The organism is Boudabousia marimammalium, from assembly GCF_001936115.1.
GTDB classification, from domain to species: Bacteria; Actinomycetota; Actinomycetes; order Actinomycetales; family Actinomycetaceae; genus Boudabousia; species Boudabousia marimammalium.
In genome coordinates, this window is record NZ_MPDM01000001.1 from 57,672 (window position 1) to 115,342 (window position 57,671).

A 57,671-nucleotide genomic window follows, 5' to 3' on the forward strand; every position below is an offset into this window, starting at 1 on the left:
TTTGGTGTGGATTGGTCGAATCTGGTTGAGTGCTTCTTGACCGGCTTCGGTGAGCGTCACATGCATGTGGCGTTTATCCGCCTGATCAACGGTTTTGGTTATCCAGCCGCGCTCTTTGAGCCTGCTAACTGAACGTGACAAGCCTGATGTGGTGACTAGCACTGTCGCTCTCAGACAGGACATTGAAAGCGTTTTATCCGGAGCGCTCTCCACAGTGACTAGAACGTCAAAGTCGGAGAGACTAATCCCGGCGGCCTGTTTAAGTTCTACATCCGCCCCGGTAAGGATGTGGGATGCTGTGTAAATGTAGCTTTTCCAAGCTTCCCAGTCATTCTTCGTTTTCATGTTTGTAACTATAGCGCACAATAGTTGCGCACGCAACTATTATTGCGTATTTGTGCGGGAAACCACTACTTTATCTTTTTAAGTAAAGATATTGGGGAGCATCTAGACCAATCCTGAGCCTTACACACAAACCTAGCGAACACGTAACGTACACCGCTCATTCAACCTCACAGCAACCCCCTCGCCCCCTCCTACCGACACCCGGCACCCTCGATCCACACAAAAAGGGTGGGGGTAAATACCATTTCTGGTACTTACCCCCACACGTTTTATTGCCGAGGAGGCGCCTATCAGCGGCTCATTTGGAGCGCTGGCGCACTACTCAAAACTCAGTGAATCTCCGTCTCGCGACGCTTCAAAGCAACCGCCGCGCCACCCAATAGCGCCAACAAAGCGGCAGACATGACAATCGGAGCGACAGCCGAAGAACCGGTCTTAGCCAGGTTACCCTTAGCCTTAGCTTCCGGAGTCGGCATCTTGCCACAGTCAACAGAAATAGTCAGACCCTGGTCAGCGGAAACCAGTTCACCCATGTCGCTTTCAAGATAAATGGGCATATCCAGCGTTCCATGCGCTCCCTCGCAAACCTGAGAAACAACGAAGGAGACAGTAGCCTGGCCGGCACCATCAGTGGTAATCACTGATTCAGTCTCAGAGTTCGGGTTAGCCTCATTCAGGCTGTTATTCACCTGAACATACTCGCTTGCATCGCCGACAAAAACCTTCACCTGGTCAGGAATTCCCGCACCCTCGGTGAAAGAAAGACCACGCAAAGCGATGTCGAAAGAACCATCAGACAGCTTCACAGACTCAGGAGCAGTCACACCCACGGAGTGCTTCACAGTGGAAGCCTTCACCGGGGCCTTAGCCAAGTAAGCGTTGAAACCATCACGGTCCAAAATACCGTCAGTCAAAGCCGGACCATTCTCAGTCAAAGCGTCGAAGGAGTCACCGCCATCCAACAAGAAGGTAACCGAACCGACCGTGTACATGGCATCCATATCTATCGGCTCACCGTTAATAGAAATAGAGGTGATGCGCTCACCATAAGGCTTCTCCGGATCGTAAGTGTATCTAACGTTGCTGGACAGACCTAGCTTCAGCATCGGGCGAGAGTTCTGGCTGTTCAAGTTAGTCTTCCACTGCTGCTCCAGAGCCTTCTTAAACTGAGCACCAGACAAAGTGACGTAGCCCAGCTCATTAGAGAACGGCATAACCGCGTAAGTCTGCTGATAAGTCAAAGTACCGTCAGCATTAGGCACCAAATCCGCACGCAAACCACCGGCGTTAATAATGCCAATATCAACCGGCTTACGGTGAGCGCCGCGAACCATAATCTGGTCGCGCATCGCGTCAGCGGCTAGAGTACCAAGAGTGGACTCATGGCCTCGGTTAGAACCCGGGCCCTTCGAGGTGCCATCAGCCTGGTTGTAAACAGCGCGCTTGAAACTGTCGGTGTAGCCAGTAGCTACAACCTTCGCGCCAGCAACCTTAGATTCAGCAACCGCCTTGTCCACAATCGCCTTAACGGCGGTACCCGTCGCAGACGCAGCCACATCACACTCAGCCAAAGCCGGAGCCGGAATCAGCTCAACAGCGGACTCCACAACCTTGCCAGTCTTCTTGTTGAACTTAACGACCATCTTAGACAGGTTGTCAGTGTAAGAACCGGAAGCAGTAGCGGACAGCTTGTTACCCTCCGCACCGTTCACCATGTCAAAGTCGTAAGGCACGTGAGTGTCACCACCCATCAAGCCATCAACATACATGCCCATCTTCGGGAAGTTATTCTTCACATCGTCATCCAACATGGCAATAACAACCTGAGCTTCACCGCTATCCTTCAGCTGCTTAGCCAAGGTGTTAATCTTCGCAATCGGATCATTGAAAGTCATACCGGTAGTAGTACCGGGGCTCAGCTTGTAGGGCACGTCCTCGGCAATGGCGCCAATAAAGGCAACCTTAACGCCGGAAGGTGACTCCCAAACCTTGTAATCGCCCAGGCTTGCACCCAGACCCTCAACGTTGGCGGCCAAGTAGGGGAAGCCCAGCTTCACGAACTGCACTTCCTCACCGCGGACCGTGGCCTTAGTTCCGGCTACGCGAGCCTTGAACACTGCCTGACCGAGGTCAAGTTCATGGTTGCCAAGGGTGGAAGCCAACGGATGCAGCTCATTCAACGCTGCAATAGTGGGGTTGTCGTAAAGAGAACCAGAAGTGAAAGGCGAAGCACCAGTGTTGTCGCCTAGCAAAGTGAAAGAAGAGTTCGGGTTAGCTGCACGCGCTTCGTCGAGGTAGCAGCCAACAGAAGCCAAACCAGCCTCAGTAATCTTCTTAGTCTTGTAATGCTTGACCTGCTCAATATGGCCGTGCACGTCAGTTAGGTTGTAAAGATCCAAAGTTACTACATCGCCCGTAGCCTCTGGGGTTTCAGCAGTAGCTGGAGCCTCAGCGGTGGCGGGAGTTTCAACAGTCGCTTTGGGGGTAGCCGGAGCTTCGGGGGTCTCCGCAGCAGCGACACCCGGGAGGCCGACCATAGCGACGGCAGTAGCGGCAGCAAATGCGAGCGCCGCAGTAGATAGCTTACGTTTCATTAAGCACTCCAAAATAACTCGATAATTAACGGCGGGCCGCCAGTGATTATTGAGACAATTCCGGCAGTCCTGCAGTGCCAGTATATAAGAGTGCGATGCAAATTACAGAGCGTTAAAGAGCACTATTAGCTAACGATTCCCCGCTCTGGTAGGCCGGCGGCGACTGTGCACCTTAAGAACAAATGTGCACCTTGCACAGTGCACAATTAAAAATAAGGTGCACAGTCGCCGTGGAACGGGTGAAGGGGCCGCGGAGCACAGGCGTCCGGCCGGCCGCGTGACCAGCCCGCACCGCCACCAGCTACCCGGCCGCACGACCAGCCAGAACCGGCCGGCTAGGGCAACACCGCCACCCCCTCGGCCCCCAAACTAAGCCGGAATCAACTCCATGATCTGGTCATAAAGCCCGAGGCGCTGCGCCACCGTCAAAGACTCCGGCCGCAACGACATCTTGAAGCCCTTAAAGACCAGATCATCGCCAGCCGCCGCCCAAGACTTCACCAGCAGCTCCGGCGTCAGCAAGGCCGAGTCCGCCGCGCCGCCCAAACCGGCCACAGGCAGATGCCCATCCACCCAGCCAGGCCCGAAAGCCGAATCCTGCGGATCAATCCCAGAGGCCATATAGCCGCGCAAAAGACCGGCCTCGCGGGCCATCCCCAAATGCTCCAACGGCGTCTCCACCGACCCGGTCTCCAACACCGAACGCGCCCAGTTCACACTGACGCCCAGCCGCACCCGCGCAGCCCCCTCGGCCTCCTCCTGAGAACCCTCATAAACTTGCGTGATCGCGGCAAGCTCCTGACCGAGGTCGAGGAAGCCCTTCTCCGGCGCGACCGTACCAGAGGCAGAATCGCAGTGTTCCACAGTCAGCGCGGCACCATGCCAATCCCAAGTCACCAGCTCTTTGAGCGACTGCGCGAAGGCCGCCTCGCTGCCGCCACCCTTCGGGGCCGAGTGAATCTGCACCGCCTTCACCTGATGCCCCGCGGCAGTTAGGGCTTCGACACGGGCGTGCAACTCACGGTTAAGTTCAAGCGCGGCGGCGCGGCCGTCCTCAGTGGGGCTGGCCAGGCCGAGTCCCGGATGACTGCCCTGCATCATCATGGTGATCGGAATGCCGGTCAGCACCAGATGTGAATCCGCGGCCGCACCCTCCGGCCAGGTCAGATTCCAATACTGTGGCGCGGCGGACCCACGGTAGGGAATTTCGTAGCCACCGACGCGCGGCTTTGCGCTCAGCTGCTGCAATAATTCTGCGGTAGTGCCCAGCTCCGACTGCTCCGGGTTGGGATAGATCGGGTATGCACCTACGGTAAGCTTCATGATTTCCTCCTTGATATCTGGCTAAGGCTGGCGTATGCGACCATCCGGAGACAGTCAGCTAACGGTTTGCTCCTTAACATCTTGCTCCCCAGTGTACTCCGGTTGTCTGACGACAGTAAGGGTTTGGGTGTTCTGCTTTCTGAGCGGTGTGCGCATGCGAGGCTTGTGGCTGTGTTTTCCAGTGCTTTGCATGTAGTGGTTTTGTGTGGCAAAATGCCACACAATTTCAATACTGTGTGCAAAAAAGCCAAAAATTGGCCAAATTCGGGCGAAATTTGGTCTTTTCCCACACACAAACGGAATTGTGTGGCATTAGCCCACACATCTTCGACTCGACTCGGTAGTTTCTCACACAACATCGTCACACTGGCAGTCGCAGCAGCCAGAAACAGTGCAAATATCTGGCCAAAACACCGCCAGCACAAGCAGAAGTAACATAAACACCACCGGCACAGCTATAAACACAACACAGTCACAACACCGACATAATCGAATCTGAGGATGCGGCGACGCCAACGACCTGCAACTCTGGCGACACCCCTCCCTCGGCAAGAAATCCACAGGAAAGTTATCCACAACGCAACAGAATCTTGCTAGCCAAACAGAGGCAACACGCGACACAGTAACTACATGATCGACATTTCAAACACATCACTCGCAGCCGCACGAGAACTCCCACGCCAAGAACTACGGAAAGTACGCCAAGCAGGGAAGCCTGGCCAGCAGGCCCGCTGGAAACAACTACGCCATGGCTTCTACATCCAAAACCGACCAGACACCTCAAAACACCAGTGCAATCAGACTGTGTCTCTGGCACGGATCATCGCGGAATCCGCACTGAACCACGACGCAGTCTTTACCCTAGAATCGGCGGCGCTGCTACACGGATACATGATTCGAGATGGGGTGCCACCAGTCTGCATCGCAAAACATCCCAACCAAAACCGGCACGCACACACCTACCCTGCAGTTAGCCTCGGAGAATTCCAAGTGCCAGCGGCCACCACCCAAATCAGCTCCAGTACGACGCAATTCGAAACCATGCAAATCAGCGGTATACCAGTGCTTACCCCAGTTGACTTAATCTGCATGATGATGAGGAAAAGAGACCCTCTCACTGCAATGATTACGGTAGACCATGCTTGCGCTGAGCTTTGCGCCGCAGACCCTATTCGACGGCAGGAAACTGAAACTGAGTTCGTCAAGCTACAGGATTCGGTGCGGGAGCGATTAACGGAAATGCGCGGCCAGCACGGCTGCAAGCAAGCTCTCAAGCTGGTGGAGCTGATGACTCCCTGGGTGCAATCACCGCTGGAGACACGGTTCCGTCTGATCGCTGCGGCCTATGGTTTCCCCACGCCGATTCTGCAATACGAGGTTTTTAACGAAGGCTCTGTATTTTATGTCGACGCATTCTTCCCGCAGCAGCGGCTAGCGATTGAGCTTGATGGACTGGCAAAATACAACAATGACATCGACGTCCTCCGTAAAGAAAAACGGCGCGAGAGACATCTGCTGGATCAACGGATGCAAATCGAACGTTTTTCCTTCCGGGAGCTTACCCGTCCGGCACAAATTGCCCGTACGTTGGGAGCCCGAATCCCAGACTGTTCTGCCACCGTGCCGGTACACCAGTTTTTATTGGAGAATTGGTAGGGGACGAGGGCGAGTTGTCAGTAGCTTTGATGGAACGCTGTTGCTGCGCGCTGGCCGTCACTGAAGACTACCTCCCTACCTACGATGTTGTGTGCAAAAAAGCCACTTCCGCCCGGTTTTGTGTGGCAAAATCCCACACAATTCCAATACTGTGTGCAAAAAAGCCAAAAAATGGCCAAATTCGGGCAAAATTTGGTCTTTTCCCACACAAAAACAGAATTGTGTGGCATTCGTCCACACAATTCCGGCGGGGGAATGGGGTTGGGCGGTTTGCAGTTGATTTCACATTCCCCCACTCGCGCCGGTAAATGAGAACGTATATCATTAAGGGGTAACTGGGTAAGGAAAATGCTAAGGAGAGCGGCATGGGACACAGCAAAGCTCGCGGCAAGGACCGCAGGCTTGAACTCACCATGCAATCCCGTAGCCGCAATGTCCGCAGCCGCACGCCCAAGCCCACCATGCAATCCCGCAGCCGCAACATCCGCAACCGTACGCCCAAGCTCACCGCACTCTCCCTCGTCCTCGGCGCCAGCCTGACCCTTAGCGCCTGCACACCCTCAGCCCCCGCCATCGACCCAACCCGGACCAACCCGGACGGCACGCATCACGTACAGGTCGTAGCTTCCACCGGCATTATTGCCGACCTAGCCCGCAACGTAGCCGGCGACCGGGCGACCGTCACGCCACTGGTCCCCGAGGGCGCCGACCCGCACTCCTATGAGCCAACACTGCGCGACATCCGCTCCATTGTTTACGCGGACGCCGCCTTCACCAACTATGTGATGCTGGAAGAACACAGCCTCATTAAAGCGATCGACGCTAACCTGCCGGAAACCTCGGAGAACGTCGCACTGGCGGAGGACGCCGCCCGCTACTCCGCGGAAATCATCCCGCTGGTAGAGGACGCCTCACTGGACACCATTTGGCTGGGACTACGAGTGCGCGGAAACGGCAAAGCATACGGGGCGAACCGCTCCTCCGAAGCGACCATCAAAGCCACCGGCATGCGCGGACCCGGCATCCTGGCCGGCTACCTGACCGGCTCCTTCGGGAAGCCCGACATTTACTTCAACTCCGGCGACGGGATTGATCCGACCGACGACTCGGTGGCGCTCCCCCTCGACGCTCACACGCACGTGTCCTGGGCTTTCGACAAGCCCGGCATCTACCAGCTAGACCTGCAGGCCACCTTAAACCCTGACCAGAACGCCTCCAACACGGTCGGTTCGGGCAGCAAGCGAGCCATTCCCTCCGGTGAAACCACCCTCACTTTTGCGGTTGGCGTGGACCCGCACTCGCTGCCGGGCGCCGACCAGAAACAGATCCTGGACGCCGGACACGCAGACATCACCGCCGACATTGACACCGGAAAGTTCTCACTGTTCGCTGACCCGAAAGGCGGCGGCGAATACACGCAGAAAGACATTGACCCGGCGAACGCCATCATTGAAGTGCCCAGCAAGGCGCTGCAGGCGATCCCTCCCGGGCCGGAGTTCAGATTCCTCGGCAAAGCCGGACAGCAGATTTACCTGCTACCGCAGGCCGTCCTCGGTAAGCATGTGCACGGCGAGATTGACCCGCACCTGTGGCATGATGTCCGCAACGCCAAAGCCTACGTCAAATCAATCCGTGACACGCTCAGCAAAATCGACCCGCAAGGCGCCCATATTTATGCGCAAAATACCGCGAATTATTTAGCCAAACTGGACGCCACCGACGCTTTCGTTCGCAAAACCATTCACGAGGTGCCGCCCGCGAAGCGCACCCTCGTCACCACGCACGACGCCTACGGTTACTTGGCGCACGCTTACGGCCTGAAGGTCGTCGGCTTCATCACGCCGAACCCCGGCACGGAGCCGTCCGTCGCACAGCGCGTCAAACTGGCCCGCACCATGGCGGACTTGGGGGTGAAAGCGGTTTTCGCGGAGCCATATTTGGCGACCCGCAACCAGGAGTTGCAGCAGGTCGCGCATGACGCGGGCGCCGCCGTCTGCCCCATCTACTCTGACAGTTTCGACCCCACCGTCAACACGTACATTGACATGATGCGTTTCAACGCGACCTCCATCCGCACCTGCCTGGGCGACGCCCAGCCGTGGACCGGCCCGGAGCCGACGCCTGAACACTCGCACGGGCACTCGCACGGGGATTCCGGGGCACACATGGAGGGGGCCGAGGACGAGGATGCGCACCAGCACACCGACGGCCACAGCGCCACCCCAGACCATGGCCACTCAGACACTCACCAGCATTAAGGACTTTAGGCAGAAAGAATGATTATGAAGCAGCTCTCCACCACGCAAACGAATCCGCGGCCAGCCAGCCGCTGGCTCAAAATAGCGGCCGCCACCGCTGCGGCTTTCAGCTTTTTCACTGCCGGCCTGCTGACCGGCGCTCCCTCGGCCTCGGCTGATGAACTGGATCAGGTAGTGGGCGAGAATGAAACCCTCAGCCATGACCGCGCCGAAATCAGGGAAGGCCACATGGACATTGGCCCGCGCATCATTGACGGGCAGTGGATGCTGGCGGTGCGTGACGACTCTAAGGACACGCCGGCGTGGCGGCTGCCGAAGGACGTGATTTTCCGGGTCGGTGACCAGTCGATTCTGCAGGTCCCGGACTCGGGCGCCTACGATTTTACGGGCGCGAAAGCCGGCGAGAACGCCTACGTGATCCCGCAGTCGCAGCTGCCGGGCGTGCCCTGGCTGGGCTGGAATACGCAGGCGCCGGAGGTGACGAAGCAGATCGCGCGCGGCATTAATCTGACCTTCCTGGGCGCGCAAGGCCCCGGCAACCTGAACGTCTTCTTGGAGTCCGGTAACTTCTCTGAGCCGACCCAACTGTGGGATGCCCGCAAGTCAGAGCCGCAACCCATCTGGGTGGATCTGCACACGCACACGCACGCCACCTGGGTGTTCACCAAGCCGGGCATTTACGCGGTCGCGCTGAACGTATCCGCTACCGGCAATGACGGCAAGAATCACTCTTCCACCTCCGTGTTCCGTTTCGCGGTCGGTGACCAGGCTTCCGCCGAGGAGGCTTTCAACACGCAATGGCAAGGTGAGATTCCTTCCGCCGAGGGCGTGAAGTCGGCGCTAGCCGGAGGCTCTGACGCTGCCGCCCCGGTCGCTACCGCTGAGCCGACCGCTACCACGCCGGCCGGCACTATGGAGCCGGTCACCACCCCGGAAGTGGTGGCTAATCAGCCGGCCAGCGGCGGCCTGAGCATGGGTGCACTAATCGCCATTATTGGCGGCGCCCTAGTGCTGATTGGCGGCGTTGTTTTCTTCGTGATGCGCCGCAATCAGGCAGCGAAGCGGGCTGCCGAAGCCGCGGTTTCCGCCACCCCGGCGGGTAGCGTGGAGACGTCCTCGGCCCCCTCGTCCCCGGCCTCCCCAAGCAACCACAACGCCCCGAGCGCCCCGAAACGAAGCCAGCAAAACGACGGTGATTCCCTGTGACTGAGCCGGTTTTAGAGATTCGCGGGCTGAACGTCAGCCTGTCCGGGCGGCGGATTCTACGCGACGTTGACCTGACCTGCGAGAAGGGTGAACTGCTGGGTCTGCTGGGCCCAAACGGCGCCGGCAAAACCACGATGCTGCGCACCATGATGGGGCTGGTCATGCCGACCGCCGGCAGCATCAAAGTCCAGGGCATGACCGGTAAAAAAGCGGCCGACCTGATCGGGTATGTGCCGCAACGGCAAGACATTGCGTGGGAGTTCCCGGTGACGGTCGCGCAGCTGGTGATGACGGGCCGAGGGCGCCGCATCGGCTGGCTCCGCAGCGCCAAAACTGAGGACTGGCAGGCGGTTTTCTCCGCCCTTGAGCAGGTGCAGATGCGCGCTTACGCGGACCGTCCCATCGCGGAGCTTTCCGGCGGGCAAAGGCAGCGCATTCTGATTGCGCGCGCCCTGGTGAACTCGCCGGCGCTGCTGGTGCTGGATGAGCCGTTCACCGGCCTGGACATGCCGACGCAGGAACTGCTTTCCGCACTCTTTAGGCAGCTTACCGAGGGCGGCACCAGCCTGCTGATGACCACTCACGACTTGACGCACGCAATGGTGATTTGTGATCGGGTGGCTTTGTTGAATCGGGCGATTGTGGCCGAGGGCGCGCCGTCGGCGCTACGTGACCCGCAAGTCTGGATGGATACTTTCCGAGTTTCCGCGGCCAGCCCGCTACTTAAACAGTTAGGGATCTAATGCTGACACCAATTGATTTCATTCGTGACCTGATGAACCCGATGCTGGCGTTCTTGCCGCGAGCCCTAATTGTGGCGATTTTGGCCGCCATTATTTGCGGCATCATTGGTGCGCACGTGGTTTTGCGTGGCATGGCTTTCATTGGTGACGCGGTCGCTCACTCTGTGTTCCCGGGCCTGGCGGTCGCTTTCTTGCTGCAGGGCTCACTGGTGCTGGGCGGTTTGACTGCGGGCGCGGTCACTGCCGTTCTGGTGGCGTTGTTTAGTCAGAATCGTCGCATCAAAGAAGACACCATTATTGGTATTTTCTTTGCTGCCGCTTTCGCTTTCGGTCTGGTTATCATGTCGCTGTCGCCCGGCTATTCTGGGTCTTTGCAGAGCTTCCTGTTTGGCTCCATCACTGGTGTGAGCGTGAACGACATTATTACCGTTTCGGTGGCGGGCCTGATTGTGATTGCTTTGACTCTGATGTTTAACAAGGAGCTGGTCGCGGTTTCTTTGGACCGCGATATGGCGCATGTGCAGCGGCTACCGGTTTTGGCTTTAGATATTTTGCTGTACTTCATGGTGACTATTGCGGTGGTCATGTCGATTCAGACGATTGGTAACGTGCTGGTGATTGCGCTGCTAGTCACGCCTGCGGCGACGGCCCGCCTGCTTACTGACCGGCTGGCTCCGATGATGATGCTGTCCGCCAGCTTGGGGGCTTTGTCCGCCCTGGTGGGCGTGTACTTGTCTTGGTCTTTCAACATTCCGACCGGCGCCACCATTGTTTTGACCGCTACCGTGATTTTCTTGGTGACTTGGTTGTTGGCGCCGAAGCATGGCCTGCTGGTGACCCGCCTGCGGGGCGGCGTCCGCATCGCCGGCGCGGACCGGGAAGACACCGAGTGGGAGCAGGCTCCGGCGGTGTCCGCGTAGGTGCGATTGAGTCACAGCACTGGGGGTCGATGTGACGGTGGAGGGCACTGCGCTAGCCGTGTAGGTTGCCACGCCAGCCGTGTAGGCTGCGCTGGCGTTGGCCGCTGAGTCCGCGTTGTCACCACGCCACCCGCTTAAATTGCGCCACTACCCTTGGCAAAATCGCACACATTATTGTTTGTGTGTGGGAAAAAGCCAAAATTAGGCCAAATTTGGGCGTTTTTTGGCTTTTTCGCACACAGTATCGAAACTGTGTGGCATTAGTCCACACAAAAACCGTCTAATTCTGGCAGTTTCTCACACAATTCCCACAATACGCGGCCGGTGGCGGAGATGGATTGGCTGCGCAGATGGGTTAGTGACGCAGATGGATGGGTAGCGGGCTGCGCAGGTGGGGCGGGTGGACGGCCAGACTCACCGACTGTGACCATTACAAACAATTGTGCACCTTGCACAGTGCACAATTGTTACTAAGGTGCACACTCGCCGTGAGCGGATGAGTGGACTAGGTGAAACAGTGCACAATTGTTACTAAGGTGCACACTCGACGAAGGTGTGCGGCGGCAGGGCTGACAGCTCAGCGGCCGCCGCCCACAGCGGTGCCAGCACCCGGCAGGCCCCCAACCACGTAGGGCTCGTAAGGCTTCTGACTGCGCGCAGCGTCACGGAACTCCCGAGACCGCAAAGTCCGGCCCGTCAAACGATGCCCCCACATTGCCAGCATCACGTCCTTGTACTGGCTCAGGCGGTGAATCCGATCCGTTGACTCGCTGTTCAAATGCTGGAACTCCGTCTCCACCTCCACGACGGAAAAACCCTGCACCAGCAGGTCGATGGTCATGCCGACCTCTACGCCCCAGCCGCGACTGAACGGCAGAACCTTCTGCGCTGACTCCCATGACAGGCACCGCTGACCAGACAGGGGGTTGCGGGGACGCCAACCGGTCGCCGCCGCAATATTACGGCGCGCTAGTCGGGACACGAAGCCTCGGCCACCAGAGGTCACCTCACGGGGCGTATCGCCAATCGCCATGCCTACGCCACCACCGCGGACTGTGTTAATCAGTTTGATTGCTTCCAGCGCGGACTCGCCCACGTCGGCGTCCATGAACAGGACTGAACGCCCTCGTCCTTCCTCCGGGTCACGCATCGCGGCGACCTTCAGCCCGGTCTCCATTGCGGAAGCTTTCCCCCGGTTCACGGCATGCCGAACCACGACGGCACCGGCGGCCCGGGCACGATCTTGCGTGTCATCCGTGGAGCCGTCATCGACCACAATAATGAGGTCCGTGCCCGGCAGAATATGGCATGCGCGCACCGTAGTCGCGATCACCGTGCCCTCGTTGTAGGCGGGGATTACGACCGCGACCTGTTGCGAATAGTCAATCGTGTTCATGATGGTGGGGTTCAGGTCCGAGGACGAGGGTGAACGGCAATCAGCCGCCCCCACAGGCGCGGAACGCTAAACCGGCTGGACCTTAACGCAAAGACACCTGGCGGGACACTAGGCCCGCCCGCGCCCGACGTTCATCATCAGTCAGCTCGTCACGGTTATCGATCTCCGCGACCAGCTTCTTCTCCAGCTGCGCCGCGGCGTCAGCTAGGTCGGCGGCAGCGGTACGCTCAGCCATTTCGAAGACCGGCACAATCAGGCCGCAAGTGCGGAAAGCCCCAATGAAACGAGTGTCCTCACCCAGGTGTGCTTCACCGCGGACCTTCAAGCGGGCCAGCGCGTCAAGGACACGGTTCTCAGGCTCGTTACGGATCCAGCGAACAAAATCGTGATTCATGCGGCACCAGAAGGCGGACTCAGTGCCGGGAACAATTTCGGTCGGGATAGTTTCCTCAGCAGTATGATCAAGGGCGGACTTTACGTCCTCGTCCTCCAGCTTGGCGGGCTCCACCCAGAAATCGAAGTTCGGGGACATGTGGAACTCGAAGCTCTCAGTGTCGACAACCTCATCCAGGCGCGGGCCCGGGTCGCGCACGTCAAAGCCGGACAGTGCGGAGCCGTCTTCCAGCTTCAGCACGGCCACCGCGGCGGCACCCAGATCGTGGGAGAGGTCGCGGCTGTTCGCGGTGGTGCGGACCGCCACCATGGGGACACCATCGGCGCGCATAATGCCGGGAGTTCCCTCCGGCAGGTAGGAAACCAGCAGCAGCTCACGGCTGCCGTATTCTGGTTTCGTGGTGACTTTAACGTAACCGGACGGCACGAAGTCACGCAGCGCGACCAGCTGGTTTTCGAATGCGAGGCCTTCGAAGGGGCGGGCGACGAACGGAATCGGCGCACGCTTAATCTTCTGCGGCTTGGACGGATCATATTTACGACTTGCTTTACCCATGGGTAAAAGATTAGCGTACCCGCGGGTGTTTTGCCGGAAACTACGCGAAGAAAGCACACTCAGACGGCAGTGACCACCGAGATCAGTGGGGTCAGTAGAGGCAGTGCAGGGACGTTAGCTCCCCTGGCTGTCCCCCTCGTCAGCCTTTGAACGTATTATCCTGAAGATACGGTAAAGTACCTTTGTAATACTGAAACAGAGCTTTGAGGAAAAGTCATGTCCGAATCCGCACGGGAAGCCCAGCAGCCGGCAGACGCAAACAGCGACGCCGCGAAGGCTAAATCTGAGCAGTCTGGGACCTCGGCGGCGCCCGAGAAAATCAACGTGGTGCGGTCTTCGCTGACCATCGCGGCCGGCACGATGACTTCCCGCGCCCTCGGGTTCATCCGTGGCGCCCTCCTGATTGCAGTATTGGGCGCGGTCGGCGTGCAAGACTCCTTCCAGGTGGCGAACACGCTGCCGCAGCAGGTGTATGGGCTGCTGGCCGGCTCCGTCATTGCGGCCGTCCTGATTCCAGAAATCGTCCGGGCCTTTGACCGTAAGGATGGTGGCCGGGACTATGTGAACCGACTGCTCACCCTGACCGGCACCGCCCTGTTCGTCATGACTTTGGTGATGACAGTGGGCGCAGTGGTGCTGGTCGACATTACGTACCCGGCCCTGTCCCCGCAGGTGCAGCAGCTGGCTTACGTGTGGGCTTTCTGGTTTATGCCGCAGATTTTCTTCTACGGAATGCAGTCGGTTCTGGGGCAGGTGCTCAACGCCCTCGGCCATTTCTGGGAGGCCGCCTGGTCCCCAGTTTTGAACAATATTATTGCGATTGCGGGCCTGTTCTTCTATGTGTGGCTGTTCGGCTGGGCGCCGAAGGGCTACACGGATCCGGCGGCTCTCACGCAGTCGCAGATCATTACGATAGCGATCCCCACCACCCTCGGCATTGTCGTGCAAGCCATGGTTTTGCTGTGGCCTTTGAAAACGGTCGGGTTCTTCCCGAAGTTCACCTGGGGTTTCCGCGGTTACGGGCTGGGCCGGGCCTTTCGGATTGCGGCCTGGACGATGGCCTCCGCGACCATATACATGCTGTCTTTGCTGTCGGTGCAGTGGCTGGCGTCCGGCGCGGAAGGGTACGGCGCCGCGCAGAATCTGATTATTTCCGGGCCGGCGGCGCGCGCTAACGCTTACGCGATTTTGATGCTGCCGCACTCTGTGTTCACGGTGTCGATTATGACGGCGATTTTCCCGAAGCTGGCGCATTACGCTTCCAGTGGTGCGGCTGAGAAGATGCGGGGCGCCTACGATAAGTACATTCGCGATATTTTTGCCCTCAGCCTGTTCTTCTCCATCAGCTTGCTGGTTTTCGCGGTGCCGATTTTCCAGGCGTATGCGCCGTCGCGTTCCGTGGCGGAGGTTTTCGCTTACGCACAGGTGTTGAAAGCGTACTCTCCGGGCCTGATTTTCTTGGCCTTGTTCGGTATGCAGGTGAAGGTGCTGCTGTCTTATGGTCTGGCCCGCGTCTCCTTCATTGGGTATGTCGCGAAGGCCGGCACTTTGGTGTTGGCGGCGCTGCTGGTGTGGCTGCTGGTGAATCCGTTGCGCTGGGTGGCGGTCGGCGCGATGGCGGAGATTGTGTCTTTCATTGCGGGCTCCATGTACATGCATTACCGGATTGAGAAGCTACTGCCGGGGCAGAATAATGAGAAGCTGTTGCGGGACCTGATTGGTTCCCTGATTGCGGCGATTCCAACGTGGATGGTGGCGTCGCTGGTGCTGTGGCTGCGCGGCGAGTTCGTGAAGGGCTCCCCCTCCTATGTGTTCACCTATTCGGTGCTGACCTGCGTGATTGGCGGCCTGCTGTCCCTGGCCACCTACCTGCTGATGCTGTGGGCCGTGGGCAACCGCGAGGCCGTGGGGGCGCTGGCTTCGCGTTTTCAGCGGTTCCTGCCGCGCCGCTGATTTAGGCGCGGGGTCGGCGCGGAGGTCGGCGGGGGGTCGGCGGGCTTCACGGGTTTCGCATAGTTTTGGGGCCGAGGACGAGGGTGAGCGGTAATAAATTTGTTCAGTGTGGAAGGAGTGTACGGTGTCTAGAGTTGATGCGGTGTCTGAGTTTTCTACGGTGTCTGGGGCTGCACTGAGGCGCCCTCGTCCCCGCGTCGCGGTGTGCGGGATTCATATTGAGTCCTCAACTTTCACCCCGTATTTGTCGGGGGAGGCGGATTTTGTGGTGACGCGCGGTGATGAGCTGATGGCCCGGTTTTTCTGGCGTGATTACACGTGGGCGCAGGCGGTGGATTGGGTGCCGGTCCTGCATGCGCAGGCTTTGCCGGGCGGCGTGGTGAAGGCTTCCGCTTATGGCGCTTGGAAGGCGGAGATTTTGGAGGGCTTGGCCGCCGCGATGCGTGAGGGCGGCCTGGATGGCTTGTTCTTCGACATTCATGGCGCGATGAGCGTGGAGGGTTTGGATGATGCGGAGGGCGACCTGATTTCCGCGATCCGGGCCGTCATTGGGTCGGAGCCTTTTGTGAGTGCGTCCATGGATTTGCATGGGAATGTTTCTGAGGTTTTGTTCGATGAGACGGACCTGTTGACCTGCTACCGGATGGCCCCGCATGAGGATGCTTTGGAGTCGCGGATGCGGGCGGCGAAGAATCTGGTGGATCGGGTTTTGGCGCCTCGGGCTGAGGATGGTTCGATCGTTCGTCCGGCGAAGGCGCTGATGCATGTGCCGGTGTTGTTGCCGGGCGAGAAGACTTCTACGCGTTTGGAGCCGGCGAAGTCTTTGTATGCGCAGTTGCCGGCGGTGGAGGTCATGCCGGGGATTCTTGATGCGTCGATTTGGATTGGTTTCGCTTGGGCGGATCAGCCGCGTTGTCAGGCCGCGATCTGTGTTTATGGTGATGATGATGCGCTGGTGAGGTCGGTGGCCGCTGATTTGGGTGAGCAGTTCTGGGCGGCGCATGACCGTTTCGAGTTTGTCGCCCCGACCGGTAGTTTTGCTGAGTGTTTGCGGGTGGCCGAGGGTTCTGTGGCTGCCGGTCGGACGCCGTTCTTTATTTCTGATTCTGGCGATAATCCGGGCGCGGGCGGCGCTGACGATGTGACGGTGGCTTTAGCTGGCCTGCTGGAGTGGGAGCCGCTCAGGTCGGGCCGCTTCAGCGGCATTTATGCGTCGATTGTGGATCCGGTCGCGGTCGCGGCGGCTGATGCTGCTGGCGTGGGTGGCCGCGTGGATGTGTCGGTGGGCGGCAAGATTGATACGCGGGCGCCGGGGCCGGTTGAGGTGGCTGGCGCTGAGGTGGTGGCTTTGGCGGATGATCCGATGGGTGGCCGGGTCGCGGCTTTGCGTTGTGGCGGACTGGTGTTCGTGGTGACTTCGAGGCGGCATCAGTATGCTACGGCTGCGGATTTTGCGCGGCTTGGTTTGGAGCCGACTGCGGCTGATGTGGTGGTTGTGAAGATTGGCTATTTGGAGCCGGATTTGTTTGAGATGCAGGCGGGCTGGATGATGGCTTTGACGCCGGGTGGCGTGGATCAGGATCTGCTACGTTTGGGTCATCATCGGGTGTCGCGGCCGTTGTTTCCGTTTGATACGGGTTTTGATCCGTTGCCGTTGCCGGTGCGTTTTGTGGCTGGACATTAGTTTGCTGGTACAGCTATGCTTCGATGACTGCGTCCAGTTCACCAATCCATTGGGCGGGCTGGCGACTGACCTACTGAGCGGGTATTAGACCGGAGACGGTTAAAAACCCTAGCTGCTTATCTAAAGGAATGCTGCCTCGGCCTGTTTCTTGGAAGGTTTGCGCATCGAGCTCAATAATCCGGACTAGTTTTTTCTCCCCTTCGAAACTGTTTCCGAGCAGATAGATTTTCCCGTCCCTAGACTTCGCGGTGGCATCGTAAAGATGATTATCATGGTCAATAAGAGCAACCTTGTTTTGGTGTGAATCAAAGACTTCAAAAACTCGCTGGTCTTCGACCATAAACTTGTCTGTACCTGCCCAAATCAATTTCGTGTATTTTCCTGATGGAACGAAAATTTTTACTAGTTTGCCGTTTTCATATCGGGCGATTGCGTCAGACGGTCCCTTATCAGCTGCCATATGAATTATGGGAGTGTCACCCATCATTTTGACATCATCGAATGCTGTGTACTCTTTGTCTTCTACTAGGTTCTCTAGCTTACCGGTGTTCGCATCTATCACCGCGAACGCTCCATGATAATTGGAGAAATCGCCAGTTTTAGCTAGGGTTTTGCCGCAGACATACAGCTTGTTTTTGTGAAACACCATGCTTTCTACTGAGATAGGTAATGAGAATTCATGAAGTAGCTCCCCGGTGTCCACGCTGATAGCTAAGATCCTGCTGGCAATAGCGGAGCCTCTGGAAACAGAGGGTAAATAGACAATCGAGTCACTTTTCGTTACGGTCGACGGATATAAAAATTGACCTTTCAGAGCGTTTTTCACATTGTTGTTTACTCCGGTTCTGGTTAGAGAGTAGATTTCAACCTTGACGGAGTTAAAGAACCAGAGTGAATCCTCGTCCTGCTTGGGAAAGCTGTTCCCACGGAAAGGTAGCCTACTTGAGCTGACTACGTTAAAATTTTCGTCAACCACTGTGGCGATATTCTGCAGCTCTAGGCGTTCACGGTCTATGTCATCGGAGTTCCCCAAATCCAGAGGTTCTATAGTTTGTTGCACAAAAATAAACTTACCGTCGAGTGGGAACTGTACTTCGTCCATGAGCGGAGCCGGTTTGGAGTTCTTTGCCGAGCCGGGTTTGCTGGGCTGCTCGGGGCTGCTGGAGTGCTCGGGGCTGCTGGAGTGCTCGGGGCGGGACCAGTTGACGACTAGTTCACCTGTGGAGTTAGACCAGCCGATTTCCACGCCTGCGCAGGCACCGAGTACAGATACTAGGGGGATGATTACTGCTAGCAGGGCGTAACGTCGCCCTGCTCTACCTGATCGGTTGTGGGGTAGTGAAGAGTCGGGCACGATTTCTCCTAGGTTTGCTTTACTGAAACCCATCATATTTGTTCTCTACGGGATGTGAATGGTTTTGTTATCCGCTTCGCTAGATTTTACTCAGAGCCAGCAGGCCATTTTATTGCGGAACTAGCGCACCGAGGCGGAACGGGTTCTTGGAGTCCACTAGGATGCTGGCTTCGCTGACTTTTTCCCGTGTTTCCAGGTCAATGGTGAGGGCCCGGAATCGGGCGTTCACATCTTTGGCTTTGCCGGTGACGAAGAGGTACAGTTTGCCGTCTTGGACTTGGGCGGAGTTAAACTCGTTCACATCGCCTAAATCAATGCTATCGGTGGTCTGCCCGTCCGCGGTTTTGGCGAAGTGCAGGCGGTTGCCTTCAAGGTAGACAAATTCTTCCTCGTCCCCCGTGATGAGTCGAGGGCTACCGTTCACGCCGAGGCTGCGGAGTTTGCCGTCCCGATACTCGTAGATTTCCCCGGAGTCGGCGTAGCGTTCACCCAAGGTGACCAGGGTACGGCCGGGCAGCGGCAGGATTTGCTCGAAATTTAGGGGCGAGTCGTAGTCAAAACGGTCCAGGATTTGGCCGGTCAGGGCGTCTATGGTGAGGAGTACGGTACCACCGTCACTGATGGCTTGCCCGGAAACGTAAAGTTTTTCATCCAACAGTTTCATCGCGGAAGCGTTGAGCGGAAGTTCAACCGTGTAGAGGTTCTGCTCGCCAGCTTCAGGGCGGGCCATCAGCTCAGAATTTCGCTGGTCCTGTATCTCCAAATGCCCATTCGTGGCGTAATAGCAGGTGCCGCCACCGCTGGCAATCGCCGCAATCCCCAAGCCGGCAGGCTTTTTGGGGTACTCAGTCAGGATGGTTTTCGTGGGTGTGACGGTCAGCTGCTGGTTGGCATAATTTTGCGCCAAGTGGATTGCCCCCTGATTCGCCGCAATAAACCCTAGCTTGCTGGGCAGGAGGTCACCGGTTTGCTGAATCTTGCCGGCCTCATCAATGACCGTCACATGCGTGAGCGCAGCATCCTCGGAAGATTCAAACAGCAGGAACTTGCCTTCCAGCGGGAAAGTCAAGGGGTTCCCCCGCACGCATCCACCAAGGACGAGGGCGAGCGGCAAAACAGCCGCCAGCAGCAGGCGAAGGTGTCGTGTTCTCAGCATGACGGTGGCTCCTAGATCTGCGGTATTGCTTATGGTTCTAGTGTAAAGGGGCGGCGGGACATTTTAGGGCGCTTAATGCAAACTGTATGCCTAGGTAACGGATCTACAGATTCTACTTGAGCTGATTCCGGAGGCGGAGGCAATCTGCCACAAATAAGATACTTGCATTGAGGTCGTTGTTGGAATCGCAAGGGAGTCCGGCCTGAAACTATCTGGCGGCCCAGGCGCGTAGGTTAATGTTGGAGAGTGTGGGCGTGATGGAACCTAAGGCGCAGCTGATGGAGGAAGCGGATGAGCAGAGTATATTTTTCTGACCCTGCCGATTGATGTTCTTTGAACCCACGAATCTTATTTTCCGGTTCGCTCTTTTCGCTGCCTCATCGTTTGGTTTTAAACTGAATATTTAGCCAATACTTGTTCCAGAAGCAGCGAATCCGTTGACTTTCAGTATATTGTTTCCCCTCACAGTTACTTCTGATTCTAGACCATCTGTTTCGGCGATAAGATTGATGAACTGCGCAGGGCCTTACCTTTGCTATCTCTGATTAAGCGTCAAATAGTCTGAACACTCTCTGCCTAAGATGCTCGATATCCCACTGTGAGTACAAGCGGAACGAACAGATCATCAAAGCATTCTTTAGCCACTCCCGGTGCAATAATACGTACGCTAGTAGTCTGTTTCGACGCAACAGTCGAAACAGAATGTGAGGTGTTGGCGCACACATTCTGATTTATGTTATAAGCTAAGTCAGCAACGCAGGTAAACTTGCCTCCCACGAGGCTATGAGGTGGCGGCTAAACTCGATTATATACCCATCTTGCGCCCCTAACATGGAGACATCTAGAGATTGTACGCAGCTATGCCACCTAACTCGAGAATCCATATCGGACGATTAATGTTAATCTTAGCTACTGCACTGTGGCGTAGCTAGTCAGGAAACTTCGAGTGCTTTCTTTATCGCTAGAAGGAAGGGCTCATCTTGGGCTCTGGTATCTGAGTCGAGTTCTTCGTATGGTCGGATAGCCTCATGGCTCGGATCTTGTCGCATCATCCAGGCTGACCATGCATCATGAACATCTGAGGCAGTGACATCGGATCCTTTTGCCCTCATTAGTACGGCATAGATAACAAATAGCGAATCGGCGTTATCTGGCACAGAGGTGCCCCCTGGGAGGACTTGCTTGATGAGTTCAGCATCTTGTTGTAGGTAATTCTTCATTGGCAAATTACTGCTGTCAGGAGGATTAGGTAGAGGCCACCGAAGACGGCAGGTATGCCTCGTTCTACGGTTCCTAGCTGTTGAAGGCCCACTAGTACTTTAGAACGCTTATCTTCCGGTGGATCATTTTGTCCGAGTTGGTCCCACTCGTCGGTGAAGGGTTTGACGGGCAGGTGTTCATTCTCGATTTTATTGATGACCTTGAATTTCGCCTCGTTCAATCGGCGGTAATTCCGCAGAAGGAACCACCAGCACACTGACACCAAGACGCCTGCTATGCAAACCGATATCGCCATGACAGGATCTAATGCAGGCGTCTTATTGAGCCCGATAACGGCAACCAAGGTCGTGTTAAGCGTCAGGAAGAACGCGTTCGTGGTTGCCCGTCGCGATGAGATACGGTCGGCCATTTCTACAGCTATTTTGTATATCTCAATGACTCGCGAATCAGGAAGTTCGGAGTCGCTCATCGTTTGCCTTGAATAAGCGATTTCAAATTGTTCCACGTCCATTCATAAAGCGTGTCGCTCGACTCCGCTGATGTAGGTAGCCTGACCAAATCCTTGTACCCCGCGAGAAGTAAGTAGGGTACGTTCTCTTCTTTTGCGATGCGAAGTTCGGCGGCGACCCCAGTCGCCGTATCTGTATGACGACCACAAAGAACTATTACTAGACCAGCCGAACGGATACGGCGGCGGGCTTCAGCCCTCCAAGTAGGTGAAGCAGTCTTGATAGACCAGTCTGCAATTTCGAAAGGCGAGTCGGGATACTTTGCTTGGCCGACAAGAAGATCCTTGAGTCTTGCGTCGTGGTCATAGTCGAAACTGATGAATGCTCGTTTCATGATTTATTCCTTTCTTTGAAATTCTATGAGAGTACTTTCTTGATTTCCCAGTTCACCCAGCCATCACGTGTTTGATAAGTACCACAATGTCATCATACTCGAGCTGCGGAGAAAACTGAACGTTTATGTTCTCATCACTTATGGAATCGAAGAACTTCTTAGCTTCCTTGAACCGCAGCTTCTCTGACTCACATAAATTGAACTGCTCTTTGACACCCTTGTTTCAATATTGAAGTTAATTGATATTTCGCTATCTGCGGTTTTGAGCACATACATGAAACCCGAGCTTGTAATGCCGCAAAAATATAGCAACTCCAATTTTCTCAACACCTAAACTCTTTAATAAGAACAAATGACAAGTACAAAAGAAATCCAAATTTCAAAAATCTATATCGCCCAATCTTCTTGGAGTTCTCGCATTCTTCGAGCCAGGGAGCACGAAAATAATTCTCAGCATTCCTTACCATTTTAGGGCTAATTCCGGTGGTCAAAGCGGGTATCCCTAAATCCTCAAGCTGTGAAGCTTTACCAGGATGGGGATTACCTCCCTTAAACTGCTCTTGCACGCCAAACCAGTCAGTTTCAGGCCAGACTGCAAAAACTCTGTCCGCAGAATACTTATCCTTTAAAAAATCAATTATTTTGTCATTGTTCATAGGTGACATCTGGTCTGTATCTGCATAATATACGGCCACAACCTCGTCTGATGATGTTTTCCACACTGACAATGCAAAAGCAGAGATTCCCGTACCAGGATTGAAGAACAGAGGACGCGAATCTAGTAAAGTTGCTCCGTTATTCCTGAACTTATTCAACCTACACCTTTGAAGACGAGAGGTACTAGCCAGATATCTCTTCGGTTCCGACATACCCTGCTGCATATCGATGTTTGTAGATTCATCAACCGATTTCTTTATATTCTGTAAAACTTCTTCATCATAGCTATAACGCCAAGGCAACCACCTTGCCTCAATTGGAACATTCTCAATGCTCATATCTGATGCCAGTAGATAGTAAACTTCACCTTGTGCTCGAATTGAAGCACCAAGTTCAATGAGACAGCTCTTGCTCTTAAAGTAATTACTAGAAGCAAAGATAATTACCATTGGAGCCCCGACTAAGGAACTCATGAAACGCGAATTCTCCATGGCCCCTTCGGGAACTCTAGTGTCCTTATCAGTAAAATGGATATGCCAAGAACTAACCTCGCACTGATTCACCAAAAAATCACAACAAAAGGTTTTGACCTCTGCTACATCTCTCGAAGAATGCGAAATAAAAATACCAGTCATTCAACCCACTACTTTCTATCTACTACCATCTCGGTACCAACTAAATGAGCCCGTTCTTTACTAAACCCTAATAATGTCTTCCCAATGCGGTCAACCTGCAACACCGACTTTCCATAACTGCATAGTACATGTGCTCAGTATCGACTGGTCGGACAAGACCTACTGATTCTAGTTCCTGCAACTTTTTAAACATGGCTACATTATTCGAATCTGGAGGATCAAGATAATCTGCATTCCCATTGCGTGAGGGTTCATAGGTTGGATTAAGACGGTATTGCGACTCTGGTGACTCAAAATGCTTGGAATTGATTTCAATGTATCTAACAATATTGGCGGCTGAGCCGTTCTTAAAGATACAAATCTACTGACGTTGGTTTAAACACCGGTCGCTGCGACCAAGGCCCAAGAGATTGATAAATATGCGCATACACGCTCCCCAGAGTGACAGATCATAGAAGATCCGAAGCACCACCTTCCAGCGCAGCAACCAGATAATTCGTAAATACTCCCGAGCCATCGACTTCTTCAGAATACTGTTTATCCGTGGATGCAGTAAGTTTGCTCACACCTTCCTTTAGCTCCGAAAATCTCGGATTAGCAGTATTACTAGCCACTATGGCAACTATCAATTATGATTATCTTGTTTTTCGCGTCAGAATTAGAGGCGAACCGCATAACCTCATATAAAGCGAAAGACTCTGCGCAATCACCAAGTTCGCGCATTCGACGGCGTATTCAAAGGTTTTGACTCTTCAGATCGTGGCATTCCAGTAGTGACTTGCGGGTCCGATACAACTTTCACTAGCCTAAAAATCGTTGAGAGAACGGCCGCTGAAATGGGAATGTAGTACGAATTCTTTTCATCGTTCCTTCTTTCGCTTTGATGAGTTAAACCCTCCAAGAGCGGTCTCCAGAGTGTGAGCTACCGTTGACAGCTTGGTCAGTCTGCTCAGATGCAAAAGTGAACAAGCGTCAAATGAACTCAGACATGGCAGATATGGTTGTAGCAGATTTGAAGATTCCTTCAGCAACCGATCCTGAAAAACTCGCTTCCTCTTTGAGGGGTGAAGATAGCGTCGACGGTTTACAGGTTGCATTCTTCACCTACCAGTCGATTGACACGATTCATGACGCACAAGAGTTAGTTGGCATTGACTGGAGAGATTTTGACTTAAATCATCTGCGATGAAGCACACCGCACGACTGGAGTCACTCTCAGCGGCGAGGACGGGTGAGTATTCGTTAGAGTACACGACAATGATTTTATCCGGGCGGAAAGACGCCTCTACATGACCGCAACATCTAGACCGTTCCGAGATGAGTTAAGAACGCAGCAAAAGAGCGGGATGCCATTCTCGCTCCTATGGATGAAAAGGATCTCTATATGGGCAGTTGAGGAATTCTCTTCTCTTGTGCGTAATCATTTGCAAGACTTAAATAATCTTGATGATACAGATGATTTGCAAGTCGAGCGCGAACACGTCGATGGCACGATGAACGCGGTCACTCGCGGCGAAAAGCTGTATTGGTTGAAAGCAGAACCGGAAAGCGTAAACCCTGTTTGTAGGATCCTAACGAATGCCCGTTGTTTGAGCGAGGGAGTTGATGTTCCTACTCTTGATGCCATCCTGTTCCTTAATCCGCGTCGCTCACAGGTCGATGTCATCCAGGCTGTTGGACGTGTTATGCGTAAAGCAGAAGGGAAAACGTATGGCTACATAATTCTTCCGGTGACGATCCCGGCAGGCATGTCACCAGAAGAGGCTCTGTCAGATAATAAACGCTACCAAGTAGTTTGGCAAGTCCTACAAGCAATTCGTGCTCACGATGAACGCTTTGAGGCAACCATTAACTCTATCGAGTACAACCACAAAGAACCCGAGAATATTGTCATCGACTACGCTGATTTCACTCCCCATCCTAAGCCTATTCCAGAACCCCGTATCGGCTCTGGCGAGACTTACACTACTGAGGATGATCACAAAGCCTCCACCACGAAACGAGAAAAACAGCCTCCGGAGATTTCAGATTCATCCCGCAAGGAGGGAGGTTCTCCCGCTTCTCCTTCCAACTCTGATAGCGAAGATTCGGCTACCAGATATTCTAATGACGCGCCCCATCTTGGGGAGAGTCCTTCCACAGAGGACGACGAGGACACAGCTGAACCAAATAGTTCTGATATGGACCGGCAATCAGAAGGAAAAGATGACCCGGTAGCGCCAACTAAGACTGAAGAGTCGGATGCTGGCGACGGTTCAGACGAAGATGCGGAAAAGGGAGAGGAAACTCCCTGCACGCCGCCAGCCATTCCGACAATCTCTAAAGATATTCCTGATTCATGGAAAGATCCTTTCTATTCCCGAATTGTTAAGAAGGTTGGTTCGAGGCTGTACTGGGATAACTGGTCAGGGGATATAGCTGACATTGCTAGTAGATATATCAGTCTGATTGAGAGCCTGCTTAAGAATTCAGATCACCGAAAAGAGTTTTCAGAGTTCGTTCACTCGCTTAGGTCCACTTTGAACCCTAGCGTGAGTGAGACTCAAGCTGTCGAAATGCTTGCTCAGCATCTGATCACGAAGCCGTTATTTGATGCTATGTTTGAGGATCAAAAGTTCACTGAGCAGAATCCTGTGTCTATTGCTATGCAAGGTATCGTGGACAAGCTTGCGGATCATGAGGTTTTTGAGAAGGAGCGTCGCCCTCTTGAATCTTTCTATTCAACTATGGTGACTAGAATTAAACAGATTGATAACCTAGCTGGTAAGCAGCAGATTATGGTCACTTTGTTTGATCGGTTTTTCTCAAAAGCCTTCCCCAACATGGCTAGCAAGCTAGGTATTGTATTTACGCCAATACCGGTGGTTGACCACATTATCCGTTCAGCAAATGCGCTTTGCAAACTGCCTTCGGCAAGAGTCTGGTGACGAGGGTGTTTCTGTCCTTGACGCTTTGCATGTGGATTGGATACAAATTGGCTGAACCTATACGCTCACGATGTAAGGGTAGTTTTAAAACAATGAAGTTTAAGGAGTGGCAAAGTGACCAATGACAAAACGGTGCAGATTGATGAGGAAATGCTCCGGAAAATGTTCGATAGAGTTTTTCACACGCATTTAAGATATGCTACAGGGCGCGCGAAGGTTATCTGGCGCAATTTTGTGGATGCTTTCTGTAAAAGGGAGCACCAGAAAGTCGAAACTCTAAAGCATGAGATAGAAGACTGCGCGCATGATAGCCTCCAAATACTTTGTACTGCTTTGGAAGAAATTGACCCTCGAGCATCCTTAGAACTCCTGCTTGGCGAGTGCCACGATCGATTACATTGCTATAATCCCCCAAGGGGAGGAGAGACTTTTTCTATTGCCCGGGGTGCGTGGTTAATTGGGGTTTTCGGCAACGGAAATAACGCTACCCAGTACGAAGCACTCAAGGTGTTCAATAAATACGTGCGTTGGCTTGCGACACACCTCATGTGGTTACACATCTCTTCCATCGCATCTGAGGACGATGATGCACGAATTATTCGTAAAGCTGTTAAGCAGCTTGAAATAAATCGGCTCGTAGAGCCTGAAACGCGCATGATGTGGATCACGGCCGAGATCACAAAAGAAATAGGCAAATGGGTAGAGGCAAATTCCGACAGTTGCAGCATTTCTGACCACCTTAATTCAACAATAGCTGAGCAAATCAATAGAAATGCCACAAGAGCTACCAATGCTTTAAAAGAAGCCGTTGTAAAGGGGGCGAACTCTTTACCAAAAGCATTCAGCGAGATGCTCCTAAATGCGGTGCCGAACGAGATTTTGCAGAAACTAACCGCAACTCACCGCTCAATATCACCTGCCAATATTCAAGATGTATTAAATAGTGACCTCCCGACGTTTTTCCCGCTTGTCGAGATCGATGATAAATATCGAGTACTCGGAAGATCAGCCTGGTTAATGCAACGGGAAGATGCTCTGTTACAGCTGTGTATGCAGGCGAGCCCACAGCATTCAAGAGGTAAGGTTTTCGAGGATGTCACTGCTGCTTTGCTTCAAAAATGGGGTCCTGCCGATATCGATTGGCGTTCCTCCGTGAGTTTGGTAGATCCTAGAAGTTCGAAGAATCCCGACGACATCGACGTGTTTGGTTCTGCTACACAAACAGTATTCATTGGCGAGTGTAAAGCCAATCGATTATCTGTCAACAATTCAAGCGTTGCTGCAAATTTCGACGCCGTAGTTTTAACCAAGGCCACTTCACAACTCGCTACCAGAACAACGCACTGGAAAAGCGGCTGGCGTCCTTCTAATTCTGATAAGGCTTTTGCCGACAAAGTTGCAGGTTTCATTACAACTTTCTCTAGTTATGGCGGGTTACTTTGGAGTTCCACCGAGATTGGAGATAAAAACTCTTCAGTAAAGTTCGGAATTTTTCCGCTGCATTCACTAGTCCTTGCCATCAGCGCTCTCAAGACTCCAGACCAACTCGGGAGTTACCTCGAATTTCGAGTGAATTCCACGGTGTTAGGTGTGAATAATTTTGACGAGCTTGAATACATGCTCAGTTTCCTAAGTAAAAGGGATGATAGGATAAAGGTCGTACAAGATGGCGCAACAATTCTATTTCGCCAATATGAATTAGACGATAGCGGAATGTGGATTGACCCACGAATTTACCGAGATAAGAAAAACTGGAAAGATGAGTTTGTGTTAGATCTGTGGGGACATACGGAGCCCATAACCCCGCCTGCAGAATGAATCGTTGTCTGCCCCTGAACGCGTAAGTGATGGTGACGTCCATTTTAACTTCGGCGTGGTTGGTCGATCGTCACCGTACCGTCTCGATGTCGTAGAGGTTCCCGAAGGTGTGGAGCGCTCCGAAGGCATACAACATCAGCTGCGGACTCCGTTCGGCTTCGACGAATACGCACATGCCGTGCTTGAGATCGATAATCTGCATGGTTGGTTCTGCAATGATAACGTAGCCACCGGTGCCGAACCTCTAGGCACAATGTGGGAGAATTCGAGGCGATGCTCAATCAGCACTTGCGCATCATTACAGGTTTCATCGGCGATGGAGATGCGTTCTAGTAAGGCAGCGACATAGTCGTCGGTCAAGGTTATATCTCGTCGTTAATCCACTCAGAGGCTTACCTTTTCGACTGCTGCTTGAGTGTTCGCCGGACTTTGTGCTCAGACAGGACGTGAGTGACGGCACCTTGTTCGGCAGCATTCGACGTCGACTCCAGCTCATCGCACTCCAGATGTGCCGACGGTGCGCAGTTGAGCCATCTATGAGCACCCGACGCTGAGAGTAGAGCGTGGTCGGACGGCGCCATCAGCAATCTCCCTCGCCTGTTCGAGTAGCCAACTGAACTTTGCTGGGTCCACCGCTGAGAGCCTTTCCGCACCGGCTTCGACAATCAGTTCACGCACCTTCACCGTGTGACCTTGTGCTGAGAACTGCGCGAGCACGCCGCGCACGTCCTCCAACGACACGGCCGGTTCTGGCTCGTGCTCGGGAGTAAGAAGTTGTTGCTGTGGAGAAGCTGGCTAAGTGTTTGACGGCTCGGCGAGTGGATGCGCGGTAGCTGATCGTTCGCCGCTCATTCCGGCATGGTCCTCGAAGGAGTCCCACACTTTTTGCTCGATGTCCTGATTCAACGCGACGAGCATCTCAACCGCGCCATTGATCGAATCAATGAGGAAGTTTGTGTCGCTGATATTCATCGCGCGTCACCTCACGAGCGGCCATCAAGTGCATCGGCCAGTGCCATGAGATCGTCGATGGGTTCAACGATCTGGATTTCGACGTTGGTGGTCTCTGATCCGGGCAAGAGGATCACCATCTTGTGGGCAGGTGTGGTGGTGCCGAAGATGGCGCGCACCATCCGCTTAGTAACGCGGATTTCCTTTGCGGACAGTGCCGCATCTGGGTTGGGGTGTTTACCGATCTTGAGCTTGAGCTTGGTACTCATTTGTTTAGTCCTTCCTGAGCAGCGCCGTGTGCCTCGCTCGCAGGAAGGCCACAAAGGACTCTGGAGTTACCCCCCCCCCGCCGAGACCAGTCCGTCACGGAGGCGCTCGCTAGCTTTCTTCAACGTTTTTGAGATCGCCACTTTCGACACACCACGTGCCGCTGCCACCTCCACGGCAGGGTGCTGTTGGATGTGGACGGCGATGAATACTTCCCGCTGCACAGGAGGCAGCTTCTTGATCAGATTGGCCAGCAACTGGCCAACAGCACGGAGTGCTTGTTCGTGCTCTGTAGCGGTTTCGTTCTCGTACACGATGTCTTCAGCCGGCGATGCGGTTCCGGCTTCCTGATTGCCATAGGCGTTGTAGACATCCCACGAGCAGAATTTGATGCCTTTGTGGTCTTGATGGTGGCATCCGTGTTCGTTTCTGTATTCAATCCGGTCAAGATCAGCAACGATCTCGATCCAACGGTCCTCGACCTCAACAACGATTGGATCGCCGAGAACGGACGTATAGGTAAGGGATCCCATGAGTGGGGTTCCGTTCTTGTAAAGGGAGACCCACTCGAGGAAGCAAGCTCGGGTGTCAACCCATCAAAGGCCGCGACAGGGTAGAGAAACGAGAAGGCGGGCACCCACAACGGGATAGCTGCCATTTGTTTCTCTTAATGGTTGACGGCCTTGTGTGATCAGCAAGCGGAACCTTGTAGGAGCACCTGCCACGGATGTGGCTGGTTCACTCCGTCATGTTCACGCCATCGACTGCGTGAGCCCTACTCTTCGAAACACCGCGTCGAGAGACCGCGCTCGTGTCGTACCGACCTTCTGCCGCATGGTGCAGTAGAATGCGAAGAAGTTCTTCACGAACGCGATTCAACGTTGTGTTGTCCGAAAAGCTGTTTTCAGACTACAAACATTGCTGTTCGCTGCCGTGAGAAAACATGAGACTTTTGAGGGCAGGAGGGTGATGAAGTTATTTGAGCTGGCTGACACACCTCATCCACTTGTTCCTAGAGGTCTTGCTCACGCTCCGTATTTGCGGGAGCTGATTTCGATGTTCACGACCGTGACCGAAGCCGAGTGGGTAACGCGCGCTGGCCCTTACACATTGCCCAGTGATGCGACGTTGGAGAGGATAGCCTTAACTGACAAGGTATTTACGAAGAAGCTAGCCAAGGCGATCACTGCCCGTTGGAGAATCAAGAATTTCGTCACCATGATCGACGGTCTTGAACTTGAGACTCAGCAGTTGATCACTGCTAACATCGCCTCCTACGGCGAGCGGGTTCGGCTCGATCGTTTCCCTGACGATGTAGCACGGCTCCTTGTCGAGATCTTTCAAGCGAAAGCGGGCACCGATAACGGGAAGATTAAGGTACTTGCCGATATCACTATGCAAGCAGCTCGCATGCGTTATGAGAAACTTCTTCTCGCACGCTCGCGCGGCTGTGCAAAGTGCGGCAGGCCGCTAGGTATCTCCTCCCACGACCGGCAGGCCGACTCAGATTCGATCATGTTCCTTGACTCAGACGAGGATGGATACACGGCTGATGACTTCGCCGCCTTGTACAAGCCATATGGCAAGAAATACGAGTTCAGGCACACGCCGCAAGATATCGCCGAATTGTGCCGATCCAACGTGTCGCTGTTGTTAAATGATCAAGTTGATGAATGCGCCTGCGGTGTCGTGGTATCGTTCCTGACCCAGATCTGTGATCTGTTCAAGCCCCGGAGGCAGATACTGTGATCCGTCTGCCGAACAAACTCTACCGTTTCAATGAATCCGTGCTTGCCGACTTCGTCACTATCCTCAAAGCCGTAAACAACTACCCGATCTCAATTTTGGAACTCCACCGCGTCCCAGCACCAGATCTACACACCAAAGATTTCATCGACGCTCTGACGCTGCTGCAAATCATCGATTTCGTATACTCAGGCAACGATTTCCTCAAATCCGAAGCGGTGCTGTTCCCACAAACAGTCGGGCACCACACCATCTACGTCACCCTCCACTTCGACGGTAAAGATCACCATTTCAGCCGAGCAACCAATCAGCATGGTTTCGTCACCCGCTACAACGACCCTGCGTGGAAATACGCAGAAGAAGAGCTCGACATCGACGACTACCAGAGCTTCCTTCTCGAGCATTACGCGCTGCAACAGACGGGGGGGACGTGGTGTGAACTCGTCGGACGGTTCAGCCGTGTCGATGGGCGCAACATGGCCTTACTGGATCGACCTTTGACTGCAGCTGCTGGAGCGAACGACACCGATGGAGCCAAAGCACAACTGGATTTGTTCGGTGTCTACGACGAGATCGAACGCATCCAATCTCGCTACGGCCAGGTGAACAAAGAAGCCTCCATGCTCAACGCCATGGCCAAGGGAAAGTACTCCAGCTACATCAAGTTCACCACGAAGAGAGAACGCAACGCAGCTCAACGAGAACTGATCGAAGCTCAAAGCGAGGCCAAGCAGTTGCGCACCCACGTTGACCTAGATCTTTTCCAGGCCAAGCGGAAAGCACGACAAGAACAGGTACTAAAACGCGCACAGACGCGCCCGCTGGTTCAAGAATTCGATGCGATCAACAGCCACCTAGCGATCGTGGAGGCCACGCTTTCTGGCAAGACCCTGATCACCACCCGCTATCTCGGCGAATTCCACAAATTCTTCCCCGATGCTAACCGTAAGCCCCTAGAGACGATCGAGTACTACCATCATCAGTTCGCTGGAATCCTCGAAGAACAACTGCTTGAACAGCAACGTTGTCACCCTTCCCAGGCCGCCGCGCTGATGCTGGCCATCGACAACCTCAAAGGTCAAATTTTGGCGTTGGGGGAATCAGTCTCGCTTGATGATGAAACCTACGGACAATCCACCAGAGTGCAAGCACGGATAAGTCGGCTCGATGAACAAAGCCGCGCCTTCGACCGCAACGAGGAGCTCAAGGCAGAAAGCAAAAAGCTCAAGCAGGATATCGCCGAAGTCATCCCGAGCCTACTCGGGAATCTGACTGACACAATCAACGCACAGATAAAAACCACCAATGACGTGCTCTACCCAAATCAACATCGCAAGAGCCCACAATTCTCATTCAAGGCAGCAACAAAAAGCGTGTCCTACAGCTTCCCCCACAACGGAGATCGAGGATCTGGATCCAAAGTTAAAAACCTTATCATTTTTGATCTCGCCGCGCTCACTACTACACCATTGCCGTTTGTCATTCACGACTCGGCAATGATAAAATCCGTGACTTTTGCACAAGTGCGTGAGCTACTCAACGTTTACGCCCAGACTCGAACCCTGACCAGCGGAGCACACGAATCCAAACAAGTTTTCTTCTCGTTCGATGCCACCAAGGCATGCGGCATGGGAACAGAACACACGTGGCCGAAAACCAGATCATTCACCTCGGTGAAGACACCGAAGCACTCTACGGATTCACGTGGAACACCGAGGCAGAAGTAGACGAAATAAAGTGACTATAACTTTCAAACCCTTGTGGAAACTCCTCATCGACCGCGTAATGACACGCGGAGATCTACGCCACCAAACCGGGCTGTCTCCAGCAGCAATAGCTAAACTCGGGCGTGACGGGAAGGTCACCACCAACTTTCTAGCGCGAATCTGCGCCGCGTTAGATTGCAAGATTTATGAGATCTGTGGTATGCGGTCAAAGACAAATTCTGTTAAGTTGAAAGAAAATTAATCGTATGAAGATGGCTGAATTTGAAACTTCTGAAAAACTACGAGGGGGATTTTACACTCCATGGGCGGTAGCAAACTTTCTTGCTACGTGGGCAACTACTAGAGCAGAATCTGTGTTAGAGCCATCATCTGGTGACGGAGTTTTCCTTGAAGCGATGTCTCACCTTGCTTTTGGTCCACGCAAAGTCACAGCAGTAGAGCTCGACAGTGTAGAGGCGCGAAAATCTAGGGAAAGGCTAGACCGACTAGATGGTCAAGTAATCAACATGGATTACTTAGATTTTGATCCCGATACAAAATTCGACGCAATTGTTGGCAATCCACCTTTCATCAGGTATCAATATCTCAGCGCTCATTCCCAGCTTAAAGCTAAGAATTTATACGCTTCCCAAAACCTATCTTTCACTAAACGCACAAACGCATGGGTACCGTTTCTTATCAAGGCGCTCACAGAACTCAGCCCCGGGGGCAGGTTAGCAATGGTTATTCCTGCAGAAATCCTAAACGTGTTACATTCAGGTGCGGCTAGGGAATTTCTCCTCCGTACGTGCGAACGCATTCTTGTGCTAGACACCGATGAGCTTCTCTTTGACGGCACACTACAGCGAATTGTGCTTGTGGCAGCGATACGGAGACAAGAGGGAAGCACTCAAAAACCTTTGCTTGCCTTTGAGAAAGTCACTTCTGACGACTTCTCGAAAATACCTCTTTCTAAAATTTTTGATCTCGCGTGTTTTACTGAATATGATGTTAGCCCCGAAAAATGGATGGACGGACTGTTAAGCGCCGAAGAAAGAGAAGCTTTTCACTTGCTCTCTGCCAACGATAGCGTTAAAAACTTTTCAGACATCGCAAAAGTCCAAGTGGGCATCGTTACTGGAGCAAATTCGTTTTTCGTGGTATCAAAGTCGATAGCAGACAAATACTCCCTGTACGATTATTTGCGTCCTATTTTTGGCCGAAGTTCCCATGTTCATGGCCTGTCGTATTCAGAGACAGACCATCTCCGCAATCTTGAATCTGACCTTCCTTGTCTTTTTCTAGATTTGAACGGATGTAGTTGGAAAGATCTTCCTCTGGGGGTTCGAAGCTATTTGGAGTTAGGAGAGTCACAAGGACTTCAAATGCGTTACAAGACGAGGATTCGTGAACCATGGTGGCAGGTTCCGTCGGTATATTCAACTAACATTGGCTTACTTAAACGTGCGCATGAAGCTCCACGACTCATCTTCAATGAACTGGAGGCACTCACAACCGACACAGCTTATAGAATAACTTCAACGCTTCAACCGACACAGTTAACCTTAGGGTGGATAAATTCACTGACGCTATTGGCCTGTGAACTAAACGGAAGAACTTACGGTGGCGGAGTCTTAGAACTTGTGCCGAGCGAAATTCGAAAAACGCCCATTCCGATTCTCAGGGATACAAGTGCTTTTGAAGCTGTTGACTGGGCATTACACGAGGGTACCTCCATTAGAGAACTGCTCCCAAAACAAAATACGCTCATTGCATCAGCAATAGGAGTCGATCGCGAGATCTTGGACGTGATGGAGAAAGCAAGAAATAAGATGCTAAATCGGCGAACTAGGAATGTAGGGAAATGAAAACTATCGAAAATCAACTCTCGCAGTTAGCTGATTCTTTTCGCGCAGGCGAACAGATTTATACGGATGCTTCACATTACACCGAGGCAGAGACTCGCCTCGAGTTCATCGACAAGCTGTTCATATTGCTTGGGTGGGATGTCAATAACAACGCCTTGTTATACCCTTCGAAACGTGAAGTAGTCGTGGAAAGGACTAACCGTAATAGCCAGCGCCCAGACTATACATTTCGCATTCATGGAATCCCTAAATTCTACGTTGAAGCTAAGAAGCCATCTGTAAAAATTGATGAAGATACTTCGGCTATTTTTCAAGCTCGCCGATACGGATACACGGATGAGCATCCTATTGTCGTATTGACCAATTTCCGGCTGCTCTTAATTTATGATGCATCTGTTCCAGTCGATGAACAGTGCGACCGGCCCGAAACGGGATTACTCTTCAAGATTAAATACACGGAATTAAAGAATGAGTACGAGACACTTTCTAAGTATCTTTCCCGCGCAAGTGTAGGTACCGAGGAATGGGAAGAGCTTGTTTCCGCACACAGACCCGTCCAATATCTCCCTGCCGGAACACAGTTTCTTCAACATTTGCGACAATGGCGGGTCGAGTTGGGTGCTAGTATACTGACGAATCAGCCATCTATAGATGAGACCAGTCTCAACGATTTGGTGCAGTTGATAATCAACCGTTTCCTTTTTATTCGAATGTGCGAGGACCGCGGGCTCGAACTCAAAGATGAACTGCGAAATAGAGCCAGCAAAGATATCGTGTCCGTAAATGCGTTATTTGCGCAAATGGATAAACGATACAATACAGGCTTGTTCAAGCAATCACCGAATAATCGCAGTCCCTTATCTATGGTGGGCGGAAACACACTGCTGGATATTATTGACCGCCTATATGCGCCGACATCACCGTTTTCATATGCCGTTTTAGATGCAGAATTTCTAGGAAGAGTATACGAACAGTCCCTTGTAGAGGGGCTCCGTATCGGTCAAAGTGAGTCCGGTGTCCCTACAGTAACTCTTCAGAAAAAGTCTCAATATTTGCACAGAGACGTTGTAACAACGCCGCAACCGCTCGTAGACGCTGTCGTCGAGCAAGCTCTCAATGAACTTGATGACTCAGTGGTGTGTCCAAAAATTCTCGATTTTGCGATTGGGTCAGGTCGTTTTCTTGTTACCGTTTATCGGAAGCTTGTAGATTTGGCAGTTACTAGTAAACTGGCTTCTAACAACGAATCTAGCTTAGTCAAACGAGCCCCCAACGACTATACACTTCCGTTTACCGATAAAGTGAAAATAGCGAGAAGGCAATTGTTTGGGATTGATATTGATTTCAATGCAGTTGAAGTTGCTAAGTTCAGCATTCTTGTGGCCCTGCTTGAGGATGAAACTCTAGAAACTCTCCCCACAGGTAAGGGTATTCTGCCTGATATAGGAAACAACATTATTCATGGGAATAGCCTTGTGCGCCCTTCCCTGGAACATCCCGACTGGGTTGACGACCCTATCTATGCCATCGATCTCATAGGAGCAGGTTTTAATGATTTTGATGTTGTTTTAGGGAACCCGCCGTACGTTTCTACTGAAGACATGCGAAAGATTAACCAGAACGAGTTCACAATTATCGAGTCTTCATATTCCTCTCTTCTTCGTCAATGGGACAAGTACTTTGCTTTCGTGGAATTTGGCATCACTAAGCTGACAAAACATGGTGTTATCGGTGTGGTGATTCCAAACAAGTGGATGACAGTCGTTTCTGGGGCCTTGTTTCGACAGCTCTTGGCATCAAACGTTCATGTAATTTGGCTACAGAATTTCACTTACCACCCGGTTTTTGAAGAAAAGCAGATTTATGTTTGTGGTCTTGTGGCTAGTAAAGACAAGAAGTCTAAGATCATGTATGCTGAACCAACCTCTGTTGATGAAATCTCTACTGTAACACCAATGTACCCATTGGAACGTGACGATTGGCTGCCCTCGCCGTCCTCGGAACCCTGGGTGCTCCCTGCAAATGCACGTCAGGAAGCAATTCTTAGAGCAATCCGACAAAATTCAATCAAACTTAGTGAGATTGTCGAACCCAAAAACGGGCTACAAACGTCTGCAAATGATGTCTTTTTAATTAAGAATGCCACTAAAAACAATGATGGGACCGTAACGTTTTCAGCGAGACTTCGTGGTTCCAAGCGCTCAAGTGTTTGGACAATCGAGAGCGACCTATTAGTTCCTTATCTTGATGATTCGAAGGGAGTCCAATCTTTTCAGTACGTCGAAAGCGATTCATATCTCCTATTTCCATATTGTGATGACCCTTCACGACCTTCGGGCAAGTCCTTAATCTCCGAACAAACTATAAAGAAACAGTATCCGCTAACGTACCAATATCTTGTCGCATATAGAGAGCGACTCCTCAAGCGAGACAAAGGAGCTCAGCGGCAGATGAAGGACGGTGGGGCGTTTTATGCCTACGGACGAGGGCAAGCTCTCGGTTACGCAACTCAACATCCAAAGATATTTTATTCAGTTAATCAACGTGGCGACAAATATGGCCTGGACAGTCAAGGAATCGCTTTCCAATCTGGTGGCACTGCAGGAGAGGTCGCATTATTCCCTCGAGACACCGGCTATGACTTGGATTTTGTCCTTGGATTGCTAGCCCAACCTGAAATCGAACTGTTCCTGCGTAAACGTGGTAGCCCATTTAGGGGAGGGTTTTTTGCCCGCGGCACGGATGTAATCTCATCGGTGCCGGTTCCGAAATTGGATTTTAATATTCAAAATGATCAAGCTTTTCATGATGAGGTTGTTTCTCATGTTCAAGCCATCCGAAATATCGGCTTGTCCTTAGCAACTGGTCAAAGGCAGATAGAGATGAAGGAAAGACGAATGAATCAGAGGAAAGAAATTTTGGCGAACTTATTCCAAAATCGGTGGGGTCTGGTTTAGAAGGCAAAGCCTACGGAATTCAACCTACGAAGAAATACTGCATAGAGCTTAGGTAATTCGCATATCTTTTGAGGGCAGGTCTCCTCTACGAATTACAGGTGCAGGCGATGCCCATTCTCCGCACGAAATTGTACCCCGATATAGCATCAAGTTTCGCGTAGCCACAGTCCATTTGAGCCGTGCTCAGACAGGCTCCCAGTAACCTAATTTTGTATTTGATCCGCTCCCGTTCCCGAGCCATTTGTCAGAACTGGAATCTTTGCGACTAAGATTTCGTTGTCTGGAATAATCTCTCCTGCGCAGTTAGGGCACAAGTACAAGCATGAAATCTTTGCGAACCTGATTGTTCTGTGTTCTCACTATATTGTTGCTATCAATATAGAGCCCGTATACAGGGAAACCGTGATTGAGCAAGGGTTTTTAAGATGAACATTTAGAGTGCCCTAAGTGTTTAGGTCCAGGTGACTTGAGTGTTGTCTGTTTATACCCTGCCTGTGGGTAGGGAGAATGGATCAATGGTGAAAAAGTTTAGTAAACACACTCCAGAACAAATTGTTCGTAAGCTTGATAAGGCTCGGCAGATGAGAGAATCAGGATCGAGCACTGTCCAGATCCTGACCGTACTTGGAATTAGTGAAGCCACACTACACCGATGGCAAGCTACTTACGGTTCGATGAGCAAGAGTGAGGCTAAAGAGTTACAGCGTTTGCGTGAAGAGAACTCACGTCTCAAGCGCCTTTTAGGTCAGGCAGAGCCGGAAAAAGCGGCGTGGAAGGAATTGTCGGAGGGAAACTTTTAAGCCCAGCTCGCCGCCACGATGCGGTATGACATCTGATCGAGCTGGGCTATTGCCAAAGATTGGCTTGCCTGATTGTTGGGCTCTCACGCAGCGCTTACCAGCGTGCCAGAGCAGATGATGACAAGCCTGATAAGTACGCGTCTTTGCGCGAGTGGATGCACGAGTTTGCTAAGGATTACCGCCGGTGGGGACACCGGCGTGCTTGGGTTACAGCGCTAGCACAAGGGTATGGGGTGTGTCGGGAAACATTTCGTTGCTTATGGCGTGAGGAAGGCCTACGTGTGTTACCAAGGAAGAAACGTATGCGTTTAACTGGTAAAGATCATCGCGAGGTGCTGCCTAGTCAATACTCCAAAGATGTATGGGCTCTAGACTTCCAGTTTGAGTCGATCTGGCATGGGAAGATAATCTAGATTTGCAACATCATCGATGAATATACCCGTGAACATGTCGCCTTTAGTGTCGATAACAAGCTTGATGCTGCCTCAGTTATTGAGTACTTGACTTGGCATCACTCGTACGTGATGGCAGACTGCGTGTGATCCGGGTGGATAACGGACTTGAATTCATCTCTCACGCCTTACATGAATGGGCTGGCGAGGATGACACGATTCAGGCGTTTATTCCACCCGGCCAGCCTTGGCATAACCGGTTTGTTGAGTCGTCTAGCAACCGGATACGAGATGAACTTCTCGAAGATAACAGCATCGAGAACCTAGAACACGCTCACACATTGGTGGCTCACTGGTCACGGCGCTGCAATAACTTCCATCCACATTCCTCGCTGGGCTACCTCAACCCACGACAATATGCGGAACAATGGAGAGAAGAAAACACGGTCAACCCTTAAACCAACTGGACGGAAAACTAGGCTACGCCATTATCAACTGCTTGTTCTGGATCCTTAAGTCTCATATATTAAGTATCTAATAAATCCTGCCCATACAAAAGTAGCCCAAAATCTGAAAACAAAACGTGTAGGGAAACGAATCGGAATCGAGATTTAAGCAATCCTAGAATCACTAGATGTAAAAGCCAGCAGGTAGCGATAACTATATCCAGCTTAGTTACTTCACTCCCCATACTGTTACGTAGTTTACCTACACAACTATTGTTATCCGGACAACCAATGTATGGCCTTTCTAACCTTGAGTAAATGACTAACTGGAGTGGTTTAGGAATTAAATCCGGTTGGCTTAAGTGCTGACCGTGTTTTCTTGTCTCCATTGTTGCGCATATTCTCGTGGGCTGAGGTAGCCCAGCGAGGAATGCAGATGGAAGTTGATATAACGCTGTGACTATGGTCTATGAGGATTTGGGCATGAGTGAAGTTCTAGATGCCGTTATCTTCAAAGAGTTCATCTCGTATCCGGTTGTGAAACGATCAAACAAACCCGTTACCCATACAAATCACCCTTGGTCTACAACCATTTTCGAGTGATGCCAGAGCAAGTAGCTCGATGCCCGAGGCTGCACCAAGTCTGTCGTCGATAGCGAAAGCAACATGTTCTTGGGTGTACCCCTCAATAATGTCGCGTATTTTGACCATCTTCCCACGCCAAGGTCGGATCGAACCAGAAATCCAGCGTCCACACATCTTTCGGGTGCTGACCAGGTGTAGCCTAACGGAAATCCTTAGTGAACTGGGCATGGAAGTTTGTCTACAATACTTCTTTCGACGCCGCTTTTCTAGCTCGGCTTAACCTAGCAGACGCTTCAGGCACGGTATCTCATCACGCAGCCCGCAACTGTTTAACCTCACTCTTGGTCACCTCTCCACAGGTAGCCGACCAACGCTTCAGCGCCGCTTCACTAATACCCATCTCGGTCAAAATCTAAGTCATGGCAGGTTCGCTCACTTTGAGTTCCCGAGTCTTTTCCAACTTGCGAACAATCTGTTTTGGAGTGCGTTTCGCAAGCTTCTCCATCATTCACCCGTCCTCCCCACAGGCAGGACATCAATGAGCAACGCTCAAATCACTTAGACCAAAAGACTAGAACACTCCAATAGCATGACCAATACTGACAGTTGTGAAGAAAATTAAGTTGGTTAAGCACATTGCTGAGAAGAGAGACTCCCACACGACATGCTTCTCGGTATTGATTAAAAACAGCGGCAAATTACACTAAAGTATGTGTCGTAAACATATTCAATCCCGAAAAATCGTGCAGAGGATAAGAAAATATGACAAACCCGATGCTTTTTATCGTAATGTGCCTGCCTATGATTGTGGCTATGATGTCTACCAGACTTTCGATTTGGTTGAAGAATATACTGCCGGCACCGTTGAGGAATATACTGTCTTATATAGTTCCAATCATTATGATTATTGTACCCCTTCCTGCATATATTCATTTTGGTCCGCGATTTAGCAACGGAACGGAGGCAGTAAAGGTTTTCGTATGCGCTGCGATTTTCATGTATATCACTTCATGTATATCGTATGCCGTGTTTAAAAATGAACGCGACCATTTAGTTAAGAGGGTCTTTTCCCCATTCCTAGCCGGTATCTTTTTTATGTTGTTTTTACACGAAAGGTTACCAGACTTTAATTATCACAACATCGGTCTATTAGAAAAGGGAGCGGCAATTATAATTGGTCTTGCAATTGTACAGGGCGTCACTGGGTATATTGGATATTTTTCTTCCCTATTTTCCCTAGCTAAAAGCCAAACCTCACCTACAACAAATGATGCAAAATAAACGACTACATCAAAAGAAGCTATAAGATACAGGAGGCATCTTGGTTTGATGCACTATGGTTCTTTTCCGTCAATTCAGTCGATGATTGCTATTTCCACGTTGTTTTGTATTAACTAAATTAGATTTACAAATAATAAAAGGGAAACCTCATTACACTTATGGCATGGAAGGATTACGTCGTAGCCAGTTTGAACACTCTATTTGATGGCGAGGATACATAGAATACGAACTAGATTGTATCTTGCGTAGATAGTCTAAGCTTAGAATCCGACAGCGAGTACGCATAGGTGCCAGTCTTAAGGATTTCCTACCATATTAGTCGGTAGTTCGGAGAAGAATATTTACAACATATAGAGGCATGCCGAGCGGCAATAGAGATTTACGGGGTACAACCGAACGGCAAGTACATTTCCCGTGCCGCACTCCACCCTGCACAGCACCCTCGCAAGCACTGTTCAGCGGTAAAATATCTGCGACATTATTACCGTTTTATGTTTGAAAGATTTTATTCAGATACGAATTCGTGAAACTGTTGCCGGGTTGGCTGCGGCCTCCCTCGTCACCCTGGTTTTAGCGCCGATTGCTGCTCTCGCGCCTGCCAGCTATGCGGCCCCGCAGGTCCTCCCGTTCAACGAGGACGCGCACATCCTGCCGTTCGACGGCATTGAGGATCCCGCCACCGCCGGCACCGTCACCATTAATGGTGGCGACGTCCTCCTGCCCGGCCGATCCGGAGCTAACCCACTCGCCAGAGTGCTGGCACGAATATCATTAGTATTCTACGTAACAGAACCGAACACGTTAGTTAGGCAAACCATCCAACAGCTCAGCAATCTCTTCTAACTTCCTCTCATAGTTCTCAGGCTTGACTTCTCGATAGGCCTTCATGACAATCTTTCCGGTAGCGTTTGACATCTTATAACCCCAATACGAACCAAAGTCTTCATAGAAATCAACGATTCCCTTGGAGTCGCCCAGATACTCGAGTAGTTCACAATAGTCTCCAAACAAATGAACCGGAAATAGTTCCTGTTTATCGTACTTCAGTATCTTTTCAAGCTCTTTGAGTAGCTCTCCGGCTTTCTCTTTACTATCAGGTTGTGTTGCGAACTCTGTCTGCGCAGAAACTAACACGGTATAGTCTACGTGCATTTTGTATCTCAAGTAGCCCGCATCTGAATATAGTTGTTTCAGATGGAACAGTTCACTTTTTATCTGCGATTTCTCGATTGATAGTTCACGATCGTGGCCTAATAGGAGTGCCCGAATAGTTAGCTGGATGACAATCTCATGTTCGAGCGATTTACTGCTAAGGACCCTAACGTCAATGTACCTTTGGGCGACTTTCTTCTCTTCAAACTCGAAGTCCGATTCTATTTCAGCATAGAACAAGACACTGTACTCTCTTACAATCGAGGTGATATCTTTCGATATTGACATGAGTCTCTCAACAGCTAGATACACGGAAACAAACACGCCTAGCGCAGATACCAGACCACCAGTCGCTTCAGTCTTCCCAGTAAACACTGCTAGAAGAATCGAAATAGACACCAGAGAGAAAAACACGAGAGTTTTTAACGCTAAAGAAAACAATGGCCTTCCCGTTTGGGAGTTCTGGTAGAGAGATAGCACAATTGCCAAGAGCAGAAACAGCACCAAAACATAGTTCAGCCCACTGAGAGAATGCAAAACCACTGCCAGAACTGCCGCACTGATCACGATAAAAGCTATTTTACGGGCTTCTGGTTTCCCAACCGCAGTCTCACCTGTCCTAGTAAACAACATGTACCTCAGGTTCTGCAACAACCCGGAATAGTAGCCACTACCAAACGGAAAGATTAGCACAATCAAAAAGAGAGTAGCTCCCCACCCCAGACATGCTAAGACAACAAACTTCACCTCGTAACCACTAACAACTACGGAGAAAACTGCCCACACCAAAAGCTGCAAAACGAAGATAAAGATTTGAATCACAAGGGCGACTGCGTACCTAGTCGCTTTTACGACTTTAAGTCTTGTCAAAAACCAGACTGAAATGACAAAACATAAGATTATGAAAAGCCAAAGGATACTGAAGTAGTCAAACTGACTTGGCCACCCAATCGGGGCCTCCCAGCAGCTTGCAAGGGAAGGATCTAGCCCCTGACCTATGCTTCCAAGATCGCTGTTGCGAAGTTGATCAAAACACTCATGCCCCGATCGAATAATACTTAGAATATCTTGCAGAAAATATGGGAAAGAACTAACTATCCAAGAAATGACAAAAGCCGAGTACCAAAAAACAAGCTGGTCAGCTCTCTTAGTGCTTCCTGAAATCCTGAGTAATCCCCAATAAGATATATCAACAAGCTGTGCTAAGGTCCATTCTGCACCAGCATCATCGCCGACCTGCCGCTTACCACTACCGCCATTGAACACAATACCGCCACCTCTAGAGCGAAAACTCCCTACGCGCTCATTCTTTCATACCAAAAGGAACTTGTGAGATTCAAGCTAATACTGCTTATGGTACGCTCAGGTGATTAACCGCTAGGGACCATCAAAGACTCAAAGAAAAGTTAATCAGCTACGCACATACGATGATAGAAAAGTATCATTGTATATGTAGAGCAGTGGAAAACCTATCGAGCCCCCTATGCAACCTTTCTCAATTGATACGAGAAAGACAAGGATAGGTAGCTTTGAATTCGTAAAGATTTACCCATAATGCACTGAGGTGACATCCCCATGGTTTTTGTTCTAGGTAGTTTGAGTATTGTTCATTGATGTCCTACCGGCGTGTAGGGAGAATGGTGAAGAGGTTTACGAAACACTGTCCAAAACAGATTGTTCGCATATTGGGGAAGGCCCCGGAACTCAAAGAGAGAGCGAATCTGTCGCTAGATTCAAACCGGGCTGGGTATTAGTGAAGCGAAGCTGCACCATTGGCAGGCTACCTGTGCAGAGGTAACCTAGAGTGAGGCCAAAGAGTTGCACCGGCGGCGTGATGAAAACTCGCGCCTGAAGCGTCTGCTAGGTCAAGCTAGGCTAGAAAGAGTAGTGTGGAAGGAACTATCCGAGAAAAACTTCTAAGCCTAATCCACCGCGATGATTCGGTATGGCATCTAGTTGGGCGGGATATTACCAAAGAACTGCCTGCCAAATTGTTGGTCTCTCACACGACGGTTATCGGCGGGTAAGCGCCTCGATAGCAGACCTGATAAGTACTATCCCTTACGCCAGTGCATGCACCAGTTCGTTAAGGATTACCGCCGGTCGGGACACTCGCGTGCTTGAATCAAGACAACACTAAAAAGAGTGTAGGGTGCGCGCGGTAAACCTTCCTTAGAATCTGGTCAATACGCGAAAAATATGTGGGCACCAGATTTCTGGTTCGATTCGACCCCGACGTGGGAAATGATCAAAATATGCAACATTATTGATGTATGCACTCGAGAACATGTTGGTTTTGCCATCAATGGCAGACTTGATACGGCTTCGGCCATCGAGCTACTTGACCTAACATCACTCGAAGATAACAGCACCGACAACCTCGGTCATACCCGAACGCCCTACTTTTATGTAATCTTCGGCTTCACCCAAGCAACCGGAACATTAGTTGCCATATCTCCCAACACCATCTCAGTTTATGTATGAGGTATTTCCCTAAACAGCCCAAAATTGGCCCCAATTCGGTAATAACTCATACACAAACGCACAAAAGCAGACCAAAACACCAGTTGGGTATGACATTGCGCCAGAAAACAGGCAAATCCGGGCTAAAAATGGCGGAAAAGCATACCAAACTGCACGAGACTACTTCTTGCACAACCACGGAATCTCCTCAAGCAGGACTCATAGCTATCAAATGCGCGGATACGAAACAACATTTCCTCACAGACCTGCAGATTGTCAAAGAATCTACCCACACATTGGACTTATTAATTCGTGTTGAGTAAAACATCTTCGTGGCGAGTAGATAATCAAAATCCAAGTATTTCTCACGTCCATCGAATATAAGCTAAGAGATACAAACAAAACTTCCGTGTTGAGTAATACCGGCACGTGTTGAGTAACACTCTGTGATATCACTTGATATTGTGAACAACAACAGAAGCTAAGTGTTTAGCTATGTATTCATTAGGGCCAAATGCCTTTCAAGCACATATATTTGCCCACACACTAGCTTCGTACAGCAGACAAATCAGCATACTTACCAGTTATCCGGAAATCCCGGACAACTGCATGAAACTGGCAAATCAAGATACGCCGGTTTTACCGTCGAGTCACAAAGTATTGTGTAACGCTGACGCCGCACCCGAAGGGGCTCTTCAAACCAAATATCAGTCAGCCTTAATGTATCTCTCCAAATACCTTGACTTCTGTAGCGTACAGGCTACACTGGTGGTGCGGAACTGAGGCAAGTGATATTTTCAATGACTTTCTGTTGGAGCTAAATCATCCCAGAGCAAAGACATTAACCAAGCAAAATTATTAGCACGGGAAATACAGAAAGGAACATTATGAGTGAAGTAACCTTTCGGCGTTTCGATGCCAGCGCCTATCTTGCCGACAGTAAAGATATTGAAGACTATCTTGCCCTAGCCATCGAAGAAGGGGATGCTAAAACAATCCAGCTGGTCTTGCGTGATATTGCTAAAGCCCAAGGAATGACTCAGTTAGCAAAAGACACCGGCCTGAACCGAGAGTCTCTTTATAAAGCACTATCGGCGCAAGGCAATCCCTCGTTTGCTAGTATCCTCAAAATCACTCAAGCGCTGGGTCTGAAACTGACCCTTCGTCACACCGGGTAAGACTATTCTTTTTCTACTACGTCAGCTTTATCTACCCATCTGGCTAATAAACTGAACGCAGCCAGTTGCTCTACACATAGTTGTTCATCTTCTTCATCTTCGCTTGCTACGTCGTGCGCATTCAGGTTTCTGACACCTTTATAGAGGGCTTCACCCAAAGCTCTTGCTCCCTCATGAAGGCTCTTATAAGAATCACTTCCGTCATTCTCACTCAGACGTAACCTAGGTTTACCCTTTTCTGCCTCTGCCAGAGAGAATGCTTGTTGAAACAACTTGGCGTCTGAAAGATCTTTTCGATTAAGCTTATTCTGGGTTTCTGCGTTAATTTTAACCGCTGTCTGCAGCACCGCTTGACGATAATAACCACTCATCCATAAGGAACTAGCATTTTCCCACGCCCAAGGATGAAGATTTGATATTGCTACAGTGGGGCCATCGTCTCCAATGATTGACGATAACTCAATTTCTGATTCTATTGCAGCTATGCCCCTCAAGGCCTGTGTACGCAACCACTTATATTCGCCGTCGTTTTCACCCTGTACACCATTCTGCCTCCAGTCAGGAGTAGCTCTGTCAAGTATTTTCTCAACTATGTAAGACAGCCGATCCGCATCCTCCCTTCTACCTTTCATAACGGTCCCCAAGTACACAATCCCGTTACTTGCATCTGGGACAACTTGCTTAGTTACCTCAACAAATTCCTTGAGCTTATCAGCTGCTTGTTCTGGATTCTTAAGTCTCATATGTTAAGTATCCAATAAATCCTGCCCATACAAAAGTAGGCCAAAATCTGAAAACAGAACGTGCCGGGAAATGAATCGGAATCGAGATTTAAGCAATCCTAGAATCACTAGATGTAAAAGCCAGCAGGTAGCGATAACTATATCCAGCTTAGTTACTTCACTCCCCATACTGTTACGTAGTTTACCTACACAACTATTGTTATCCGGACAACCAATGTATGGCCTTTCTAACCTTGAGTAAATGACTAACTGGAGTGGTTTAGGAATTAAATCCGGTTGGTTTCGGTGTTGACCGTATTTCTTGTCTCCATTGTTCCGCGTATTGTCGCGGGCTGAGGCAGCCTAGCGAGGAATGCGGATAGAACTCAGTGCAGCGCTGGGATTATTGATTTACGAGCGTGCGGGCATGAGTAAGATTCTTGGTGCAGTTATCCTCGGGAAACTCATCACACATGCGATTGTGGAACGATTCAACAAACCCGTTATGTCATGCCAAGACTGTCAGGGTGGGATGAACGCCTGAAGCGTCTCATCCTCACAAGCCCAGTCCCGTAGGGTACTGGAGCTGAATTCAGATCCGTTATCCATACAAATCACCCACGGCCTGCCTCCATTTTCGAGCGATGCTAGGTCTCGTAACTCGCTTACCGCAGCCGTAGCAAGCCTGTGATCGATGGCGAAACCGACATGCTCGCGGGTGTATTCATCGATGACGTTGCATATTTTGATCATCTTCCCCCGCTAGGTCGAATCGAACTGAAAATCCAGTGCTCACAAATCTTCCGGGTATCGACCGGCCAGAACCTCGCGATGATCTTTCCCTGTCAAGCGGTTGCGCTTCTTGCTTGGTAACACACGCCAGCCTTCCTCACATCAAATCTTGCGAAAGGTCTCCCAACACACCCCGTATCCTTCTGCTAGCGCCGTGATCCAAGCACACCGGTGTCCCCATCGGCAGCGAACTTGAGCAAACTCCCGCATCCACTCACGTAAAGATGTGTACTTATCAGGCTTATGATTGCGGCATCATTGCAGCTAACGGGGCTTAGAAATCTCCCTTCGACAGTTCCTTCCACGCTGCTTTTCCCAACTCGGCTCGACCTATAGCAGGTGCTTGAGACGCGAGTTCTCATCACCCAGACGCTGCAGCTCTCTAGCATCGCTCTTAGTAATCGCCTCACAGGTTGCTTGCCACCGGTTCAGTGTCGCTTCGCTAATCCCCAGAACGGTCAGAATCTAAACCATGCCCGACACTGATGCTCTCATCTCCTTGGCTTTATCAAGCTCACGAACGATTCGTTCTAGAGCGTGCCGGCTAAACTCCTTCACCGTTCACCCATTCTCCCCACGCACAGACAGGGCAACAACGGACAACACTCAAAACACCTGAACCCAAAAACTTAGAACACTCCAGCACGAAAAGCCGACGTGTCCTTCAACAACCTATTCGCATCACGAAATTCCCGTTTTTCACGGCGTAATCGAGGATTTTCTACAACAATACTTTCATCTGCACGAACCAAACGGTCTTACCTGCGAGATTAAACCAACCATTGCCGAGCAGTATGAGTGGAAACACCTAGTTTTGGTGCTACCACCAAGCAAGTTAAACGGAACAAAACCTAGACCACTTCAAAATCAGCGATTTTGTTGATAGCTAACAGAATGGGGTCCGCGGTCAAAAGACCGCAGACCCCATTATTCAGGAGTTCGCAAAAATGACTAAGGCTTAAGGACTTCTCCATGCCCGACTGGATTGCAACCAAGATGATTGGCCAAAGTTGCCCCAATATTGGCGAGAGAATCCCAAGGAGAGCCAAGTGTTACGCTAAGACCCTCAGATTGATTATTGCGCGATACCCACAGAGCAGGCACATATTCACGGGTATGGAATGAATGCTCAATGGTAGGGTCGTTACCATGGTCTGCTGTGATTACTAAATAATCGTCTCCATCTAGTTTTGACAAGAGTTCTGGTAGCATTTTGTTTACCAATTCCAGTGTTTCGCAATACATTCCTGGATCTTGTTGATGCCCAGCTAGATCTGTTTCTTGGATATTAGTCACTGTCAATTTTTTATGTCCAGCTAACTTGATTGTCGTTGCCATGTTTTCTTTGGTGTCAACACCTGGTCTACGGTCTACCTCTGAATCTGTTTCTAAAATATCGGCAGCTTTACCGACCAGAGCAACGTTGTTACCGCCCTTTGCTACGAGTTCGGGTAGTTGGCGACGATGATCAATATCCAAACCTAGATGAACGACCTGTAGACCTCCATTTACGTAGAATCCAGTCATCGGGGTATCTAGTCCGTAAGTACCATGGCTCCCAGGATGGGTATAGTTGTCCAGCGTTTTTTCGGAGTATCCACCGACGCATATAACCCGGGCTACGGGCGCTACCTGCCGAACTAGTTTTGAGACATCCATGAGTTTATCCCAAGTTACATCGCTTAATCGCGCTGACACGTTCCAGTTTAGCCCGGGGTCGGCTTCCAAATTGTCATGAATCAAAATATGATCATCGACTACTAGGTTTGCTTTGTCTTTAGCGAGCCACCGTACGGAGTATCCTTGAGATTCAAGAAGTTCTTGCACCTCATCAACGCGCTCTATCAATGGGCACACCACTACCTTTGACATATCTGCACCCATCAGGGTCTGGTGTCCAGCAAAGGTATCTGCCCCTGGATATCCTAGTGACAGACGATGAACACGGGAATGCAATCCAGCGCTAAAGTCGTTGATTTCGGAGGCCTCGCTAAGTTTGATTCCAGGGCATAGTTTATTCAAGCCCAATGCGGTCAAATACCCTATGTCCAAGTCTCGTGATCGATGGGCACGTGACCATTCGGTCAAAGACTTTAACGTGTGCGCCTCAACGTCGCTCTTGCGTAATTCCCCTGCATCAGGCATAGCTCCAATACCGAAACCATCAAGAACTAGTACAATGTCACCCATAATTCACTTCCGTTTCTAGTAGACCTTGGGAGTCGTAGAATCCAAGAATTTTGCGCTGAGACGGGGATACTACTGCAACAAGCGAGCGGGTTACGAAAATTTGAGATCTAAATGCCATCAGCGCAGTGTCGCCTATGTGGAGACCACTACCATCACGGACAATGCGGTAATAATCGATATTTCCAATTGTCGGTTCAACTAGAGCACGTTTCGTGCGGGTTCCGTCCGAGGATACGAACAGCGCTTTGTCAATTTGTCCGCGTGGATAGAATCCGCCACCGTATACGCTTGTATAAACACCAGTCTGTGCAATTTCAGATACGTAAACATAGGCGGGTATCTCCGGCAAAGAATAATCTACTGCATGCTGGGGCGTGGTACCGGTTAGCGCATGACCTGGTTCGCTATGGGTTGCGCCAAACTCAGCTAGCATAGGTGTGGTCGCTACTGACGAATGACTAGGCAGATTGAGGATTAGCTTTTTGCCATAACGTTCACAAAGATCAGTGTGTGCTTCCTTCACTAAATGCGCAGTCTTAGTGAGAACGGGATTACCCTGCTCCTGTTTGAAGAGAACCGATGGGAATCCTGTGACGCCGGCGCATGAGAGATATGAAGATTGGTCGATAAAACTGCACGCCTCAGCAACTGTACGGAATCCGCCCTCCTGTCCAGGGTATACCTCAGAATCGTCACTGCGAATTTTGAGTAACACTCCTTGCTTAGTCCCATTTTCTTCACAAACACGGCCTACTTCGTGCAGCATTTCAAGAGAAGACACAGTGACAGTTTCAGGTTGCCCCTGTAGCGCATTTGCTAGAAGTCGTGGCGGCATTTGAACTAGATGTCCAATATTTGCGACCTTTATCCCAGCAGAGCGCATCCTGCGGTACTCATGGAAGTCCACTACTGTGCATGAAGGGATATGCTTCGCAATTGCCTGTGCAATCAGAGGATTTCGTCCAAACTGTTTGGTTATAAACCACGGCGTGATGCCGTGTTCAGCACTGGTAGAAGCGATAGCCTCCGCATTCGCGGAAATTGCATCTATGTCTAGTAGGTAAGTATCTGGCGGAATTAGCCCGGTTTGGTGTAGCTCGATTGCCAGCTCGCATAGTTGCGGGTTTCTTTCCAGAGCAACGTCTAAAAACATATTCGCGCTCCTTGGGTTAATGTTGCTTTTTGATAGATTGGGTGAGTATATCGACCACGTGCTCCGCAGATGCACGCATAGGATTTATCCGTATTGCATAGTCCGCTAAGTCCGGTCTGGATCGTAGGACCGAGGAAGACATCCGGTAGAATAGAGGCAAAAACTCGTAAACTGAGTTCGACCCCACCGGGAACGCTGCAGCGCCGAGGGTAGCGGCTGTTGCGCAAACATCGTGGGCAATCGGATTATTGAGTCTGACGATTAGACAGAGATCCTGTGCATTAGCGACTCTCACCTCTGCAACCTCGTTTAGTTTCGAGATCAACTCAGCTGCGTGTAACACTTCCTGCGATTGTTGTGCCCACAGCAAGGGAGCTGTTATTAGTTGCTGCAATGCGCTCAAAGCCTGGTCTCCTTGAACCTGTGTTCCACCTGAATAGTTTTGGCGGTGAATCTCATCGATGATGTCTTTGTGTCCGAGGACAGCACCGATACCTGCCGGTCCGTGCAGTTTGAATAATGAGAATGCGCTGGCGGCGGCGCCCCGTTCGACGGCAATCTCAGGTGTACGCATAACCGCGTAGTTTTCGTCGCAAATTACACGTACTCCGCGTTCGGTTGCTATCTCGCAAATATTTAGTGGATCATAGCTATCATCCAATTGCTGTCGTGTGTGTTGAACGTAGAGCCAGTTAGGGTGATCTTTGCTCTCTAGAAGATCAACTAGTGCTTGAGAGTTGTTAAAATCAACTACAACTGGGTTTACTTTTCCCCACTCAAAAGTCACTTGGGTTGTTGAGTAGACTGGAGCGTCATGGATGATGATATCTCTCATGTTTTCTGCCCACGGTCCGGCCCCTAGCGCCGAACGAATTGCTCCAGTTCCGGCTCCTTGAACTAAGGCTGCTGCCTCGGCTCCAAATGTCTCCGCCAGAACAGCCTCTACTCGCGCGGTCGTTGAGGGCCGCCCGAGAGGTGGGGCGACACCGTAGTCTGACTGGAACTGGAACTGGAACTGCCCGCTGAAAGCCGAGGATGCGGCCCGCACCAAACGATCTTGTATTATCAGTGCTTCTTCTCGGGTCGTGACTGGAAGTGGGTAAGTTAAAGGTAGGTTAATCGACAACGTCTACTCCTAACCATCTAGCTGGGTTGCTCGCTGTAATTCTGCGGTACTCTTCATCCGATAAACCAATTTTCATGAGTAGAGTACGCATGGTGTCAAAGCAATGGTGGTACCCTTGACCGCCTTCGGACTCGAGATATGAATATCGTGAAATGTCGTTGGAGAGGAGTACCTGGTCTAAATAGCCAGCCTCAATAACGGCAGCGATGAGTTCAGCCCTTTTATGATCACTTTGATATGAGACTTTTCCGGCGGTATCAAAGCCGAGGAAGGCCCCGGATTTTGCGATTGCCACGTGTTGGCTCGACTCATTAAATAAGTCTTGGTGACCGATCAGTACTCTGGTTAGATCCACGTCATGTGTTTCGAAGATTTTCATCTGAGCCATTGCGCCTGTGCCGAGGTGGGCGTGAGTAGCGATGGGAGTTCCTTCAGCCTGACTAACACGAGCAGCAGCCTCGAGGGATACTTTTTCATGTTCGTCTGGTTCATCCGCGTGGGTACCTACTTCTCCGATAATGCCTGCGCGTATGGGCTGGGCATCGTCGATTGTTTCGTCAACGCTCGTGGTGAGCTCGCGATAAATCGTATCGATAGCGCGCGAAAGGTTGCCAGGTTCCCCTTCTGGGTGGAAACGTCGATAATACCATCCAGTAGCGCAAACGATTGGTACACCAGAGCTGTTCGAGATAGTACGCAATCGACGAGCATCCCGGCCCATGCCACGACAGGTTTGATCAACAACGAGCGCTAAACGATTTGAACCTTGGTATAGAGACGATAATTCCTCGGTCACAGTTTCATCATGATTGAGATAGCCCTCGCGGTCTTTCTCGGTCCTTAAGTCAAGAACCAGATGTTCGTGCGGAAGAACAGCCCCTGATATTCTCGCGAGCTCACCAGTAACAGTCTGCATATCAAGCGCCTACCGGGGTGAAGAGACCAACGAGATAGAGCAGGTTGAGCAAGATGCCACCGATGATCACTGCTGTTGGTCCTGCAGCCATGCGGACCACAGGACGGTCTAAGGCCTCATTTAGCAGGTACAAGCCACCAACAATGAAGATGCCTGCCCCGCCGCCCATAGCCAAGGCCGCCATGATTGAACCAACTAAGATGGCTACCTGAAGGCTTTCGCTAATAGCGGTACGAATATGGTCGGCAGAGTTCCTTACCGAAGGCCAAGACTGCAACCAATTGCCAATGGCTGATAGTGCGAAAACCTCAATGCAGAAGATAAGAGCACCTGCAACGAATGCTAACACGAGTCCAAGCCATTCGTTTCCGACCCAGTATGGAATCAAGTAGCCAACGGGGTATACAAACGTGAAACCGGCCATTGCGTAAGCACCTGAAGCCAGAGCAGTAGTTGCGATAAGAGGTATGAAACCGAACGCCCTATAGAAGTCAATCTGAGCAGCTTCAACGTACCTGCCGTCGGCAATCATGAACGAGGTTGCTTCACCACCGCCAAAGATATGTGACGCAGCGAGGACACATACGGCACCACCGAGGATAGCAAACCAAATGAGGTTCTTACGAAGACGGGCAGCGTTGGGACCAAATAGCTGATTTACGGCATCCTTCTCAGCTAGCTTTCGTTTGTCGAAAGCTTTCCGCTCTGCTTCGGATATATCCGCTAGTGCAGCAGTTTCCGCTTTCTTTTTCGTCAAGTCGTGATGAACGGCGAAGATGAGAAGGATGAGCACACCAATAGCCATGGCTAGCGAGCCGGGGAATGTCTTCGGAAATAGTTTCATGGATCCAAACATGGTCGCAATAACCAAAGCGAAGGTAATCCCGCCCTTGACCTTACCGAATTGTTTAGCCACTGCAATGACTGGGAACATGGCGAACAAGTACAGGATAGGGGTCCCCATTTGCTTGAGTGCGCTGATGAAATCAACGGGCAGCTCATGAGCCACTGCGTTTGCACCGGAGAGACCAAAGGCGCACAGTGCTCCCCACGCGCTGCCAGCGAGACCCGCTAACCATGGCCAAGGAGCTAGAATGCCGAGAATCTCAACTGGTAGGAAGATTAGCCACGGGTTCAACACGCCGGTTGACAAAGCCATAGGAGCGCCAAGGCCGAAGATGAATCCGGCGGAAAGACCGAAGACAATCATGCCAGTCTCAGCCCGCGATGTGCGTTTCTGGATAAAGTCGAGCATAAATGGACGAGCGCCATCGTTGAAGACCGCAAGAGCATAGTGGCCCATTACGGCAGCAATCCCAGATACGATAATAACCACGATGGATTGCCAAAGTTGGAAATGGATACCAACTTCTGGTTTAGCCTCCGCAAGCGGGAAGCTGGTAAACAAGGTTGCAATCATGACTATTCTCCTTTGAATATTTTCCACAAGATGGGTACAACCTCATCTGCTTGATCGACACAACAGCCGAACGCAATTTTCCCCTCGGACAGCTTTTCTTTTACTTCACTCTCGTCGGGTATGCGTCGTCCGAAAGTGTGACATTTGTTCATGCCGATTAGTCCGGGGATGACGCCAAGGGAAGCGCCAGCACCGGTATGACATGTTCCGATGTAATAGTCAATCTGGCCGCTTTGGAGTTTGAGCGCCGCGTCCATGTCGTCTGTGACGAGGATGATGTCGTCAGGATCTTTGAGTCCTTCAATAATCTTGCCGACGGCGGTTTTGCCAACGCCTGCAGTAGCTACTATCATGGGTTGTTCCTTTCCTTGTGTTTGAGTGCTGCTAAATGAAGCATGAGATAGCCCTTTTCTTCGTTGGGCAGGGAAATGTCATGCTCCTCAAACAGAAATTTGGTTATGTCTTCGACATCTTTTTCGACGGTTGGTTCCTTCTCTAGGATTTCGTCGACTTGAGATTGAGAGAGACCTTCAAGGCTGTTGTCGCCCTCGTTATTTCGGGTCAATGCGGCAACAAGGTGGGAAAACAGGAAGCCCATATTCTTGTCAGTGCAGTAGGTGCCAAAGTAACCGCGATGGAAAAGCTGTTCGACTATATCAACTATGCCATCGGGAATAGAGGCATTCTTACGGAAGAGCGCGCTGCGAGCTTGTAGCTGCTCATCAAATGTAACCATATTATGATCCCTAATATTCGGGCAGCCGCTCGCCGCTCAGAACTTCGGATGCAACCTTAGTTACGGTGTCACTTGCTATCGCATCATGGATGGCAACTGACACTCTGTTGTCCGATTCAGAGCAAACCAGTACTGCGTGGGTGTTGCGGGTGTTCTTGAAAGAGTCAACTTCGACTGATTCAACCGAGGATGGCAGCGTCTCGCCGATTTCGTCAAGATTCCATACTGTGGCATCAATATGGCCGGCTTCAAGAGCTTTAAGGACTTGCGTATATGAGCATTCGACGTAGTGCTTTTCATCAATGCCGGGAAACGCTAGCCGGGTCATCGCGATTTGGTCAATCGATAGAGAATCGACGCCGAGACGAATATCCGGGGAGTCTAATGCGATTTCTCGGCGACGAATGATGCCGTGAGAACCTACATAAGTCTCGGGGCCAAAATCGTGGATGGATTTAAAACCCTGTCCCTGTTCGTGATCTGCTGCTAGTCCAGATACAAGAGCTAAATCGCTACGGCCTTCTCGAACTGCTTGGAAACGGAATGTGGCACCTCGCTGGAAGGACACACTCAGAGGAATACCTTGTTCGCGGAATGAGTGCTGCAAGCCAGTGGCAAGAGCTTCATACCGTCGTGAATAGGGTAGGGGCATCGCGATGCTAAACAGTTTTTCCCCTGAAAGATCCCACAACCCTGCATAATCGATCATTTCAATGTAGGTCCCTAAATGACCGCGCGAACGGAGACGAATTACCTCGGCATCCTCAAGCAGTGCAAGGGCTGTTTTGACGGTGCCAGCTCCACACGAGAGATCTTTTGCAATCTCAGCAACCGGGGCTATTCGCTCACCTACGTGTTGAAGTGCGAGCATCTTACATAACGACACTGTTACGACGCCTAGTCGTGACATGAGAGATTCTTTATCTACCATGCGTAGATAATATTCTATATTCTGAATATTGTCAATTAAGTAGTTTCGATTATTTAAACAGCTTGAAAAAGCCTTATTTGCTAGATCTGGCGGGCATAAGTATCCGGGTGTGATTAAGGTTCTCGATGCTGTTATCTTCGAGGAGTTCATCTCACATCCGGTTGTGAACAGCCCAAATTCCAGCCAAATAGGGGAATAACCCTCACGCAAACACGCAATACTCCTGCAAAACCCTCGGCACTGCCCAGTCGTTATCTCTCCGCATAATCACAACGGTCACAGCAAGCCCCAGCAACGGCGTATGCAAGCCCGATGGCACTTCACCTGCCCGTGTCTCCTCCAAACTAATGAAGACCAGAAACCCTAAGTTCCAAGTTAATCAGGTTCAATTCTTCTACTAGACGGAACATTCCATCCCTACAAAAATTGAGCATTCTACTGTCGAGACATAAGAAATCTATGAAATCAGGTGTTAGACTACTTTCCATGTTTCTGCATCCAGCCGTTACCACCATCCCATAACCAGTGGATTAGCACCGTCAAGGGAATCAACACCACTATGCGCACTAATCATGTAGTTGTTACGGACTACGACCCACGTTGGGTAGAAGATTTTGAGCAGATTGCAGCAGAAATCCGCGCTGTTGCAGATGATCTAATAATCGGGATTGAGCACGTTGGCAGTACTGCAGTCCCAGGGTTAGCAGCTAAACCTATCATCGACCTTGATGTGATAATCAGCGACTACACAGTTTTCTCACCGTTGGTTCAAGCTCTACACGCCCTCGGCTACCGGCATGAAGGAAACCTTGGTATAGAAGCCCGGGAAGCCTTCACCTACGACAATAAACCCCACCTGCGCACGCACCATCTGTATGTGTGCCCGCAAGACTCTCCAGAGTTAGCAAGGCACCTGCGCTTCCGTGACTTTCTGCGTAATCACCCTGATGCCACCAAAGAATACGGAGAAATTAAGAAAACCGCGGCGCAATTATATCCGCATAATGTCGAGGCATACCTCGAGCACAAAGGCGTCTTTATTGAAGAAATCTACCGGCAAATTTCGGCGCTAGACCAGCAAAATCGCACTTAAAAGACTCAACCACAGCGCAGACCCACCGCTAAAGCTCAAGCTCAAGCAGCGCACCACACAGCCAGCATCACCCCAGGACTTCGTTGAAGCCTTCCGTTGAGGAGGGGTGGGTGAAGATCATGTCAGCTAGCTGCGTGGCGGTAATCTGGTGCTTTATCGCCAAAGCCACAGTGTTGATTAGCTCCTGCGCGTCAATACAGTACAGTGTGGCGCCCAGAATCAGGTCGGTTTCCTCATCAATCAGGAACTTCATCAGCCCGGCCGGGTTGCCGAGGATTTTCGGCCTCGGCATTGCAGCGATTTGTGCGATATCTTTGCGCACCACTTTGACCCGGTGGTGTTCTCGTGCGCTCTGTTCACTCAACCCCACTGTGGCCAGCGGCGGATCCAAGAAAATCGTGGCGGGCACTACCCTGCCCCTAGTGGACTTCTTCCCCTCACCGAGTAGCTGGTCAAGCACAATCCGGTGATCATCATAGGAAATATAGGTGAACTGGGGGCCACCATTGACGTCGCCGGCAGCGTAAATGCCGGGCACACTGGTCCGCAAGTACTCATCCACTTTGACGGCGCCGCGCTCAGTCAGCTCCACCCCGACCTCAGCAAGCCCTAAACCGTCAGTCATGGGGCGACGGCCAACCGCCATCAGCACATAGTCTGAGACCAGTACATTGCCTTCCTTTTCGGGCAGGTCGTATGAAACCTTGACCTGGTCTGCGTCCTCATTCACCGCAGCTACCTTCGCAGAGTTAATGAAGCTGATGCCCTTGCCTTTCAGCACCTCAGTAGCCACCGCAGCTACATCCTCGTCAAACCTAGAGAAAGGCTTATCGGCAGCATCAAGCACGCTCACTTTGGTGCCGAAGCTACTGAAAATGCTGGCAAACTCGAGGCCAATCGGGCCACCCCCAATGATTACGAGGGAGCGCGGCAGCCCAGGTAGCTGCTGCACCTGGGTGGAGTCAACCACTCGGCCACGGTTCAGCTGCCAGTCACCCGCAATGCAAGGCACCACCGGAGTCGCGCCAGTGTTAATCAAAATATTGTCCGCCCGCAAAGTCACAGGCTCAGCCCCAGTGTTTACGGACACTTCGTGGGGGCCGGTAAGTTTCGCGGTGCCATTGAAAATGTGGACACCTTTACTGTCCGCCATCCCATAATT

49 protein-coding genes and 1 pseudogene (2 of these 50 cut by a window edge) are annotated in these 57,671 nt (G+C 51.3%); 20 read left to right on the forward strand and 30 right to left on the reverse strand.

Annotated features, from left to right (window positions below; all coding sequences use genetic code 11):
• The 3 genes from BM477_RS00245 to BM477_RS00255 form a co-directional block, all read right to left on the reverse strand.
• Nucleotides 1-345 carry the 5' portion of a MarR family winged helix-turn-helix transcriptional regulator gene (locus BM477_RS00245; RefSeq protein ID WP_075360685.1) on the reverse strand. 117 nt of this gene lie to the left of the window's left edge, so only the first 345 of its 462 coding nucleotides appear in the window; it begins with the start codon at nucleotides 343-345; the stop codon falls past the left edge of the window.
• 329 nt (nucleotides 346-674) lie between these two features.
• Entirely contained in the window at nucleotides 675-2,939 is a 2,265-nt protein-coding gene (locus BM477_RS00250) for a bifunctional metallophosphatase/5'-nucleotidase (RefSeq protein ID WP_075360686.1), read from the reverse strand.
• A gap of 369 nt (nucleotides 2,940-3,308) precedes the next feature.
• A complete protein-coding gene (locus BM477_RS00255) occupies nucleotides 3,309-4,262 on the reverse strand; it encodes a DUF4862 family protein (RefSeq protein WP_075360687.1) in 954 nt (317 codons plus the stop codon).
• A 630-nt stretch (nucleotides 4,263-4,892) separates the two neighbouring features.
• Between BM477_RS00255 and BM477_RS00260 the strand changes: the two genes are divergently transcribed.
• The 5 genes from BM477_RS00260 (at nucleotide 4,893) to BM477_RS00280 (ending at nucleotide 11,045) form a co-directional block, all read left to right on the forward strand.
• Complete coding sequence (locus BM477_RS00260; RefSeq protein ID WP_075360688.1) at nucleotides 4,893-5,918, forward strand: hypothetical protein; 1,026 nt, start codon at nucleotides 4,893-4,895, stop codon at nucleotides 5,916-5,918.
• A 365-nt stretch (nucleotides 5,919-6,283) separates the two neighbouring features.
• Nucleotides 6,284-8,176 carry an anchored repeat ABC transporter, substrate-binding protein gene (locus BM477_RS00265; protein ID WP_075360689.1) on the forward strand — a complete coding sequence of 631 codons (1,893 nt, stop codon included), beginning with the start codon at nucleotides 6,284-6,286 and terminating at the stop codon, nucleotides 8,174-8,176.
• An 18-nt stretch (nucleotides 8,177-8,194) separates the two neighbouring features.
• Nucleotides 8,195-9,382 carry a choice-of-anchor M domain-containing protein gene (locus tag BM477_RS00270; RefSeq protein ID WP_084543597.1) on the forward strand — a complete coding sequence of 396 codons (1,188 nt, stop codon included), beginning with the start codon at nucleotides 8,195-8,197 and terminating at the stop codon, nucleotides 9,380-9,382.
• Complete coding sequence (locus tag BM477_RS00275) at nucleotides 9,379-10,125, forward strand: anchored repeat-type ABC transporter ATP-binding subunit (RefSeq protein ID WP_075360691.1); 747 nt, start codon at nucleotides 9,379-9,381, stop codon at nucleotides 10,123-10,125. Before BM477_RS00270 ends, BM477_RS00275 begins: the two co-directional genes overlap by 4 nt.
• On the forward strand, nucleotides 10,125-11,045 hold the full coding sequence (locus tag BM477_RS00280) for an anchored repeat-type ABC transporter permease subunit (RefSeq protein WP_075360692.1): 921 nt from the start codon (nucleotides 10,125-10,127) through the stop codon (nucleotides 11,043-11,045). Before BM477_RS00275 ends, BM477_RS00280 begins: the two co-directional genes overlap by 1 nt.
• A gap of 577 nt (nucleotides 11,046-11,622) precedes the next feature.
• Here the strand turns inward: BM477_RS00280 and BM477_RS00285 are convergent.
• Together BM477_RS00285 and BM477_RS00290 are read right to left on the reverse strand one after the other, a co-directional pair.
• Nucleotides 11,623-12,495 (reverse strand): glycosyltransferase family 2 protein, encoded by an 873-nt coding sequence (locus BM477_RS00285; protein ID WP_245792771.1) that lies wholly within the window; start codon nucleotides 12,493-12,495, stop codon nucleotides 11,623-11,625.
• A gap of 28 nt (nucleotides 12,496-12,523) precedes the next feature.
• Entirely contained in the window at nucleotides 12,524-13,390 is an 867-nt protein-coding gene (locus BM477_RS00290; RefSeq protein ID WP_075360694.1) for a DUF5926 family protein, read from the reverse strand.
• A 216-nt stretch (nucleotides 13,391-13,606) separates the two neighbouring features.
• Here BM477_RS00290 and murJ point away from each other — a divergent pair, with 216 nt between their 5' ends.
• Together murJ and BM477_RS00300 are read left to right on the forward strand one after the other, a co-directional pair.
• Complete coding sequence (gene murJ, locus BM477_RS00295; protein ID WP_075360695.1) at nucleotides 13,607-15,343, forward strand: murein biosynthesis integral membrane protein MurJ; 1,737 nt, start codon at nucleotides 13,607-13,609, stop codon at nucleotides 15,341-15,343.
• A gap of 175 nt (nucleotides 15,344-15,518) precedes the next feature.
• A complete protein-coding gene (locus BM477_RS00300; RefSeq protein ID WP_075360902.1) occupies nucleotides 15,519-17,027 on the forward strand; it encodes a M81 family metallopeptidase in 1,509 nt (502 codons plus the stop codon).
• Nucleotides 17,028-17,097: 70 nt separating this feature from the next.
• Here BM477_RS00300 and BM477_RS00305 read toward each other — a convergent pair whose 3' ends face one another.
• The 7 genes from BM477_RS00305 to BM477_RS08330 all read right to left on the reverse strand — a co-directional run bounded on the left by BM477_RS00305 (nucleotide 17,098) and on the right by BM477_RS08330 (nucleotide 23,507).
• Nucleotides 17,098-18,381, reverse strand: a complete 1,284-nt coding sequence (locus BM477_RS00305; protein ID WP_158024329.1) for a hypothetical protein — start codon at nucleotides 18,379-18,381, stop codon at nucleotides 17,098-17,100.
• 109 nt (nucleotides 18,382-18,490) lie between these two features.
• Nucleotides 18,491-19,537: a hypothetical protein gene (locus BM477_RS00310; RefSeq protein WP_075360697.1), complete on the reverse strand. Its 1,047-nt coding sequence runs from the start codon at nucleotides 19,535-19,537 to the stop codon at nucleotides 18,491-18,493.
• 932 nt (nucleotides 19,538-20,469) lie between these two features.
• A complete protein-coding gene (locus BM477_RS00315) occupies nucleotides 20,470-20,757 on the reverse strand; it encodes a DUF7701 domain-containing protein (protein ID WP_075360698.1) in 288 nt (95 codons plus the stop codon).
• Complete coding sequence (locus BM477_RS00320) at nucleotides 20,754-21,227, reverse strand: RipA family octameric membrane protein (RefSeq protein ID WP_075360699.1); 474 nt, start codon at nucleotides 21,225-21,227, stop codon at nucleotides 20,754-20,756. Before BM477_RS00320 ends, BM477_RS00315 begins: the two co-directional genes overlap by 4 nt.
• Entirely contained in the window at nucleotides 21,224-21,601 is a 378-nt protein-coding gene (locus tag BM477_RS00325; RefSeq protein ID WP_245792773.1) for a TIR domain-containing protein, read from the reverse strand. Before BM477_RS00325 ends, BM477_RS00320 begins: the two co-directional genes overlap by 4 nt.
• A 323-nt stretch (nucleotides 21,602-21,924) precedes the next feature.
• On the reverse strand, nucleotides 21,925-22,893 hold the full coding sequence (locus BM477_RS00330; RefSeq protein ID WP_143230145.1) for a toll/interleukin-1 receptor domain-containing protein: 969 nt from the start codon (nucleotides 22,891-22,893) through the stop codon (nucleotides 21,925-21,927).
• A gap of 449 nt (nucleotides 22,894-23,342) precedes the next feature.
• Nucleotides 23,343-23,507, reverse strand: coding sequence for a hypothetical protein (locus tag BM477_RS08330; RefSeq protein WP_158024330.1), 165 nt, complete (start codon nucleotides 23,505-23,507; stop codon nucleotides 23,343-23,345).
• 374 nt (nucleotides 23,508-23,881) lie between these two features.
• On the opposite strand from BM477_RS08330, the gene BM477_RS00335 reads away from it, so the two are divergent.
• From BM477_RS00335 to BM477_RS00345, 3 genes are all read left to right on the forward strand, one after another.
• Nucleotides 23,882-24,082 (forward strand): hypothetical protein, encoded by a 201-nt coding sequence (locus tag BM477_RS00335; protein ID WP_075360702.1) that lies wholly within the window; start codon nucleotides 23,882-23,884, stop codon nucleotides 24,080-24,082.
• A gap of 223 nt (nucleotides 24,083-24,305) precedes the next feature.
• Nucleotides 24,306-25,820: a helicase-related protein gene (locus BM477_RS08445; RefSeq protein ID WP_222842255.1), complete on the forward strand. Its 1,515-nt coding sequence runs from the start codon at nucleotides 24,306-24,308 to the stop codon at nucleotides 25,818-25,820.
• Between the two features lie 114 nt (nucleotides 25,821-25,934).
• Nucleotides 25,935-27,638 (forward strand): hypothetical protein, encoded by a 1,704-nt coding sequence (locus BM477_RS00345; protein WP_075360704.1) that lies wholly within the window; start codon nucleotides 25,935-25,937, stop codon nucleotides 27,636-27,638.
• Nucleotides 27,639-27,708: 70 nt separating this feature from the next.
• On the opposite strand, the pseudogene BM477_RS08585 reads toward BM477_RS00345, so the two are convergent.
• The 5 genes and pseudogenes from BM477_RS08585 to BM477_RS00365 form a co-directional block, all read right to left on the reverse strand.
• Nucleotides 27,709-27,998: pseudogene (locus tag BM477_RS08585) on the reverse strand (DUF2800 domain-containing protein).
• A gap of 32 nt (nucleotides 27,999-28,030) precedes the next feature.
• Nucleotides 28,031-28,219, reverse strand: coding sequence for a DUF2800 domain-containing protein (locus BM477_RS08505; RefSeq protein ID WP_245792777.1), 189 nt, complete (start codon nucleotides 28,217-28,219; stop codon nucleotides 28,031-28,033).
• Between the two features lie 214 nt (nucleotides 28,220-28,433).
• On the reverse strand, nucleotides 28,434-28,610 hold the full coding sequence (locus BM477_RS08510) for a hypothetical protein (RefSeq protein ID WP_245792779.1): 177 nt from the start codon (nucleotides 28,608-28,610) through the stop codon (nucleotides 28,434-28,436).
• Nucleotides 28,611-28,621: 11 nt separating this feature from the next.
• A complete protein-coding gene (locus BM477_RS00360; protein WP_075360705.1) occupies nucleotides 28,622-28,858 on the reverse strand; it encodes a hypothetical protein in 237 nt (78 codons plus the stop codon).
• Between the two features lie 66 nt (nucleotides 28,859-28,924).
• Entirely contained in the window at nucleotides 28,925-29,389 is a 465-nt protein-coding gene (locus BM477_RS00365) for an RNA polymerase sigma factor (protein WP_075360706.1), read from the reverse strand.
• Between the two features lie 436 nt (nucleotides 29,390-29,825).
• Between BM477_RS00365 and BM477_RS00370 the strand changes: the two genes are divergently transcribed.
• The 8 genes from BM477_RS00370 to BM477_RS08230 all read left to right on the forward strand — a co-directional run bounded on the left by BM477_RS00370 (nucleotide 29,826) and on the right by BM477_RS08230 (nucleotide 41,480).
• Complete coding sequence (locus BM477_RS00370; protein ID WP_075360707.1) at nucleotides 29,826-30,605, forward strand: hypothetical protein; 780 nt, start codon at nucleotides 29,826-29,828, stop codon at nucleotides 30,603-30,605.
• Nucleotides 30,602-32,329 (forward strand): DUF2326 domain-containing protein, encoded by a 1,728-nt coding sequence (locus BM477_RS00375; RefSeq protein WP_222842256.1) that lies wholly within the window; start codon nucleotides 30,602-30,604, stop codon nucleotides 32,327-32,329. Before BM477_RS00370 ends, BM477_RS00375 begins: the two co-directional genes overlap by 4 nt.
• A 10-nt stretch (nucleotides 32,330-32,339) precedes the next feature.
• Entirely contained in the window at nucleotides 32,340-32,570 is a 231-nt protein-coding gene (locus tag BM477_RS00380; RefSeq protein ID WP_075360708.1) for a helix-turn-helix domain-containing protein, read from the forward strand.
• 4 nt (nucleotides 32,571-32,574) lie between these two features.
• Nucleotides 32,575-34,176 (forward strand): Eco57I restriction-modification methylase domain-containing protein, encoded by a 1,602-nt coding sequence (locus tag BM477_RS00385; protein WP_075360709.1) that lies wholly within the window; start codon nucleotides 32,575-32,577, stop codon nucleotides 34,174-34,176.
• Entirely contained in the window at nucleotides 34,173-37,133 is a 2,961-nt protein-coding gene (locus BM477_RS00390; RefSeq protein ID WP_075360710.1) for an Eco57I restriction-modification methylase domain-containing protein, read from the forward strand. The genes BM477_RS00385 and BM477_RS00390 overlap by 4 nt, the downstream gene beginning before the upstream one ends.
• A 470-nt stretch (nucleotides 37,134-37,603) precedes the next feature.
• A complete protein-coding gene (locus BM477_RS00395; protein WP_158024331.1) occupies nucleotides 37,604-37,933 on the forward strand; it encodes a transposase in 330 nt (109 codons plus the stop codon).
• Nucleotides 37,934-38,480: 547 nt separating this feature from the next.
• Nucleotides 38,481-38,783: an integrase core domain-containing protein gene (locus BM477_RS08590; RefSeq protein ID WP_425425732.1), complete on the forward strand. Its 303-nt coding sequence runs from the start codon at nucleotides 38,481-38,483 to the stop codon at nucleotides 38,781-38,783.
• 2,349 nt (nucleotides 38,784-41,132) lie between these two features.
• Nucleotides 41,133-41,480 (forward strand): hypothetical protein, encoded by a 348-nt coding sequence (locus BM477_RS08230; RefSeq protein WP_143230148.1) that lies wholly within the window; start codon nucleotides 41,133-41,135, stop codon nucleotides 41,478-41,480.
• Here BM477_RS08230 and BM477_RS00415 read toward each other — a convergent pair.
• Nucleotides 41,439-43,055, reverse strand: coding sequence for a hypothetical protein (locus BM477_RS00415; RefSeq protein ID WP_075360712.1), 1,617 nt, complete (start codon nucleotides 43,053-43,055; stop codon nucleotides 41,439-41,441). The genes BM477_RS08230 and BM477_RS00415 overlap by 42 nt on opposite strands.
• Before the next feature lie 2,084 nt (nucleotides 43,056-45,139).
• Here BM477_RS00415 and BM477_RS00430 point away from each other — a divergent pair.
• On the forward strand, nucleotides 45,140-45,430 hold the full coding sequence (locus BM477_RS00430; protein WP_075360714.1) for an addiction module antidote protein: 291 nt from the start codon (nucleotides 45,140-45,142) through the stop codon (nucleotides 45,428-45,430).
• Between the two features lie 2 nt (nucleotides 45,431-45,432).
• Here the strand turns inward: BM477_RS00430 and BM477_RS00435 are convergent, their stop codons facing one another.
• From BM477_RS00435 to yhfZ, 11 genes are all read right to left on the reverse strand, one after another.
• Nucleotides 45,433-46,173, reverse strand: coding sequence for a TIGR02391 family protein (locus tag BM477_RS00435; protein ID WP_075360715.1), 741 nt, complete (start codon nucleotides 46,171-46,173; stop codon nucleotides 45,433-45,435).
• Between the two features lie 501 nt (nucleotides 46,174-46,674).
• Nucleotides 46,675-46,905, reverse strand: a complete 231-nt coding sequence (locus tag BM477_RS08595; RefSeq protein WP_425425731.1) for a DDE-type integrase/transposase/recombinase — start codon at nucleotides 46,903-46,905, stop codon at nucleotides 46,675-46,677.
• Between the two features lie 369 nt (nucleotides 46,906-47,274).
• A complete protein-coding gene (locus tag BM477_RS08600; protein WP_425425733.1) occupies nucleotides 47,275-47,409 on the reverse strand; it encodes a transposase in 135 nt (44 codons plus the stop codon).
• A 486-nt stretch (nucleotides 47,410-47,895) separates the two neighbouring features.
• Nucleotides 47,896-49,134, reverse strand: a complete 1,239-nt coding sequence (locus tag BM477_RS00450) for a phosphopentomutase (RefSeq protein WP_075360716.1) — start codon at nucleotides 49,132-49,134, stop codon at nucleotides 47,896-47,898.
• Entirely contained in the window at nucleotides 49,127-50,287 is a 1,161-nt protein-coding gene (locus BM477_RS00455; RefSeq protein ID WP_075360717.1) for an alanine racemase, read from the reverse strand. The genes BM477_RS00450 and BM477_RS00455 overlap by 8 nt, the downstream gene beginning before the upstream one ends.
• 16 nt (nucleotides 50,288-50,303) lie before the next feature.
• Nucleotides 50,304-51,413 (reverse strand): aminotransferase class I/II-fold pyridoxal phosphate-dependent enzyme, encoded by a 1,110-nt coding sequence (locus tag BM477_RS00460; RefSeq protein ID WP_075360718.1) that lies wholly within the window; start codon nucleotides 51,411-51,413, stop codon nucleotides 50,304-50,306.
• Nucleotides 51,403-52,329: a phosphotriesterase family protein gene (locus tag BM477_RS00465; protein ID WP_075360719.1), complete on the reverse strand. Its 927-nt coding sequence runs from the start codon at nucleotides 52,327-52,329 to the stop codon at nucleotides 51,403-51,405. Before BM477_RS00465 ends, BM477_RS00460 begins: the two co-directional genes overlap by 11 nt.
• 1 nt (nucleotide 52,330) lies before the next feature.
• Complete coding sequence (locus BM477_RS00470) at nucleotides 52,331-53,749, reverse strand: YhfT family protein (protein ID WP_075360720.1); 1,419 nt, start codon at nucleotides 53,747-53,749, stop codon at nucleotides 52,331-52,333.
• A gap of 2 nt (nucleotides 53,750-53,751) precedes the next feature.
• Entirely contained in the window at nucleotides 53,752-54,102 is a 351-nt protein-coding gene (locus BM477_RS00475) for a DUF2620 family protein (protein WP_075360721.1), read from the reverse strand.
• Nucleotides 54,099-54,485, reverse strand: a complete 387-nt coding sequence (locus BM477_RS00480) for a PRD domain-containing protein (RefSeq protein WP_075360722.1) — start codon at nucleotides 54,483-54,485, stop codon at nucleotides 54,099-54,101. Before BM477_RS00480 ends, BM477_RS00475 begins: the two co-directional genes overlap by 4 nt.
• A gap of 10 nt (nucleotides 54,486-54,495) precedes the next feature.
• Nucleotides 54,496-55,566 carry a GntR family transcriptional regulator YhfZ gene (gene yhfZ / locus BM477_RS00485; protein WP_143230149.1) on the reverse strand — a complete coding sequence of 357 codons (1,071 nt, stop codon included), beginning with the start codon at nucleotides 55,564-55,566 and terminating at the stop codon, nucleotides 54,496-54,498.
• A 409-nt stretch (nucleotides 55,567-55,975) separates the two neighbouring features.
• On the opposite strand from yhfZ, the gene BM477_RS00490 reads away from it, so the two are divergent.
• Complete coding sequence (locus tag BM477_RS00490) at nucleotides 55,976-56,509, forward strand: GrpB family protein (protein ID WP_075360724.1); 534 nt, start codon at nucleotides 55,976-55,978, stop codon at nucleotides 56,507-56,509.
• A gap of 67 nt (nucleotides 56,510-56,576) precedes the next feature.
• Here the strand turns inward: BM477_RS00490 and BM477_RS00495 are convergent, their stop codons facing one another.
• On the reverse strand, nucleotides 56,577-57,671 hold the 3' portion of the coding sequence (locus BM477_RS00495) for a dihydrolipoyl dehydrogenase family protein (protein WP_075360725.1). 297 nt of this gene lie beyond the right edge of the window; the window shows 1,095 of its 1,392 coding nt (coding positions 298-1,392); the start codon falls outside the window, past its right edge — the gene reads right to left on this strand; its stop codon occupies nucleotides 56,577-56,579.

Coding starts and splice junctions, on each gene's coding strand:
- BM477_RS00315 (WP_075360698.1), bottom strand. CDS start 20,757: ATGAAGAATTACCTACAACAAGATGCTGAACTCATCAAGCAAGTCCTC.
- BM477_RS00480 (WP_075360722.1), bottom strand. CDS start 54,485: ATGGTTACATTTGATGAGCAGCTACAAGCTCGCAGCGCGCTCTTCCGT.
- BM477_RS00335 (WP_075360702.1), top strand. CDS start 23,882: ATGGCAGATATGGTTGTAGCAGATTTGAAGATTCCTTCAGCAACCGAT.
- BM477_RS00290 (WP_075360694.1), bottom strand. CDS start 13,390: ATGGGTAAAGCAAGTCGTAAATATGATCCGTCCAAGCCGCAGAAGATT.
- BM477_RS00430 (WP_075360714.1), top strand. CDS start 45,140: ATGAGTGAAGTAACCTTTCGGCGTTTCGATGCCAGCGCCTATCTTGCC.
- BM477_RS00260 (WP_075360688.1), top strand. CDS start 4,893: ATGATCGACATTTCAAACACATCACTCGCAGCCGCACGAGAACTCCCA.
- BM477_RS00465 (WP_075360719.1), bottom strand. CDS start 52,329: ATGCAGACTGTTACTGGTGAGCTCGCGAGAATATCAGGGGCTGTTCTT.
- BM477_RS00360 (WP_075360705.1), bottom strand. CDS start 28,858: ATGAGTACCAAGCTCAAGCTCAAGATCGGTAAACACCCCAACCCAGAT.
- BM477_RS00320 (WP_075360699.1), bottom strand. CDS start 21,227: ATGAGCGACTCCGAACTTCCTGATTCGCGAGTCATTGAGATATACAAA.
- BM477_RS08595 (WP_425425731.1), bottom strand. CDS start 46,905: ATGATCAAAATATGCAACGTCATCGATGAATACACCCGCGAGCATGTC.
- BM477_RS00470 (WP_075360720.1), bottom strand. CDS start 53,749: ATGATTGCAACCTTGTTTACCAGCTTCCCGCTTGCGGAGGCTAAACCA.
- BM477_RS00330 (WP_143230145.1), bottom strand. CDS start 22,893: ATGACTGGTATTTTTATTTCGCATTCTTCGAGAGATGTAGCAGAGGTC.
- BM477_RS00255 (WP_075360687.1), bottom strand. CDS start 4,262: ATGAAGCTTACCGTAGGTGCATACCCGATCTATCCCAACCCGGAGCAG.
- BM477_RS00385 (WP_075360709.1), top strand. CDS start 32,575: ATGAAGATGGCTGAATTTGAAACTTCTGAAAAACTACGAGGGGGATTT.
- BM477_RS00280 (WP_075360692.1), top strand. CDS start 10,125: ATGCTGACACCAATTGATTTCATTCGTGACCTGATGAACCCGATGCTG.
- yhfZ (WP_143230149.1), bottom strand. CDS start 55,566: ATGAACTCCTCGAAGATAACAGCATCGAGAACCTTAATCACACCCGGA.
- BM477_RS00310 (WP_075360697.1), bottom strand. CDS start 19,537: ATGCTGAGAACACGACACCTTCGCCTGCTGCTGGCGGCTGTTTTGCCG.
- BM477_RS00250 (WP_075360686.1), bottom strand. CDS start 2,939: ATGAAACGTAAGCTATCTACTGCGGCGCTCGCATTTGCTGCCGCTACT.
- BM477_RS08505 (WP_245792777.1), bottom strand. CDS start 28,219: ATGGCGCCGTCCGACCACGCTCTACTCTCAGCGTCGGGTGCTCATAGA.
- BM477_RS00370 (WP_075360707.1), top strand. CDS start 29,826: ATGAAGTTATTTGAGCTGGCTGACACACCTCATCCACTTGTTCCTAGA.
- BM477_RS00475 (WP_075360721.1), bottom strand. CDS start 54,102: ATGATAGTAGCTACTGCAGGCGTTGGCAAAACCGCCGTCGGCAAGATT.
- BM477_RS00265 (WP_075360689.1), top strand. CDS start 6,284: ATGGGACACAGCAAAGCTCGCGGCAAGGACCGCAGGCTTGAACTCACC.
- BM477_RS00450 (WP_075360716.1), bottom strand. CDS start 49,134: ATGGGTGACATTGTACTAGTTCTTGATGGTTTCGGTATTGGAGCTATG.
- murJ (WP_075360695.1), top strand. CDS start 13,607: ATGTCCGAATCCGCACGGGAAGCCCAGCAGCCGGCAGACGCAAACAGC.
- BM477_RS00365 (WP_075360706.1), bottom strand. CDS start 29,389: ATGGGATCCCTTACCTATACGTCCGTTCTCGGCGATCCAATCGTTGTT.
- BM477_RS00455 (WP_075360717.1), bottom strand. CDS start 50,287: ATGTTTTTAGACGTTGCTCTGGAAAGAAACCCGCAACTATGCGAGCTG.
- BM477_RS00490 (WP_075360724.1), top strand. CDS start 55,976: ATGCGCACTAATCATGTAGTTGTTACGGACTACGACCCACGTTGGGTA.
- BM477_RS00325 (WP_245792773.1), bottom strand. CDS start 21,601: ATGAAACGAGCATTCATCAGTTTCGACTATGACCACGACGCAAGACTC.
- BM477_RS00435 (WP_075360715.1), bottom strand. CDS start 46,173: ATGAGACTTAAGAATCCAGAACAAGCAGCTGATAAGCTCAAGGAATTT.
- BM477_RS00270 (WP_084543597.1), top strand. CDS start 8,195: ATGATTATGAAGCAGCTCTCCACCACGCAAACGAATCCGCGGCCAGCC.
- BM477_RS08510 (WP_245792779.1), bottom strand. CDS start 28,610: ATGAATATCAGCGACACAAACTTCCTCATTGATTCGATCAATGGCGCG.
- BM477_RS00390 (WP_075360710.1), top strand. CDS start 34,173: ATGAAAACTATCGAAAATCAACTCTCGCAGTTAGCTGATTCTTTTCGC.